Below are 57,671 nucleotides of genomic sequence, written 5' to 3'. Positions count from 1 at the left end.
TTGATTCTTTGAATGTTGGAGCACCAACTGGTAAGATCATGAACTCTTGGAAGTCAACGTTGTTATCAGCGTGAGAACCACCGTTGATGATGTTCATCATTGGAGTTGGTAATTGTTTTGCATTGAATCCACCAAGGTAACGGTATAATGGAAGACCTACGAAGTCAGCTGCTGCGTGAGCTACTGCCATAGATACACCAAGGATAGCGTTAGCACCTAGTTTACCTTTGTTTGGAGTGCCATCTAATTCGATCATAGCACGGTCGATACCAGCTTGGTCAGTTACGTCGAAACCAACGATTTCTGGAGCGATTGCTTCATTAACGTTGTTTACTGCGTTCATAACACCTTTACCAAGGTAACGAGATTTGTCACCGTCACGTAATTCTACTGCTTCGTGCTCACCAGTAGATGCACCACTTGGTACGATAGCGCGTCCGAATGCGCCGCTTTCTGTGTAAACTTCTACTTCTACAGTTGGGTTACCACGAGAGTCAAGGACTTCGCGAGCATAAACATCAATAATTGTTGACATAATAAATTCTCTCCTTTTTATATAAGCAAATTATTTAATAATTGTTTTACCTGTCATTTCTTTCGGTTGTTCCACATTTAAAAGTGTAAGCATTGTTGGTGCGATATCTCCTAAAATACCACCTTCACGAAGCTCTACATCATTTTTTGTAACGATGAAAGGAACCGGGTTAGTTGTATGAGCTGTCATTGGTCCACCATCAGCAGTTAACTCCTGATCAGCATTACCATGGTCAGCAGTAATAAGTGCTACACCATCTTTTGCAAGAATCGCTTCTACAACTTTTCCTAAACATTCGTCAGTTGCTTCTACTGCTTTAATTGTTGGTTCCATCATCCCAGAATGGCCAACCATATCACAGTTTGCAAAGTTAAGAATGATAACATCATGTTTATCATTTTCGATTTCATTTACTAAAGCGTCCGTTACTTCATAAATGCTCATTTCAGGTTTCAAGTCATACGTTGCAACCTTCGGTGAGTTAATTAAAATACGCTCTTCTCCTGGGAATTCAGCCTCACGACCACCGCTAAAGAAGAATGTAACGTGCGGATACTTTTCAGTTTCCGCGATGCGAAGTTGCTTTAATCCCGCTTGCGCAACAACTTCACCTAATGTGTTATCAAGGTTCATTGGCTTGAATGCCACGTAACCATCTACAGTTTCACTGAAATGTGTCATACAAACGAATTCAGGAATGTGAGGTACTTTTTCACCACGATCGAACTCACGGAAGTCTTCGTTTGTAAATACACGAGCAATTTGAATTGCACGGTCTGGACGGAAGTTATAGAAGATAACTGCATCATCATTATTGATTGTTGCAACTGGCGTGTCATCTTCGTTAACAATTACAGACGGCAATACGAATTCATCATATATACCATTTGCATAAGAGTCTTCTACACACTCTTCTGCTGATTTATAAGTAGGGCCTTCACCATTCACCATAGCACGGTAACATTTTTCTACGCGATCCCAACGCTTGTCACGGTCCATGGAGTAATAACGACCAGAGATAGTCGCGAATTGTCCTACTCCTGCTTCTTTAATTACTTCATTTGTTGCATCGATATAACCTTTTGCTGTTTGTGGTCCAACATCGCGGCCATCTAAGAATGCATGGATATATACTTTCTCCACGCCTTCTTTTGCTGCTAAGCGAAGAAGAGCAAACATATGGTTCATGTGACTGTGCACACCACCATCAGAAAGTAAACCAAATAAATGAAGAGCAGTACCTTTTTCTTTCACGCTTTTAATTGCATTTCGGAAAGTTTCGTTCTGATCGAACTCACCTTCACGAATTGCAACGTTTACGCGTGTTAAGCTTTGATATACTACGCGGCCAGCACCGATATTTAAATGACCAACCTCAGAGTTACCCATTTGACCTGCTGGAAGACCTACTTCCTCACCACAAGCTGTAAGCGTTGTGTGAGGGAATTTGTTCCAGTAACCATCAAAATTAGGTTTCTTAGCTTGTGCTACAGCATTCCCGTAAGTTTCTTCACGTAGTCCGAAACCATCAAGAATGATTAAAGCTGTTGGCTTTCTCATTTTACCGCCCCCAGAAGACCTAAGAACGAAGCAGGCTCTAAGCTAGCACCGCCAACTAAAGCGCCGTCGATGTCAGATTGTGCCATATACTCTTTAATGTTTTCTGGTTTTACGCTACCGCCGTATTGAATACGAACAGCTTCTGCAGCTTCTGGAGAAACAGCTTCTGCAACAACTTTACGGATGTGCGCACATACTTCATTTGCATCTGCAGAAGAAGAAGATTTACCTGTACCGATAGCCCAGATTGGCTCATAAGCGATAACAGTTACTTTAACTTGCTCTTCTGTTAAACCTGCAAGTGCTTTTGTCACTTGACCTGCTACTAGATCAAATGTTTTTCCGCTTTCGCGCTCTTCTAAAGTCTCACCACAACAAACGATTGGTGTTAAACCATGTTCAAATGCTGCTAGAGTCTTTTTGTTTACTGATTCGTCTGTTTCAGCAAACATTTCACGACGCTCAGAGTGGCCAAGTACTACGTAGCCTACTTTTAAGTCGCTAAGTGCTACTGGGCTAATTTCACCAGTGAACGCACCATTTTTTTCGAAGTGCATGTTTTGTGCACCTACTTGTAAGTCAGTTCCTTCAGTCTTTGCTACAAGACGCTCTAGGAATAGAGCTGGAGAGCAAACTACTGCATCAACAGCTGAAGCTGCTGGGATTTGACCTTTAACTTCCTCTACGAAGCTAACTGCTTCAGATAGAGTTTTATTCATTTTCCAGTTACCTGCGATAATTGGTTTACGCATGCTTTGCACCGTCCTTTTTCTTTGGCTGCTACTTATTTGTCGTTAAGACAAACTACACCTGGAAGCTCTTTGCCTTCCATGAATTCTAATGACGCACCGCCGCCAGTAGAAATGTGGCTCATTTTATCAGCCATACCGAATTTTTCAACAGCTGCTGCAGAGTCACCACCGCCGATAACAGAGTATGTATCTTCTGCATCTGCTAATGCTTGCCCTACTGCTTTTGTACCTTCTGCGAATGGAGTCATTTCGAATACACCCATTGGTCCATTCCATACAACAAGCTTAGAGTTTTTAATTACATCTGCATAAATTTCACGTGTTTTAGGACCGATGTCCACGCCTTCCCATGTAGAAGGGATAGAGTCGATACCAACGATTTGAGTTGTTGCAGTTTCAGAGAATTCCTCTGTGATGACAACATCAACTGGCATATAGAAGTTTACGCCTTTTTCTTTTGCAAGTTGCATAAATTCTTTAGCTAGTTCAATTTTGTCGTTTTCACATAGAGATAGACCAATCTCATGACCTAAAGCTTTAACGAATGTGTAAGCAAGTCCGCCACCGATGATTAAGTTATCTACTTTGTCTAATAGATGACGAATTACACCGATTTTATCTTTTACTTTCGCACCACCGATGATAGCTGTGAATGGACGTTCTGGGTTAGAAAGTGCTTTACCTAATACATCTAACTCTTTTTCCATTAATAAACCAGATACTGCTGGTAGGTAGTCTGCGATTCCTGCTGTAGAAGCGTGAGCACGGTGAGCTGCACCGAATGCATCGTTTACGAAGATATCAGCAAGAGCTGCAAATTCTTTCGCAAGTTCTGCATCGTTCTTTTCTTCGCCCGCATAGAAACGTACGTTTTCAAGAACTACTACGTCGCCTTCGTTCATTGCTGCAACCATTTCTTGTGCAACTGGTCCGAATGCTTCGTCCGCTTTTTTAACATCTTTACCAAGAAGCTCGCCTAAACGTGCTGCTACTGGAGTAAGACGTAATTCTTCTACTGCTTGACCTTTTGGACGGCCTAAATGACTTGCTAAAATTACTTTCGCACCTTGCTCTACTAAATATTGAATTGTAGGAAGAGCTGCACGGATACGAGTTTCATCTGTAATTTTGCCTTCTTTCATAGGTACGTTGAAATCAACGCGGCAAAATACGCGCTTACCTTTTAAATCTACGTCACGAATTGATTTTTTGTTCATTGGATTTCCCTCCGACTACTAGTTAGGATTGACAAAACCCATTCAAAAGCTTAACACATTTGCTTCTAAAACGAAAGAAGAGAGAGAGGGAACAAACCCTCTCCCTCGTTTTGTCATTGATTGCTTATATACTTAAGAATTAAAGACCTTTAGAAGTCATGTATGCAGCTAGGTCTACTACGCGGTTAGAGTAACCAGTTTCGTTATCGTACCAAGAAAGTACTTTAACCATGTTACCTTCCATTACCATTGTAGATAATGCATCGATTGTAGAAGAAGCTGTACATCCGTTATAGTCGATAGATACTAATGGCTCTTCGCTGTATCCAAGGATACCTTTTAATTCGCCTTCAGAAGCTGCTTTGAATGCTGCGTTTACATCTTCAACTGTTACTTCTTTGTCAAGTTCAACAACTAAGTCAACAAGAGAAACGTTAGCAGTTGGAACACGTACAGCGCCGCCGTTTAATTTACCTTTAAGTTCTGGTAATACTAATGCTACAGCTTTAGCAGCACCAGTAGATGTTGGGATCATGTTTTCAGCTGCTGCACGAGCACGACGTAAATCTTTGTGTGGTAAGTCTAAGATTTGTTGGTCGTTAGTGTAAGAGTGAATTGTTGTCATCATTCCGCGTTTTACGCCGAATTTTTCGTTTAATACTTTAGCGAATGGAGCTAGACAGTTTGTAGTACAAGAAGCATTAGATACTACGTTGTGGTTAGCTGCATCGTATTCTTCGTGGTTAACACCCATAACTACAGTGATATCTTCGTCAGAAGCTGGAGCTGAGATGATAACTTTCTTAACTGATCCACCTAAGTGTTTCTCAGCGTCTGATTTTTTAGTGAAACGGCCAGTAGATTCTACTACTACTTCTACTCCGTAGTCGCTCCATGGTAATTGAGCTGGGTCACGCTCAGCGATAACTTTAATTTCTTTACCGTTAACAACGATGCTGTTTTCGTTAGCAGATACTTCTGCATTTAAAGTTCCGTGAACTGTATCATATTTTAAAAGGTGAGCTAATGTTTTAGCATCTGTTAAGTCGTTGATTGCTACTACTTCTACCTCAGAGTTGTTAAGAGCTGCGCGGAATACGTTACGTCCGATACGTCCAAATCCATTAATACCAATTTTAGTCATTTAAATTTCCTCCTTGGGGGATTATATTAAAGGGTAATACCCTTTGTTAATTGTTTTGCTGCACCTTCATCTGTAATTAGAATTGAAGTGTGCCCTTGCTTTATTACAGCCTGTATTGCTTTTGCTTTTGAAGAACCTCCAGCGACTGCGACAACGTGAGATACATGTTGTAAATCTTCAAGTTGCATACCAACTGTTCTTACTTTATGAACAACATTTCCTTGTTCATTAAAGTAGTAACCGAAAGCTTCGCCAACTGCTTCGCTTGCCTGAATCTTTAACCAATCTGCTTCTGAAGTATTTCTGCGACGTGCCATTGTTAACGCATCACCAATTCCATGAATGACGATATTGGAAGATCGAATCAACTCAAGAACTTCTTTCACGGAGGGCTCTATTACAATAGACGCATATGCTTCGCTACTAACGTGATCTGGAACATACAATAAGCGATAATTACTCATCGTATTTTGTGCCATTTTGGCGCAAATGGTATTGGCTTCTAACTCGACACCTTCTCCAATTCCACCACGTGCTGGGACAAATAGCATATGTAAATCTTTGCAATCAAGTTGCATCATGTCCGCAGCAGCAGCTAGCGTAGTTCCTCCAGCCACAGCAACGATATTATTCACTGTCAGACGGTCTTTTATACAAGTCACACAAGCACGGCCCATCTCCAGTTTGACCCAAGGTGATTCATCACTATCACCAGGGACAACGAAAACTTCATCCAAGTCTAATGTTTCCTTAAGTTGTTTTTCTAAAACCTTTAACCCGGAAATTTCTTTCATAAAGTCTTCCAAAGCAAGAACTAAAGCTGTTCCTTCTTCTGTCAAAGTCATTCCAGAAGAAGCGACGTGAACTAAGTTTTGTTCTTTCAAAACTTGAACTTCACTTCGCAATACTCGTTCTGTCATACCGAGACTTGCAGATAAGTTTCTTCTTCCAATCGGCTGCATAAGCCTAATGTACTGAAGCACTTGCATTCTCGTTTGCATAACAGGTAGCAGATCAGGTAATAATTTTTTTGTGTTCTGAATCCATGAGCGCATATCTTTTCTCCTCACTACATCGGTTCATTTTCCTCCGTGGTCACTTTATGTCCCATAGTGACATTTTGTGTCCCACTTAGGTTAAAAAAATAATCCCTGCTACGTGTATTATTGTAACAGGAGATAGAAACTTATTCAACTCTTAACTGCATTGTTTATATAGTTTATTATGACACCTTTGTGAATGTTACCGTATTCTACTTGTCTTCCGCCTATTTCTACAACTGGAATCATTAGATGGTATTTCTCTAAAAGTTCATTATCTTCATATATATCTATTTCCTCAATTTGAAAAGAATATTCATATTGTACTTCCTTTAAAACTTGTTTCGCCTTTTCGCAAAGACCACAATCTTTTTTTGTATATAGTACAACTTTCATCTTCTTCACCTATCCAATTGTTTTTCTTAGAGACGAAGCAGGAATATGCATTTGTTCTCTATATTTCGCAACTGTTCTGCGAGAAATAACGATTTCATGCTCTTCTTCTAATAATTTTGAAATCTTTTGATCCGAAAGTGGCTTTTTCTTATTTTCCGCTCCAACAAGCGTTTGAATGAATTGTTTCACACGCTTTGTAGAAACCGCCTCATCTTCCGTCGTAGAAATAGCATTACTAAAGAACGATTTCATCTCAAATAAACCGTGCGGCGTTTGCACATATTTATTACGCGTTGCACGACTAATTGTAGACTCATGCACACCTAACTCTTCCGCCACCTCTTTTAAAGCAAGTGGTTTTAAATACTCTGGACCTTCCCAGAAGAAATCATGCTGTTTTTCCATAATAATATTCATCACTTGCAGAAGTGTTTGTTTTCTCTGTTTCAAACTGCGCATAATCCATTGCACATGCTGATACTTCTCCGATACGTAAGAAGCCACTTCACTTTCACTATTATTTAGTAACGCACTATACTCAGAGTGAATTTCAATTCTCGGCATATTTCTCTCATTCATCTGTAAAACGAGATGATCGCCATTTTTTTTCACCGCCATATCAGGCACGATATAAAGTGGTTTATCAGAAGAAAATGCAAGACCTGGTTTCGGCTGTAATGATGTAATACAGTTCACCGCATCCTGTAATTCCTCGTTGGTACACTTCATAGCGTGAACAAGCTTTCGCCAATCTTTCTTAACGAAATAATTAAAATGATCATCTATAATTTCTTCCGCTAACCCATTTCTTCTTTGTAAGCGCTTCAATTGGATTGATAGACATTCCTGAATATTACGCGCACCTACCCCTGCTGGCTCTAACGATTGAACAAGCTCTACGGAACGGTCCACTACATCGATCGGCGCAGAAAGAAGCTCTGATAGCTCTTCATTTGTTTCTTGTAAATAGCCATTTCCATCCATGTTCATAATAATGAAAGAAGCTGCTTTTCGCTCTTCTTCATCTATTTTATAATACTGGAGTTGATTTAATAAATGTTGCTGAATCGTTATCGAATCTACACTGTAGATTTCCATTTGATTGTCGACTTGTTTGCTGGTACTTTTACTTGTGTTAGAGCTCTTTTTCTTCTCCCTCTCAAAACCACCTAACTCAATAAGGGGATTCTCTAACGATTGCTCATACAAAAACTCCGATAATTCTTGTACATTATACTGGAGCATTGTAATCGCTTGCCTTAACTCTTGTGTCATTGCCAAACGTAAGCTTTGTTCTTGTAAAAGACTTGCCTTCAAACTAATCTCCCCCTTGTTTCTATTGTACAATAAGTTTGGTAAAAGGAGAATCCTAACGCAGACACCCATTCCAAAATATTATTAATTTATATGTATTAATGAGATTTACATCTTACAACCGAAATTTGAATAATATTGAAAGAAAATAATGAACCTAATTTATTATCACCACATACTAATAGTAAATCCTATAACTAGATATAACAAGAGGGAAATAAAAAAGCCCTAACCTACAAAACGTAAGTTAGGACTTTTTGACGCGCCCAGAGGGATTCGAACCCCCGGCAGACGTGGTACCGGAAACCACCGCTCTATCCGACTGAGCTATGGGCGCATGATTATAAAACAGACTTCATTTTCTTCTCATAATAATAGCAATAAAATCCATCTAAATCAATAAAAATATCCCCTTAATCCTTTACACACCTTAGCTAGGAGCATATAAATACATCTCTATCCTAATTTTCCCAATCATAAATTCACTCCAAATCACAAATTATAATCTTTGAATTGATATTCCAAAGGGGGCTTCATTCAATGACTGTAATTACAAAACTAAAGCAAACTGTTTCTGGATTAAAAAGTGCACAAGCTAGCTTAGAGGGATTCGCTCTTGATACGGATAACCAACAAGCAAAGCAACTTTTCCAAACAGCTGCGCAGCAAACGCAAACGATTATTGATTCTTTAAACCCACGTGTTGAAGAAGTCCAACAAGAAGAACCACAATACACACAGCAATAACCGAAAGTACCATTTCATCTAATGGTACACAATTTGAGAAAAAGGATGATATGCAATCATCCTTTTTCTATCAAATTACATAATGCAATAGAAATGGAATGATTATAATGCGAAAACTCGGAATCATAGCCGCGTTATTTGTGCTCCTATTCGGTTCACTTACCGGATGTGATAATAGCCCATTAGATAAAAAGGTAAAGAAAGAAGAAGCAAAACGAACGAAAGAAGAAAAGGGCCCCAAGTTAACAAAAATGAGTACAGAATCCTTTAATCAATCTATATCGCAAGAAGCTAAGAAAAAAGCTCTCGCTACGGAGGGAATTATAGAAGCTACCGCAGTTAATACAAATTTAGATCTTTACATAGCCGTCAAACCTGAACATCACGAAAGATTTGGTTTAAAACCGTTACGAAGCAAATTAAAAAAGAAGCTAAGTGATGAAAACCCTACTTTCGATATTCGTGTAAGTACAGACAAAAAGATCTTTATGCTCATAGAAGAACTTGAAAACAAAATTAAGAAAAAGAAAGTAAGTAAGGATGGCATAAAAAAACAATTGAAACTCATCCAATCAGAAATGGGATCTAATATTTAAGCTTTCTAAAAGAGAAGGAAGGATTGAAATGTCTAGTAAAGATAAAAATTTAACACCTGTACAACAAGAATATAAAAAATTCGAACAACAGCGCGAACCGAAGCGCCCCGTTTTAAAAAATTGTATAAAAGCTTTTTTCGTCGGGGGATTAATTTGTCTAATAGGCCAACTGATTTCCACCTTTTATATTACTTATTTCGATTTCACTGAAAGATCTGCTGGAAATCCTACAGTTGCAACTCTTATTTTTATTTCTATGCTACTGACGGGATTTGGCGTCTACGATCGCCTTGGGCAATTCGCCGGCGCTGGTACTGCGGTGCCTGTTACGGGATTTGGCAACTCCGTTATCGCTGCATGTATTGAACACCGTACAGAAGGGTTTGTTCTCGGCGTTGGGGGTAACATGTTTAAACTAGCAGGATCAGTTATTTTGTTTGGTGTATTTTCAGCTTTCGTCATCGCTCTTATTAAAACCATTCTCTTTCAATGGGGAGGGCTGTAAATGTTACAAGGACACCGAACATGGGTATTCGAAAACAAACCAGTTATAATCTCAACAGGTGTAGTCGGTGGCCCCTTTGAGGCAAAGGGAAAAATCCCTGAAGACTTCGATACCCTTCATGAAGATTTATGGCTCGGACAAGATTCCTATGAAAAAGCACATAAAATTTTGTTTGAAGAAGCTTGTAGCCGTGCTACAGAAAAAGCGAAACTTCGAAAAGATGATATTCAATTCGTTCTCGCTGGAGATTTAATTAACCAGATTACACCTACTAGCTTTGCTTGCCGCACACTTGGTACACCTTATCTCGGTTTATTCGGTGCTTGTTCTACCTCTATGGAAGGCTTAGCACTTGGCGCAAGTATTGTAAATGCAAAAGGTGCAAAATATTTATTAACTGGTGCATCAAGCCATAACGCTGCCGTGGAAAAACAATTCCGTTATCCAACTGAATATGGTGGTCAAAAACCTCCTACTGCCCAGTGGACAGTGACCGGTGCAGGCGCAGCTATTTTAAGTGATACAGGACATGGCCCAAGAGTAACTTCCGCCACAATTGGGCGCATTGTTGATATGGGGTTAACAGATCCATTTAATATGGGGGGCGCGATGGCTCCTGCTGCTGTCGATACAATTGAAGCTCATTTAAGAGAAAGAAATCTTGATGCATCTCACTACGATTTAATCGTAACAGGCGACCTCGGACACGTTGGACGCGAAATTGCTTATGACTTACTACATAAACATGGGACAAAAGTAACAAGTGAACAATTTCAAGATTGTGGACTACTCATTTATAGAGAAGGTCAACCTGTAATAGCCGGCGGAAGTGGCCCAGGCTGTTCAGCAACAGTCGTGTACGGACATTTATTAAATAGAATGAAAAAAGGAGAATTCAAAAAGATACTAGTTGTTGCGACAGGTGCTTTACTATCTCCCATTACATTCCAACAAGAAGAAACAATTCCATGTATCGCTCATGCTGTATCGATCGAATTTGGAGGTGCAACACAATGATTTTTTTCTGGGCTTTCGTCATTGGCGGACTTATATGTGTAATTGGTCAACTTATGTTTGATGTCGGTAAACTTACTCCTGCCCATACGATGGCAACACTCGTTGTTGCTGGAGCTATATTAGATGGATTCAATTTGTATGAACCACTAATTGATTTCGCTGGGGCCGGGGCAACAGTACCAATTACAAGTTTCGGAAACGCCCTCGTTCACGGTGCGATGGAAGAAGCTGCAAAACATGGAATCGTCGGCGTAATTACTGGTATGTTTAAAGTAACGAGCGCAGGTGTATCAGCAGCGATTATTTTCGGCTTCATTGGAGCATTACTATTTAAACCGAAAGGATAAGAGGTGTTTGCATGACTGTTATCGCTAGCGTAAAAACTTGCCTTGCCAGTGTAAGAGGGGCTCAAGCAAGTTTAAGCTCCCTTTCATTAAATTCACAGGATGAAGAATCAAAACGCGTATTTCATGAATGTATGTTAGAAATGGACAGCGTCATCGCTGATTTAAAGGATAGAATTTCAGTATTAGAACGTGAAGAACCTCAATATAAAGGGTTTTAAGTAGACTGGAGGAAATGACTATGTCTCACCTGCCCGAATGGACACTCGTTATTCTTCGCTCTGTATTCATATTAATCATTTTATTCGCTATTACGAAATGGTTAGGGAAAAGACAAATCTCTCAGCTCTCCTTTTTTGAATACATAGCCGGAATGACAATCGGTGACATCGCTGCCCAAGTATCTACAGGGCTCGATTCAAAATTTTTCCATGGCGTCTTTGCGATACTCATTTTCGCTGTGGTACCTTTTTTCACAGGAATCCTCTCCTTAAAGAACAAAACAGCTCGGGACTTCTTTGAAGGGAAATCTACCGTATTAATAAAAGATGGAAAAATACTCGAAGATAACTTAAAGAAAGAAAAATATACAAGTGACGAATTACTTGAACTACTCCGAGGAAAAGATGCGTTCAGCGTAGCTGATGTTGAATTTGCAGTACTAGAACCGAGTGGAGAATTAAATGTATTATTAAAGAAAGATCGCCAACCACTTACAGCAAAAGATATCAGCTTAAAAGTGCCAAACGAAAAAGAACCGCAAACCGTTATTATGGATGGAAATATACTAGATGAACCTCTTTCTGCTAGCGGGCATAATCGCGCTTGGTTACATTCTGAATTAGAAAAACTCGGTGTTGTCATTGAAAATGTCTTTCTCGGTCAAGTTGATTCATACGGACAACTTACTATCGACATTTATAATGATAAACTCCAAATGCCTTCTCCTCAAAACAAACCTTTACTATTGGCATCTTTAAAAAAATGCCATGCTGATCTTGAACTATTTTCTTTAGAAACAAAATCGAAATCAGCAAGTGAAATGTATAGTAAAAACGCGAAACAAGTCGAAACAATTTTAAATAAAGTAACCTATCTTTTAAAAGAATAAATACCGAAAGAACGCTTCAGTAAAAAGGCGTTCTTTTGCCTTTTCTACACCTTTAATCACGTTTAAATTTATGTTATTCGGTTATGATGTTGAAGATACATAAGCAGGGAATTTTAAAAACATAGCGAATAAATCATGATACAACTACATATTTTTTTGATTTAAAGTGGTTTCGTTTGACCTTTATTGACCATAATTGTATTATAAACTAAGAAAGCTTTCAAAGGAGGAAATAACAGATGAATTTAATTCCTACAGTAATTGAACAAACAAATCGTGGAGAACGCGCTTACGATATTTACTCTCGACTATTAAAGGACCGCATCATTATGCTTGGTAGCGCAATTGATGACAACGTAGCAAACTCAATCGTTTCCCAGCTTTTATTCTTGGAATCTCAAGATCCAGAAAAAGATATTCACATCTATATCAACAGCCCTGGTGGTTCTATCACAGCTGGTATGGCAATTTACGATACAATGCAGTTTATTAAACCACAAGTATCAACAATCTGTATCGGTATGGCTGCATCTATGGGTGCATTCTTACTTGCAGCAGGTGAAAAAGGAAAACGTTTCGCTCTTCCTAACAGTGAAGTAATGATTCACCAACCACTTGGTGGTGCACAAGGTCAAGCGACTGAAATCGAAATCGCTGCAAAACGCATCCTATTCTTACGTGAAAAATTAAACCAAATTCTTGCTGACCGCACAGGTCAACCACTTGAAGTTCTACAACGCGACACAGACCGTGACAACTTCATGACAGCAGAAAGAGCTCTAGAATACGGCTTAATCGATAAGATTTTCACAAGCCGTTAATTAATTAAAAGCGGAGGCGGCTCGTTCAGAATCGCAGGGCGTTGGAGCCTTTACATCCGAGGCGCTTTTTGCCTCGAATGTAAAGGCGAAACGACCGGAGATTCTAGCCGCTGGAGCTAGATATAACTAAAAGCGGAAGTGGCTCGTTCAGCCCTGACTGGCTAAGGTTCTTTCGCATAGAAGGCGCTTTTTGCCTTCTTATGCGGAAAGTTCTTAGACACGAAGAGCTAGCCACTGGAGCTAGATATACTTAAAAGTGAAAGCACCCTGTGTAACAGGGTGCTTTTTTATTATGTACCCGGGCAGTACATACCCCATCTAGTATCTCTCCAAATATATCAGCGATTTTTCAATTATATCGACCATAACTCAAATTCTACCGACGTTTCGACACAACATATCGATTTACCGACAATTCTCGACAAGCGCGAACCATCCACGTACCCCCACTGATTGTTAGCCCCACCAATCAGGCTGCCCGCAAATAGCAAACTAAAAAGCTATCGCACATTCGCGATAGCCTTTTATTGTACATATGCAGCTAATGCTTCCAAAGCCTCTTCTGCATCTGAACCTTCTGTTGTGATTGTAATCATGCTACCAGTTCCGATCGCTAAGCTCATAATCCCCATTATGCTCTTTGCATTAACTGTCTTTCCATCTTTCTCAATGAAAATATCAGAATGAAAGCGATTTGCCTCTTGTACAAACAACGCAGCCGGACGTGCTTGTAAGCCGTTTTTTAATGAAACTTTAACCCGTTTTTGAACCACAGCTCCATTTCCCCTTTAACCTCTTATTTTTTTGCTACCGTTTCCCCCGCGCGTAATTTCTCTGCAATTTCATCGATTTTACGCAAACGATGATTAATACCCGATTTACTAATTTTCCCCCCGGATACCATCTCACCTAACTCTTTCAATGTTACATCTTGATAATCTCTTCGTAACTGTGCAATTTCTCTTAATTTATCTGGCAAAATATCAAGCCCAACCGTCTCATCAATATAGCGGATGTTCTCAATTTGCCTTAGCGCTGCACCAATTGTTTTATTTAAATTAGCTGTTTCGCAGTTAACTAAACGATTTACTGAATTACGCATATCGCGAACAATTCGAATATCTTCAAATCTTAAAAGTGCATTATGAGCACCTATAATATTTAAAAACTCTGTAATTTTCTCAGCTTCTTTCAAATACGTAATGTACCCTTTTCTTCTTTCCAACGTCTTACTATTTAAATCAAATCCGTTCATCAGTTCACATATAGAATCATTATGTTCCTTATATAACGAAAAGATCTCTAAATGATAAGATGATGTTTCTGGGTTATTTACTGAACCACCTGCTAAAAATGCACCGCGTAAATACGATCGTTTACAACATTTCTTCTCGATTAATTCCTGCGATATATTTCGAATAAACGAAAAGTCATCTCGAACAATGTGAAGATCTGCTAATATTTCGCGAGACTTCTCAACAAGCCGCACGATATATACATTATTTTTCTTCAATCGCATTTTTTTACGAACAAGTAATTCTACCGTCACATCATATCCTTTTTTCAAAAGCGTATAAATCCTTCTTGCAATTGCTGCATTTTCCGTTTGAATATCGATAGATAGGCGACGGTTTGAAAAAGAAAGCGATCCGTTCATTCGAAGCAACGCCGATAATTCTGATTTCTCACAGCATTCCTTCATTTCAAGGTTGGTCAACTCTTTCTTTGTTTCTGATGCAAATGACACAGTCAACACCTCCTTATACTATTACTTTGGAACAAAAATCTTGTCCTATATGAATGAGGAGCGTTACCTCAAACGAGGCAACGCTCATTTATAACAATGAATATAAAATAGAAGCTAACTTTAATGTATCATGTCTTACAACACGATCATCATATTTCGCTAATCGATCTTGAATGATTTCAATATTATGTTCAGCAAAACGATCTGTATCCAGTGCAACTGGTTCCGACATTTCTTCCTCATATAACTTACGTAATTCACGAGGAATATCACGATTATTTACAATCGCAGTGTCGATAAATGGTTTACCTAAATGATCATGTAACGCCTGCACATGATCAAACGCAGTATAACCCTTCGTTTCGCCCGCTTGCGTCATAACATTACATACATATACCTTCTTCGCTTTTGCAGCAAGAACAGCGTCTCCAATTTTGTTAACAACTAAATTCGGTAATATACTTGTGTACAGACTTCCTGGACCGAAAACAAGCAAATCAGCTCGTTTAATTTCCATCAACGTTTCACATAACGGTTCTACATCTTCTGGAGTTAAAAAGACACGATTAATCTTCTTCCCGAAATAAGGAATCTTTGATTCACCTGTTACAATTTCTCCATCTTCTAATTCTGCATGAAGTACCGCACTTTGATTCGCTGCTGGTAATACACGTCCTCTGACATTTAATACTTTACTCGTTTCCGTAATCGCGTGGTAAAAGTCTCCTGTAATCGAAGTCATACCTGCCAATAGTAAATTTCCTAACGCATGCCCTTTCAGTCCGTCTCCAGTTGTAAAACGGTGCTGAAATAAAGCTTCCACTAATGGTTCTACATCCGATAACGCAACAAGTACGTTACGAATATCACCTGGAGGTGGAATTTCTAGCTCATCACGTAGTCTACCTGAACTGCCTCCATCGTCGGCTACTGTTACAACTGCTGTAATATCAACAGGATATTGTTTTAATCCTCTTAATAAAACAGAAAGTCCAGTTCCACCCCCCATGATAACAATTTTAGGTTTTCTCTCTTTTTTCATCCCTTAATGGCCCTTTCTCTTCTCCACATCACGATGAGATACATGAACGCTATACTCTGGTTTCAAATGTTTCCCAAGGTACTCTGTAAGCGTAACAGAACGATGTTGCCCACCTGTACATCCAATCGCAATTACAAGTTGACTCTTGCCTTCTCTTTTATAATGAGGCAGCATGAAAGTGATAAGATCCGTCAATTTCTCTAAAAACTTATGTGTTTCATTAAATTTCAACACATACGACGAAACTTCTTCATCCAGTCCTGTTAATGGCTTCATATGTGGAATATAATATGGATTTGGTAAAAAACGAACATCAAATACTAAATCAGCATCAATTGGAATTCCGTACTTAAATCCAAATGACATAACATTTACACGAAATGCTTGCTCAGTTTCTGTTGAGAATAAGTGAACAATTTTCTCTCGTAATTCTTTCGGTTTCAAATCAGACGTATCAAGCACAATATTCGCTCGCGCCTTCATATCAGTTAATAGACCACGCTCAGCTTCAATTCCCTTTAACGGCAAGCCAGTTGGCGCAAGTGGATGCGAACGTCTCGTTTCTTTATAGCGAGTTACAAGTGTGCTATCTTTCGCATCTAAAAATAAAATATGAGGAATAATCCATGTACGTTCTGATAAATCATCAAGTGCTCCCCATAAATATTCAAAAAACTCTCGGCCACGTAAATCAATACCGAGTGCTACTTTATTCATTTTACCCTTTGAATCCGCCATAAGTTCAATAAACTTCGGCAATAACATCGGTGGTAAATTATCTACACAAAAATATCCTAAATCTTCAAAACTTTGTAATGCTACCGTTTTTCCAGCTCCAGACATCCCTGTAATAATTACCATTTTTATATCATTATTCTCTGTCATCGTATCCTCTCCTTGCAGGTTTAACTCGGATCTAATCGATATGAAAGCAACTCAAAATCTGGGGTATATACAAATGTACCGTAGATTATACCATTCCCTTTAATTAAATAATCAATAATGTGATAATCTCCTGGTGCCATTGCTAAATCATCAATTTTATCAAATGTATGCCAACCAATGATGCCTTCTTCGCTCTCTAATTTGTTTTCTCCTGCAAAATCTGTTGCTAAAAAGGAGAACATCATCCATTCAGAAACAACTTTATCACCTTCTTGGATGACAAAGGTGAAGACCCCTTTTAACGCTGGGTTCTTTAAATAAATACCTGTTTCCTCACGATACTCGCGAACAACGGTATCTCTTACTGTCTCACCACGCTCCATTTTCCCGCCCGGTGCAACCCACCAATTTCGGCGAGGTTTTTGGAGTAAGAGTACTTCATTATCTCTAATTAACACACAGTTTGTCACTCTTTGCATGTTTCTTCACCTCAGCTACTTGCAGCAAAATTTCTCACTGCATACTCATTTCATTATACTATCAAAAACAGTTTGCTACAACGAAGGTACCAGTCCCCTTTCGCTAAGCAATTGTAAAAATTCTTTCTATAACAATCAATCAAAATACCTTACTTCCCATGAACATTACATAAAAATCCCCTTAACGATTTTTATCGTTAAGGGGATTAAAACACTTATTTCTTACCGAAATAAGTAACAATCGCAAATCCTAAAATAAAAGTAATAATTGAACTTACAATTGAAATTCCACCAGTCGGAATGCCTGGGAACACAATGACAATCGACCCGATAACGAGCCCAATAATTGCCGCAAATGTCATACTTTTATAACGATCTAACAAATAACTAATTCCTTTACTACTTACAACAAATCCGGCCATCACACCGGCACCGATAACCACGATTAACGGTAAATTGAGTGTAGTTAAAGCGTTAATTGCTGTTGGATACACACCAATAATTAATAAAATAAACGATCCACTAATTCCAGGAAGAAGCATAGCCATACTAGCCATCCATCCTGCGAAAAACAAACCAATTGCATTTAAAATTGTTAACGTCGTAATTGGATCAGCTGCCTTATCTGGTTTAAAGAATGCTGTTATTGCAACAAGAATTGCTGCAATTATTAACAGGACAATATGACTACCTTTAAACGTTGCCTTTGCATCAGCTTCTCTCATTAACATCGGTAATATACTAATAATTAAACCGAGGAAGAAAAATTGAGTCGGTTCATAATGATTTGCTAATAAATATTTAATAACGTGACTTAACGTTAGAAAAGCTGCCGCTACACCAGCTGCAAGTGGTATTAAAAATGCTAAATGTTTTTTCCATTCACGACTAAAGAATCCGCTAATTGCTGCGAGCAATTGTTCATAAATCCCTAACACAACAGCGATTGTTCCGCCGCTCACACCAGGAATTAAATCACTAACGCCCATACAAAATCCACGATATATATTACGCCATTCCATACTGAATAAATTCCTCATTTCTTATAGTGATTTTTTCCGTAAATTCTAGTATAACAATAAGAATCATTATATTCTTAATTATTTTTGACAAAAGTTTGACATTTGAACAAAAAAGAAAGCCACCTACCGGTAGCTTTCTTCTCAAAAGGAAAAATCCCCTTATTTTTCTTTTACAGTTTTTAATTCTTCTAATAACTCTTCTACGTAGTGCTGTGCACTCTGTGCTGCAATACTACCATCGCCTGTTGCAGTTACAATTTGACGAAGCATTTTTTCACGGACATCACCAGCTGCGAAAATACCAGGAACTTTCGTTTCCATACGCTCGTTCGTTTCAACATAACCATTTTCATTTGTAATACCTAGCTCAACAAACGGTTTTGATAGTGGTAACATACCGATGTATATGAAAACGCCGTCAGTTTTAACTTCTTGTTCTTCTCCACTGTTTACATCTACAAGTGTTACGCTTCCTACTTTACCATTTGCATCGTTAATTTCTTTTATAGTGTGATTCCAAATGAAATCTACTTTCTCATTTTGGAAAGCACGATCTTGTAAAATTTTCTGTGCACGAAGAGTGTCACGACGGTGAACGATTGTTACTTTTGATGCGAAGCGTGTTAAGAACACACCCTCTTCAACAGCAGAATCTCCGCCGCCAATAACAACAAGTTCTTTCCCTTTAAAGAATGCACCATCACATACTGCACAATATGATACACCGCGGCCGCCAAGTTCTGTTTCACCTGGCACACCAATTTTTTTATACTCTGCACCGCTTGCAACGATAATTGCACGTGCTTTATATTCTTTTTTACCAGCAATAATTGTTTTGTACTCTTTACCATCGATGATTTCTTTCACATCACCGTATGCATATTCAGCACCAAATTTCTTCGCATGCTCAAACATTTTATTTGATAAGTCTGGTCCTAAAATAGACTCATAACCTGGATAGTTCTCTACATCTTCTGTATTTGCCATTTGTCCACCTGGAATACCACGCTCAAGCATCAGTGTGCTTAAATTCGCACGAGATGTATATACCGCAGCTGTCATACCAGCTGGTCCTGCACCAATAATAATGACATCATAAATTTTTTCTTCTGACACACTATTCACTCCCATTCATTCATACACATTAAGTTACCCTCATTATACTGTTAGCATCATTTTTTTCCCAATGATTTGCCTACCCTACGTGTGCGTGCGCTTAACAGCCTGCACATACTTTCGTACAGTCGCTACAGATACATTATATACATCACCAAGCTCTGCCTGTGTCATCTTATTCCTTTGTTCGCCGCGCACAATGTATTCAATTGCCGCTGACCAACCGTACACATTTGTAAAAGTCGCTCCAGATGTATATAAACGTATGAACGTACAAAACCAAAAATTTAAACACTCTTCGATTAATTCATCGTCTTTTTTCGTATAATTGTATAATGCATCCGCGATTCGTACGCACTGTTCAAATTGCTGTAAATCAGCTGGGATGCTTTTATGACTATTAAGTAAAAAGAAATATTTTGCAAGTTGCGATACGATTGGAACACCATTTTTCGCTTGCGTTACATCAAAGAAGAATCCAACCTTCTCTGGTGTTGACAATTCATTCATTAAATATAAAGCTAGCATTTTCTCTTCTAGCGTCGTACTTTGCTGAAATGATTTTCGTAACTCTTCAAATAAAAGATTTTGTCCTTCATCTGCTAAATTCAGTGCATTCCACGGTTCTTTTCCTTTTTTATCAGGATGCAATTCTACAACATGTTGCCACATTTTTTCAGCTACTTGCTGTTCCTTCACCATATACGCAGAGTATGCAAACCAGTAATAAAAACTAACGTCTCCTTCGTACCCTTGACGCTTTAATACTTTGAACCATTTATATGCAGGTTCAAAATGGCCAATTGTTGCAAGCGTTGTTCCAAGTTTCAAACGATGCTCAAATGAAATTGGATATACCGAAACTAACTGCCCTGCTAATGACTCTACTTGCTTATGCTCTCCAATTGAATATAGAAAAATAAGCGTATTACAAAGCGCGTGCATATTACCAGGATTTTTCTCTAAAATCATTTCTGTTAACTTAAGCGCTTGATCCACATTACCTGATTGAAAATGTGCAATCGCTAAATTATTATGGCCCGACCAAAATTCTGGATATTCTTTCGTAACAACTTCTAGTGTAGCAATCGCCTCTTCTAATTGTCCGTTACGAATGTAGCGGTTCGCTTCTTCTTGCATAACAATTAGCTCATCTTCATCCTCAATCTCTTCCGCACCCATTGCTTCTTCTTCCATAATCTCAAGCAATTCTAATGTATCTTCTACAAATTCCTTCTCTTCCGCAACTTCTAAATATCGCTCTGCATACTTCTTCGCCTGTTGAAACAAGCCCATATATGCATAATTATTTGCAATAAAATAATAGCATTGCTCAAGTTCAGGATTGGATCTAACAAGCTTTAGAAATATCTGATTCGACTCTTGATATTCACCAGAGTCAGATAATGCTATTGCTAGTTGGCATAAAATAAACGGCTCCTTCTCGCTTTCTGCCGCTCTTCGAAAATATTTAATTGCATCTTGCAATTTTTGCCCTTTATAAGCCCTCATCCCTTTTTTATAAAAGAAGTCCGCTAACTGATTAAAAGAGATAACTTGTCCGCTCTCCTTATATATTCTTTGATTTTTCCCCATATATCCTCCAGTTTTTTGTTTTCTTCGTTCACACATTCTTCTATCTATAAGTATAAACGATTCCGTAAAAAACAAAACAGTATATTATAATCAATTATTTCCTTTTTATTCATAAAAAGAGAAGGGAAATGTTACATTTTTAACATCAACCTTCTCTAGTGGCCATTTCCTCTTTCGTATAAATAATACGCATCGGATTTCCGCCTACGAAAGCGCCGCCTGGTACATCTTTATGGACAAGTGTGCCTGCAGAAACGATAGCACCATCTCCAATCGTCACACCTGGTAAAACTGTCGTATTCGCTCCAATCATAACTCCATTCCCTATGACGATTTCTCCGAGTCGATACTCATGAATTAAATATTCATGCGCTAAAAGCGTTGTATTATAGCCGATAATTGAATTGTCTCCCACAGTAATCTTTTCTGGAAACATAATATCTGGCATTACCATAAGTGCAAACGACGTTTTCTTTCCTACTTCCATCCGTAAAAACGTGCGATATAACCAATTCTTCACGGATAAAAATGGCGTGTAACGTGCGATTTGGATGATAATAAAGTTTTTCATTACCTTCCAAAAAGAAACTGTTTTATACACATTCCACAATGAATTTTCTCCTAAAACAGGATAGCGCGTTGTCCGTCGCACTGAACTCTCTCCTCTACTTATATAAAGTGAAACTTTAACCGGTAGGAACTCTTTTCCCCACTGATTACTAACTCTCATCAATCAAGCATTTACAGGCAGGAATCATACTACCCGTTAATGCGAGACAAAATCGGTAGTAAATCACTCATTTTATCTAGCACATAATCTGGTTTATACGCTTCTAAATACGCTCTACCTTTCAATGTCCATGAAACCGCTACTGTTTTCGTACCTGCATTTTGTCCACCGACGATATCATGATGATTATCACCAACCATCAATGTTTCTTCTGGCTTTGCATCTAATAATTCGAGCGCTTTTTGAAGTGGTTCTGGATGTGGTTTCACATGTTCCACATCATCAATTGTCACGACAACATCAAAAAACTGATCAAGTTTTGAAAGCTTTAATCCCATTTCAACCGTCTGTCTCGCTTTCGTTGTAACGATGCCGACTTTATAACCTTGCTTCTTCAATTCTTGAACCGTTTCATATACAGTTTCATATTCTTCCACTAATTCATCATGATGCTCATGATTAAATTGGCGATAACATGTAATCATCTCTTCAACCTTGCTTGCATCAATCTTACTAAAAGTGTCATGCAAAGATGGACCGATAAATGGCAATACATCTTCACGCTTATACTGATTAGAATAATAGTGATTTAACGTATGTAAAAAAGAAGAGATAATAAGTTCATTTGTATTAATTAACGTTCCATCTAAATCAAATAACACTGTATTTATTTTCATCGTCCTTAATCCTTTCATTACCTGAATATGAAAGAAGCAGCATCTTATATAAGATGCTACTTTTCTCTAATTTTCTAAATATCTTTTATCAGCTTGCCCCATTTTTCGTCTCGCAATAATGAAAATGATAGAAATAACAACAATTCCAATAGACATTACTTGTGCAATACGAAGTGGTCCTAACATTAAACTATCTGTACGCAAACCTTCTACGAAGAAGCGTCCCACCGAATACCAAATTAAATATGTGAAGAATAATTCACCACGGCGTAAATTCACTTTTCGTAACGCGAGTAGTAAAATAACACCTGCAAAGTTCCATAATGATTCATATAAAAACGTTGGGTGATAATATACACCCTCAATGTACATTTGATTAATAATGAAATCCGGTAAATGAAGACCTTCTAAAAACTGTCTCGTTACTTCATCACCATGCGCCTCTTGGTTCATAAAGTTTCCCCATCGGCCAATTGCTTGTCCTAATAAAATACTCGGCGCAACAATATCCGCTAACTTCCAGAATGAAAGCCCGCGTCGTTTCGCAAAAAGGATCCCTGTAATAACAGCCCCGATTAAACCACCATGAATCGCCAAACCACCTTGACGAATATTAATAATTTGACTCGGATTTTGCGAATAATATTCCCATTCAAAAATGACATAATACATTCTCGCAAAAAGAATGGCAATTGGTACTGCGATTAATACAAGGTCGATAAATGTATCTTTGTGAATACCAAGCCTTTCTCCCTCGCGAGTTGCTAGCCAAAGACCTAATAGCACACCTGTACCGATAATAACCCCATACCAATAAACAGGGAACGGTCCAAGTTGGACTGCTATACGGTCAAGCTGTGGTACAGAACCTAACAGCATATATATGACCTCCCTCTCCAGAGTCTACTCTTGATTTCCTAACTCAATCGCACTCATTAATCGTTCAGAGAACTGCTGTGCCGCATTGACTCCCATACGTTTTAATCTGAAGTTCATCGCTGCTACTTCAATAATAACAGCCAAGTTTCGACCAGGACGAACTGGAAGTGTAATCTTCGTAAGTTCTGTATCAATAATCTTCATCTTCTCTTCATCAAGACCTAAGCGATCATAATTTTTCTTTTGATCCCAAATTTCAAGATTAATAACAAGCGTAATACGTTTATAATTTCGTACTGCCCCTGCACCGAATAACGTCATTACGTTAATAATACCTAGACCACGAATTTCTAATAAGTGCTCAATTAAATCAGGTGAGCTCCCTACTAATGTATCTTCATCTTCTTGACGAATTTCTACGCTATCATCCGCAACTAGACGGTGACCACGCTTTACAAGTTCAAGCGCTGTCTCACTTTTCCCGACACCACTTTGGCCTGTAATTAAAACACCAACGCCATAAATATCTACTAACACACCATGAACAGCTGTTGTTGGCGCTAACTTACCTTCTAAATAATTTGTTAAACGACTTGATAATCTCGTCGTCGTTTGAGCAGAACGTAATAAAGGCACACCTGATTCACGTGATGCTTGTAATAACTCATCCGGTACATCTTGATTACGAGTTACAATAATACAAGGCGTCTCTTCAGTACAAAGCGCTTTCATTCTCTCTTGCTTTTGCTCTGTCGTTAACGTATCAAAGAACGTAAGCTCCGTTTTTCCAAGAAGCTGTACGCGATCAGCTGGATAATATGTAAAAAACCCTGCCATTTCAATTCCAGGTCGCGATAAATCACTCGTATCAATCGGACGATGAATCCCTTCTTCACCACTTACTAACTCCAATTGAAATTGTTCAATTAAATCTTTTGTCCTTACTTTCGGCATATGTATAAACCTCCACTCCGCTGCGGATTCAGTCTCATTTGATGTAAAATTCCATTCTATCGGATATTGTACCATTTTTTTCTGGAAACAAGAAACACGGTTTCTAATAAATAGAAAAAAACATTTCATATGAATCATGAAATGTTTTTCTTTTTGTCATTTTCTCTTTTTTTCATGTAATGGTTCAACAATTACTTTTTCAATTATCATATTAAAAATCGAAATACAAATTGCCGCAACAATCGCTACACCAAATCCAGATATATTAAAGGCGTCCCCTAATAATGAATCCGTCATCTTTAACGTAATCGCATTAATAACAATTAAGAAGAAACCGAAAGTTACAAGAGTAATCGGTAGCGTAATTAAAATTAAAAGTGGCTTTACAAATACGTTTAAAATTGCCAATATAATACTCGCAATAATTGCAGTTTGTATATTTGCTATGTAAAATGCGTCTGGTGCAACCCCTTTTAAAAGTCCGGATACAGCGATTAACACAACGCTATTTACAAGAAGTGATACAATCCATCTCATTTCCTTACACATCCTTTTAACATATATATTTCATCATACGCTAATAGATAATAAACGCAAGTATCATACAAATACTTATACCAACTTATTCTATTCTTCATGCTTGTATACCTACTAACGTAGCTTACCAGTTTTCCCTTGCGAAATACGGTCCGCACCATCTATGTTCATGAGTTTTCACAAAGGTCCAAGTAAAATCTTTATCTACAATATAGATATCACCTTTATACGCATCGTCTGTCTCCCGTAATATATCATCCATATGTAATAAACTCGCATCCTTTATTAACAGTACTTCATCACAATGTTGATAAAATACATAACAATCCTTTTTCACTTCATTATGAAACGCACCCTCTGCTTCTGTCCCTACTGAACACTTCTTTTTCTCATAACTAAATATGTGCCAAAGATAACCACATGCATACTTATCTCCATAAAAAAAATGTCTTCTTTTTCTTCATCGCTTAAATGATTTGCAAAACGATCTTCCCAGCGCTTCCGAAAATATACGCCCCACTTTTGAAACTCTCTAACCCTCATATTTTTCTTCCTTAATCCCTCTACAAACTCCATTTTCTCCCCCTATAAAACAAAAACCGAGCGTCATTTCCACTCGGTTTTCATTAACAACTTATTGTGATAACTCTACTTCTTTTATTTTCTCTTTCATTCTTGCTTTATCACGATCTAAAATCTCTTTTAAATACTTACCTGTGTACGAGCGTTCTTCTTTCACTACTTGTTCTGGCGTTCCAGAAGCAACGATTTGTCCGCCTTTGTCTCCGCCTTCTGGTCCAAGGTCAATGATATAATCAGCTGTTTTAATAACATCTAAATTATGCTCAATTACAAGTACCGTCTCGCCACTCTCAACAAGACGCTGCAACACTTCTAGAAGACGTGCAATATCATGTGCATGTAAGCCAGTCGTTGGCTCATCTAAAATGTATAACGTACGCCCTGTAGAACGACGGTGTAATTCAGAAGCTAATTTCACACGTTGCGCTTCACCACCTGATAACGTCGTAGCTGGTTGCCCTAATTTCATATAGCCAAGCCCTACATCTACAAGCGTTTGAAGTTTACGCTTAATTTTCGGGATATTAGCAAAGAACTCTACTCCATCTTCAATTGTCATCCCTAACACTTCAGAAATATTCTTATCTTTATATTTCACTTCTAACGTTTCACGATTATAACGTTTACCGTGACAAACTTCACACGGAACATACACGTCCGGTAAGAAATGCATTTCGATTTTAATAATTCCATCACCGCGGCACGCTTCACAACGGCCACCTTTTACGTTAAAGCTGAAGCGCCCTTTTTGATACCCACGTACTTTCGCTTCATTCGTTTGCGCAAATACATCACGAATATCATCAAATACACCCGTATATGTTGCTGGGTTGGAACGTGGTGTACGCCCGATTGGTGATTGATCAATATCAATAACTTTATCTAACTGCTCAAGACCTTTAATTTCTTTATGAGACCCTGGCTTCGCTTTCGCCTTATATAACTTTTGAGCTAATGATTTATATAGCACTTCATTAATTATCGTACTTTTTCCAGAGCCAGATACGCCTGTTACCGCTACAAATGTTCCTAGAGGGAATGACATTTTCGCATTCTTTAAGTTATTTTCTTTCGCACCGATAATCTCCACTTTACGTCCGTCACCTTTACGTCTCTCAAGTGGTACCGGAATAAACTCTTTACCGCTTAAATATTTCCCTGTTAATGAATTATCATCTTGCATAACTTCAGCTGGTGTACCCGCTGATACAACTTGACCACCATGAATACCTGCACCAGGTCCGATATCAAGTAAATAATCAGCAGCCATCATCGTATCTTCATCATGCTCAACAACGATTAACGTATTTCCTAAGTCACGCATTTCCTGCAATGTACGAATAAGACGATCATTATCACGCTGATGCAAACCGATAGAAGGCTCATCAAGAATGTAAAGTACACCCGTAAGACGAGAACCAATTTGTGTCGCTAAACGAATACGCTGCGCCTCACCACCGGATAAAGTTCCTGCGGCACGACTTAACGTTAAATAATCTAAACCGACGTTCACTAAGAACCCAACGCGCTCCTGAATTTCTCTTAAAATTAAATGAGCAATTTTCTGTTGTTTCTCCGTTAACTCAACAGTTGAGAAGAACTCCTGTACTTCTTGAACAGAATATTTCGTTACATCGGCAATCGTTTTATCACCAACGAAAACAGCTAAACTCTCAGGCTTTAAGCGTCCGCCTTTACACTTTGGACAAGCTTGCTCTGCCATATATTTCTCCATTTGCTCACGAATATAATCAGAACTCGTCTCACGATAACGACGCTCGATATTCGGAATAACACCTTCAAATAAAATCTCATTTTCCTTTACTTGACCAAATTCATTCACATAGCGGAAATAAACCTTCTCTTCCCCGCTTCCGTACAACACTTTATCAAATAAATCCTTCGGTATATCTTTCACCAGCATATCCATATCGATGCCGTAATGATTACACACAGATTTTAATAATTGCGGGTAATATTGTGAACTTGTCGGTTCCCAAGGAGCAATCGCATGTTCATTTAATGATACATCCCAGTTCGGAATAACAAGTTCTAAATCTACCTCTAACTTCGAGCCAAGTCCGTCACAAGAAGGACACGCGCCGAATGGACTATTGAACGAGAACATACGCGGCTCTAATTCTCCGATTGAAAAACCACAATGTGGACAAGCATGATGTTCACTAAATAGAAGTTCTTCCTCTCCCATTACATCGATTAAAACTCGGCCCCCACCAAGCTTTAAAGCACTTTCGAGTGAATCTGCAAGTCGGCTTGCAATTCCTTCTTTCACAACAATACGGTCAATAACAACTTCAATTGAATGCTTCTTATTTTTTTCTAAAGTAATCTCTTCAGATACATCCAGCATCTCTCCATCAACGCGCACACGAACATAACCTTGCTTCTTAATATCTTCTAATACTTTCACATGCGTACCTTTACGCCCTGACACGATAGGCGCTAGCACTTGCAACTTCGTACGTTCAGGATATTCAAGAACACGGTCTACCATCTGTTCCACTGTTTGTGATGTAATTTCAATTCCATGATTCGGACAAATCGGCGTACCAATTCGCGCGAATAATAAACGTAAATAATCATAAATCTCTGTTACCGTTCCAACCGTTGAACGAGGATTACGACTCGTCGTTTTTTGATCAATTGAAATCGCTGGAGATAAACCTTCAATCGTATCAACATCCGGCTTATCCATTTGCCCTAAAAACTGGCGTGCATACGCGGATAAAGATTCCACGTATCTACGCTGCCCTTCTGCATAAATCGTATCGAATGCTAACGATGATTTCCCTGAACCAGACAATCCCGTCACAACAACAAGCTGATTTCTCGGAATGGTTACGTCAATATTTTTTAAATTATGCGCTCTAGCACCTTTTACAACAATAAAATCTTTACTCACTCTTTTCACCCTTCCGCTTTTAATTCTAGTAGTAAATCTCTTAATTCAGCTGCACGCTCGAAATCTAACGCTTTTGCTGCTTCCTTCATCTCTGCTTCCATCTTCGCAATTGTATTTTCACGTTCTTTTTTCGTCATCTTCTTAGCTGGTGCTGCTTCATATGTTTCCGTATCCTCAGCTGCTGTTGTCGCACGAATAGCGTCACGTACTCCTTTTTGAATCGTCTTCGGCGTAATACCATGCTCTTTATTGTAAGCTTCTTGCAACTGGCGACGACGCTGCGTTTCTTCAATCGCAATTCCCATTGATCTCGTTATGCGATCTGCGTACATAATAACGCGGCCGTTTTCATTACGTGCCGCACGACCAATTGTTTGAATTAATGAACGCTCTGAACGCAGGAATCCTTCCTTATCAGCATCTAAAATAGCTACAAGTGATACTTCCGGAATATCTAATCCTTCTCGTAATAAGTTAATACCGACAAGTACATCAAACTTACCTAGGCGAAGGTCACGAATAATTTCAATACGTTCTAACGTTTTAATTTCAGAGTGAAGATAGTTCACTTTAATTCCTACATCTTTTAAGTAATCTGTTAAATCCTCTGACATTTTTTTCGTTAAAGTCGTAATTAATACACGTTCATTTTTCGCAATCCGGTCATGGATTTCTCCTAATAGATCATCTATTTGTCCTTCAATTGGTCGTATATCAATTGGTGGATCTAAAAGCCCTGTTGGACGAATAATTTGTTCTACTACTTCCGGTGACTGCTCTAACTCGTACGGTCCTGGCGTTGCCGAAACGTAAATAACTTGATTCGTTTTCTCTTCAAACTCATCAAACGTGAGCGGTCTATTATCTAAAGCTGATGGCAGACGGAATCCATGCTCCACAAGCACTTGCTTACGTGCTTGGTCCCCGTTATACATCGCTCTTACTTGCGGAACCGATACGTGCGACTCATCCATAACAATTAAGAAATCCTCTGGAAAATAGTCCAAAAGTGTATATGGTGTTGAACCTGCTGGACGAAGTGTTAAATGACGGGAATAGTTTTCAATCCCTGAACAAAAACCCATCTCACGCATCATTTCTAAATCATAACGTGTTCGCTGCTCTATACGCTGCGCTTCTAACAATTTACCATTATCATTTAATTCTTTTAAACGCGCTTCTAATTCTTTTTCTATATTTTCAATGGCGACCTTCAACTTTTCTTCACGTGTAACGAAGTGAGATGCCGGGAAGATTGCTACATGATCACGTTCTGCTAATACTTCACCCGTTAATGCATTTACTTCTCGAATACGATCTATTTCATCCCCGAAAAATTCAATTCGAATACAATGCTCGTCAAGGGATGCGGGGAAGATTTCAACTACATCTCCGCGCACACGGAATGTACCACGCTTGAAATCAATATCATTACGGCCATACTGTACATCAACAAGTTCACGAAGCAATTGATTACGGTCCTTTTCCATACCAACCCGAAGTGAAACAACTAACTCGCGGTATTCTTCCGGAGAACCTAAACCGTATATGCACGACACACTCGCAACGATAATAACATCATCTCGTTCAAATAAGGAAGACGTTGCCGAGTGGCGTAATTTATCAATTTCATCGTTAATTTGCGCATCTTTTTCAATAAACGTATCCGTATGTGGTACGTACGCTTCCGGCTGATAATAATCGTAATAACTAACAAAATACTCCACAGAATTGTTAGGAAAAAAATCTTTCAGCTCACTATATAACTGTCCTGCTAACGTTTTATTATGAGCCATTACAAGTGTTGGCTTCTGCACCTCTTTAATGACATTTGAAATCGTAAATGTCTTACCCGTTCCTGTTGCTCCAAGCAACACTTGCTTTTTCTTTCCACTATTAATTCCCTCTACAAGCTTCTCTATCGCTCCCGGCTGATCACCTTGCGGGGAATACTCTGAGATAATTTCAAATTGATGTTCCAAGTGAAATCCGACCTCCTCATAAAAAATCTGTATTATTATTTTAACACGAATGCCTATAAAAAACCTAAAAAAACGAACAGATATTCGGTAAAATTTTCGACAATATATACATAAAAAAGGAAGGAGTAAACACTCCCTTCCTCTCTCTAATTTATTTTAATGGCACATCTAACAAATCATATCCATTTCGTCCGTCTTCATTCATACAATCTATCAACCTATACCTTATATCCACTTCACGAACTTCTTTGACTATTCTTTTACAACTATCAGACTGAACACCTTTATTATCACCTGCGAATTCATCTCGTCTATTATCTAAAATATGACGTATCTCTTTTCCACTATGTTCTAACGTTTGAAAGATTGGATCGCCTTCATGTGTATAATTTACAATCCTTATTTCATCAACTTTTCCTTGTTCAACGTTCAAAACGAACTTTTCAAATTTGTATAGATTAGAAATTCCTGTCCTTTTCGCAACGATATCATCCTTCTCATCAACTGTACTGCTAGATTGTGAACATGCTACTAAACTGAAGAAGAAAACACATATGAAACTCGCTCTTTTTCCTATTGTCATCCTCTCCTATTCAAACTATTTGTATACACAATTAAAAAGTTCTATACTCTCTTTTACCGAACCTTTTATCAAGAAAAAACTACTCTCATCTTATGAAAGTAGTCTCTCTTTTACCTTTCTCCTTCTTCGGAAAAATCACATATGAAAATGAAATTGCAGTATCCGCTAAAAGAATAATAGCCCACACTTGGCTTACACGGCTTGCTGCTTTATTTAAAACGATTCCTGACTCTAACCAATTCCCCCACTGTTCTACTGGAATAAGCCCATACATGAAGAAAAAGAATATATGAACAGCAACAAACAAAATAAGATGTAAAACCCAATTTTTCATTTCCTGCTTCGCATGCGCCCTACCTGTTACTTCAAGTGGTTCTTCGATAATAGGCGCCGGTTCATTCCGCCACTTCGCAACTAGTTTTTGTACATATATATCTAGCTTCTTCAAATCCTTTTTCCCGTAAAAGACAGCATACAATAATATAATTACAGTAATGATTTGAAAATTAGAGAACTTCCCTGTTTGATAGTAGTCCACTACTCCTAAAGTTAAAATAAACACTTCATTTACGAGTAGCACAATCCCCATAATAAAACTCGCCTTTTTCAAGCGAAATCCATACCTTAGTAAAAAGAATCCGATAGCCGATAACCAAAATACAATCTCTGCCCCAATTAAAAAATACCAACGATATTCTGCGAGTATACTCATTTATCCCTCTCCCTTTCGTCATATATACGAAAAGCCTCATCCATATATAATAGAAGCTCTTCCTCAATTGGATACATACTCATTTTCTGTGAATCTTCTTTTGACTTTCTCACTTCCCACAATTTATCTAAAAATGCTTCATCACCATTTGCCATCTCTAAACACTTCAGCATTAATTTCTTCGTTGCCCCTTGTACTTCATCATTTGTTGCTTCCTTACCGTCTTTCATAAAGTTACGTAATTGTTTTAATAAATTTACCCACTCTAATACATTCGGATCTTCCTCACTCATATTTGGTAAATTATGAAGTAAATCTTGCTCTTCCTTTGAAAACAGTTCATTTTGGAATATTTCACGTATACGAGGAGACTGCTTCGAAAGCTGAATGAGTTCAAACATAACTTTCCAATCCAGTTCTTCCTCCACATCTACCGAATAAACAACGGCTTGTAAAACACGTTCCATTCGATTGAATTTCTTTTGTTCTTCCTGTACAAATCTAAGTTGCTTTTCAAGCGAGTCTTTTAAGTTAAGTTCACCTTTTACTAACATATTCGTAATCTCTTTTAATGAAAAACCCATTTCTTTTAAAAATAAAATTTGCTGCAAACGAACAACATCTCTCTCGCTATATAACCGATGTCCTCCATCCGTTTTCCTACTCGGCTTTAATAAATCGATTTGATCATAATAACGTAACGTCCTTACTGTAACCCCTGTTTCCCTCGTTAGTTCTTGAATTGAAATCAACTCCATCACCTCTTCTTCTTCATTATAAAAGGTGACGTAACGTAACTTTCAAGTAGTTTGTAAAAAAAATACAAAAAGCTGTTTATACCTTTTTGTATAAACAGCCTTTATGGAAATAACACCTTTTGTATAGCACGCCCACACGATAATATAATCGCTCCAACAACAACAACAACAACAACAACAACACCCACTGCTGTTTTATGATAATACGCTGAAATTAACAAATAGTACGATAGCCTACAGTGCCAAATATAATACATACACTTGGCACTGGATTACGAGAATAATTTTGTATTCCCCAAAATAAAGCAAATATAGCTGTAGCAACGCATAATATCGGTAATCCCATTCCGCTTCCCCTTTATCTATCTATTTACTAGTCTTTGTTGCTAATACACTCGTTGACGCCATACTAATTAATAAACCAAAAATAACTACATATAATAGTTCATTCACATTTACAAGTTGTTTATCTAAATATTTATTCATACAAAGATACACGATAAAAAACAGAAAGAAACCTACCATACAAACCATAAAATATTGCTGCATTTTTTTCATGATTCTCTCATCTAATGCAGGTACGCCTTCTTCTTTCCATCGCTTTCGCTCCTTATACTCAGACACAGCGTATAAACTAATAAGGGCTACATTTGAAATCAATATCGCTTCCCACGAAATATTTAAAATGACTAAACTTGTATTTAAAATAAGCCCCGCTAAAGATAAGCTTCCTATAAACCTCATAACTTCTTGCTTATTCATGCATTATCGGCCTCTTTCTTATTTCTAAATTTCCACTTGGGCCAATAATTCACACCGTAATATACAAACTGTCCCGCAACAAATAGAACAAAAGGTGTTCCAGCACTTCCGTAAACAATTAAATTGTACAGACTCCATATAGCCAAACTAATCACGAAAAATAACCCTACATATTTAAACGCTTTATCTGATTGAAATCTCTCAAACTCATCTTGCATTTTCATTCCTCCTATCGCTATGCTCGTTTTCCCACCATTACTTCTATGATGAGACTACCAGCAAATAAGAAACTACATACAGTGAATATTTCTGGCGTAGGTATGACATCTCTGCCTACGACTTTGCTCGCACCAATGTAAACAATGAGAAGGATAAATGCGAATATAAATGAGACATTTACATACTTTTTTATATTTTCATTTACTCGCTCATCTATCTCTGGCAGTTCTTCTTTTTTGTACTTATGTTTTTTATAATACGTATACACTGTTAAAAGTAGAATTGCTAAAATGTTACTAACTATTAGCGATAACATCGGTATGGATGGATCCATAATACGAACTAAAACGTCCCCTCCACATAATCCTAAGACAGTAGCGATATACAACTTTTTAGTATCGTTCATTTTCTCTCCCCTTACTCCAGCGTAAATATTTCTTCTACCTTCATTCCAAAATATTTGGCGATTTTTAGGGATAACTCTAGACTCGGGTTATAGTGGTGGTTCTCAATCGCCACGATTGTCTGCCGCGTCACTTGCATCGCCTTTGCCATTTCAATTTGCGTTATATGATGTTGTTTTCGTAATTCCTTAATTTTATTTTTCACACCCATAGGATCCACCTTCGAAAGTAAAGATATCTTTACTATAATTATAAATATTTTCCAAATACAAGTGAAGATATCTTTACAAAAAAAGGTAAAAAAAGAGACATCCATAAGATGCCTCTTTGCTACTACATAAATCCTAATGCATATACAAGAATGTATCCAAGTACCGAAAGGCAAACCGAGCCAATTAGCCCTGCCACGAATGCCCTACTTCCTAATTTGCGGAACGTTTTAAACTCTACATTTAAACCTAGCCCTGCCATCGCCATTGCAATAAGCATGTACGCAATTACTACAATGTATCCGGCAACAACTTCTGGGATAACCCCAAGCGAATGCACCGCACTCATTGCTAAAAATCCGAAGATGAACCAAGGAATTGGAAGGTCGCGCCACGATCTTTTTTCCTTGCTTCCCTCGCTCTTACCAAACCATAATCCAATTAAAATCGCTACTGGCACAAGCATCGCTACGCGCGTTAATTTCACAATAACTGCGATGTCTACAGCCGTGCTACCTCCTGGCGCCGCCGCAGCGATAACATGAGCGATTTCGTGCAATGTCGCACCTGAGAACACCCCGTAACCGTAGGGTGAGAAGCCAAGCACTGGGTATAATAGCGTATAAATAAGTGTAAATATTGTACCTAAAATTGCAATAATCGCTGCCCCAACTGCCGTTTCTTCATCTTTCGCTTTCACTTGCGGTGCAATCGCGACGACTGCGGCCGCACCACAAATCGCCGTTCCGCACGCCGTTAAAATTCCAAGTTTCTTTTCTACTTTAAATACTTTCGTTAGTCCATATACAACGAAAATTGTAAATGTAATAACAACCGCTGCGATGATTAATACTTTCGGCCCCGCCTTCGCAATATCTACAAGATTTAACCGCATTCCAAGTAAGATGATCCCAAAGCGTAGCAACTTCTTACTCGCAAAGTTCGTTCCCGCTATCGCTTCTTGAGGAATCCCGATTGCCGCGCGCCAAACCATCCCGATTAGAATAGCGATTACTAATTGTCCCATAATATTTAAAAATGGAAGCTCTGCTAAATATTTCGCGGCGATTGCGATTAATAACGTAATCCCAATACCTTGCGAAAATCCAAAGCCCTTCTTCTTTTGTATAACAAGTGTTTGTTCCACTTTGTACCACCCCAATAATCGTATTGGAACATGCATGTTCTTTCTAGTTACATTATAAGAGAGTTTTAATAATAAGTTTAATATCAATATTGAATCCCTATCATCAGAAATACTTATGATAAAATGAAAACAAAAATAAAGGGGCCTAACAAATGAACGTCGACATTTTAAAAATCTTTGTTACTGTCGTTGAACAAAAACATTTTTCGCGTGCTGCGGAACTATTAAACCTTTCACAACCCGGCGTTAGTATGCACATTCGCAACCTGGAAAATGAATTTGGGACTACACTTATTCAGCGCTCCCCAAAGCACGTCCAAGTTACGGAAGCTGGAAACATTTTATACATACACGCAAAGCAAATGCTCTCACTTTATGAAGATGCGAAGCAAGAAATTAATGAATTGCACAACGTCGTAACGGGAACGCTGCGGATCGGTGCTAGCTTTACAATTGGCGAATACTTACTTCCAAAAATATTAGCGCACTATGCTAATGAAAACCCACACGTCGAAGTTCATACATTCATCTCCAATACAGAAGAAGTTTTGCAAAGCATTCGCTCTAATCAAATTGATATCGGCTTAGTGGAAGGCCAAGTCGTATACACCGATATAGATGTTGAAACTTTTATGCAAGATGAGATGAAGCTTGTCGTCCCGCCAAACCATCCATTGCTCCATACTGAGGAAATAAATGAAAATACTCTCCAAGATCAAGTCTGGGTATTAAGGGAGAGCGGTTCTGGCACACGTGCCTATAGCGATCGCTTTATACACCAACATCATTTAAAAATGAAACGCTTCTTTACATTCAGCAGTATTCAAAGCGTGAAGGAAGCCGTCGCTGCCGGGCTTGGCATCGCTATACTTTCCGATTGGACTGTTCGAAAAGAACTGTTGGCAAAAGAAATATTCCACGTCCCTGTTCCGGACGAAAAGCTAATCCGCCCATTCTCCATCGTGCGCGGCAAATATTTCATCCCGTCTAAAGCCATTCAAGTGTTTTTAAATCATGTGGATTCTTTTGCGAAAAAGCAGAGTTGACCTTTACATTAGTGTGAAGGTTTACAATACATGTAGAAGGAGTGAGATGCAGTGCGAATTGGGGAGTTATCAAAAGAAACTGGGGTTAGCGAAAGGTCACTAAGACATTACGAAGAAAAGGGATTACTCCCTTCGAAACGCCTCACAAATGGCTACCGTGATTTTGATGAAAGTGCCATCGAAAAAGTAGAACTTATTCAAATGTACTTACAGCTTGGCTTAAATTTAGAAGAGACCGCGAGAATGCTGCGTTGCCTTGAAATCGAACCACATCTATACGCAAATCCATGCAGTAGTATTCTTGCACTTTACGAAGATAAACTATGTGAAGTTACGAAACAAATCGAATTGCTCTCTAGTATTCAAGCCAATTTGCAAAAACACGTTTCACTCCTAAAACAAGCAAAAGAAAAGGGATGATTACATGTTCGTCATACACGGCAGTTCAAGACAAAACGGGAACACTGAAACTCTAACACATATGATGATTGATGGAATTGAAACAGAACAAATTTACTTGCGTGATCATATCGTCCATCCTATTACAGACCAACGTCATGATGCAGAAGGATTTCAACCTGTAAATGATGACTATCAACAGTTAATCGAGCGCATGCTAGAGCACGACACGATTATCTTCGCTACACCGCTATACTGGTACGGAATGAGCGGCCACATGAAGAACTTCGTTGATCGCTGGTCACAAAGCTTACGCGATACATCTCTTCATTTCAAAGAGAAAATGAAAGGTAAAAAAATGTACGTTGTCATCGTTGGCGGAGACAATCCAAAGTTGAAGGCATTACCACTTATCGCCCAGTTTCAATATATCTTTGATTTTGTTGGTTCATCATTTGAAGGGTATATTATTGGGGATGCGAACGGGCTAAATGAAATCCATAATGATACGGAAACACTCGCAAAAGCACAACTGTACAACAACAATTTTAAAAATACCCTCGGGAAATAAAATTATATCAACGATTCGATACAGAATATCGACTTATCAACAATATTCGAAACAACAACTGCAACACTAATAGCAAAACAAAAAGCCGTGCACCAGCACGGCTTTTCACTATATACGGACAGCAGTCCCGCTCACAGCAACCATTAGCATCCCTTCGCGAACTACTTCATAGTCCACGTCGATACCAACAATTGCGTTCGCATTTTTTTGTCTTGCGAGAGTTTTCATCTCTTCCATTGCAATGTCGCGCGCTTCTTTTAATTTACTTTCGTAAGCGCCTGAGCGACCACCGACAACGTCGCGGACAGAAGCGAAAAGGTCACGCACGATATTCGCCCCCATAATTGCTTCTCCATTGACGATATCGATATAATCCATAATTTCTTTCCCTTGAATTGTAGAAGTTGTTGTTACAATCATGCTTTATAGCCTCCCATATAAGATTTTCACTTACTTATGGTGCACTAATTCAGCAGAAATTATATTTACGAACTAAACTGTGCCTCATATAATCGGCTATACCCTCCGCCCCGCTCAATCAATTCATCATGTGAACCTTGTTCTGCAATACCGTCTTTATTTACAACGACGATGCGATCTGCATTTTTAATAGTTGCAAGCCTGTGAGCGATAACTAATGTTGTACGGCCGACAGATAGTTCTGCAAGTGATTTTTGGATAGCAAGTTCTGTCTCTGTATCTAGCGCAGAAGTTGCTTCATCTAAAACTAAAATTGGCGGGTTCTTCAAGAACATACAGGCAATTGCTAAGCGCTGCTTTTGTCCTCCTGAAAGTTTCACACCACGCTCACCAATAACTGTCTCTAAACCGTCTGGTTGCGAGTAAATTAAGTCCTCCAACTGGGCACGTTTTACCGCCTGCCAAATTTCAGCTTCTGAAGCTTTTAAGTTTCCGTAAGCGATATTTTCACGAATTGTTCCTGAGAACAAGAAAACATCTTGCTGCACAATTCCGATTTGTTTCCGAAGTGACGATAGCGTCATCTCTTTCGTATCAATGCCATCAATTTGAATCGATCCAGATGAGTGTTCATAAAAACGCGGTAATAAACTACATAGTGTTGTTTTCCCTGCCCCTGATGGCCCGACGAAAGCAACTGTTTCACCTGCATGTATTTTCAAACTAATATCTTTTAAAATCGGCTCTTTATTTTCATATCCGAATGTGATGTTATTGTATTGAATATCACCGTGTACATGTTTAACTTCGATTGCATCTTTAGAATCTACAATATCCGGCTCTGTTTCCAGAAGTTCTACATATCTTTTAAAACCAGCGATTCCTTTCGGATAACTTTCAATAACCGCATTAATTTTTTCAATTGGGCGGAAGAAAATATTCGTTAATAAAACGAATCCAATAAATCCACCGTACGTTAATTCACCTTGCAGAACAAACCATGTACCACATATTAATACAAAGAGTGTTACAAGACGCATCAGCATATAACTAATAGATGAATTTAACGCCATAATTTTATACGCCATTAATTTTGTTGTACGGAAACGAGCATTGTTTACAGCAAATTGCTCTTTCTCAAACTTTTCATTTCCGAATGCTTGTACAACGCGGATACCACCAACATTGTTCTCGATACATGCATTGAAATCAGCAACGTCTGAGAATAAACGTCTAAACGTACCTGTCATTTTTTTATTGAAGTAAAGTGCCAACCATAATAAGAATGGAATTACGAAGAATGTTAGAAGTGCTAACTTCCAGTTAATCATCATCATAAATGAAAATGCTCCGACTAAAGTCATAATGGCAATGAATAAATCTTCTGGTCCATGGTGAGCAATTTCCCCAATTTCCATTAAATCGTTTGTAAGACGTGAAATTAAATGACCTGTTTTATTATTATCAAAAAATCTGAATGATAGCTTTTGAATGTGATCAAATAATTTCTGTCTCATATCAGTTTCAATGTTAATACCAAGCATATGTCCCCAATATGTAACGACATATTGCAAACCTGCATTTAACACGTAAACTGCGAATAAACCGAAACAAGCCCATAAAATAAGCGTCCAGTTTTGCCCTGGTAATAACTTATCAATAAATTGATTTACGATAAGCGGGAAACCAAGTTCGAGTAGGCCTGCGATAACTGCACAGGAAAAATCAAGTATGAATAAACCTTTATACGGTTTATAGTAAGAAAAAAATTTACGTAGCATATCTTTCCTCCCTTTTCCAAATTAAAAGACTCTCTAAATGATAACCATTATCAAATAATTATTCAAGTTATCCGTCTATGAAACTAAAAAAACCTTCATCTGTGTTTGATGAAGGTTTCCATTTTATTTTATATAGCTTCCGAATCCCACTCATGCTCTTGCTGGACAAACACAACACCTAATTCATGATGTCCCCCGGCGTATAATGCTGTTTGAGCAAGACGAAGCTCACCATTTGTATCTACTACTTCTAATTTACAAAATGCTCCTGTCGTCTTCGTTTGAAGCGCGTCATAAAACTCTTCGGTACTTCTTGGAATGATTCCATTTACTTTCGTAATAACTTCTCCAGGCTTTAAATTCATCTCCGCCCCGATTGTATTCGGAATTGTATCTAACACAACAAGTCCATCATTACGTGCTGCAAAGTATGCTGGTCTTTTCTCGTCTGCAATTTTCTCTTGCATCGAGATCGTAAAGCGCCCAAGCATTGCGACTCCCATCGCGATAATTGCGAGTACGTGCCACCAGTAACTTGCGACACCTAAAACGAGTACGAGCCCTGCTAATCCATAGACACGTCTTCCTGTAAATAATAAAGCTTCCGTCGGCTCATAACTTCTAACCTTTCTCATAAATCCAATTAAAAATGGAACGAGGAATAAAGAGTATGTAGTCGAACCTATTGAAACGACAGGCCACCAAGAAATAAATCCTGTCACCGCGTCTCCTGGTATAAGAATAAATACTGGCACAAGCCATAAACGATTTGATTCATGTAGTCCAATTCGTAGCCCACGCTTACCTTTGTTAATTTTCGGCGTAGAATAGCGAACTGCATTTTTAGAGATTAATAACCCCTCTACAACGAGCATAACGCCTAATAAAATAGCAAGGGATACAATCGTACCCTCTTCACCTTCTCCAAGCTGTAAGAAGGAAACTGGCATCTTAGACGATAACAACACGAGTACAATAGCGATTCCGAAAGTATAAGCTACAGATAAATATCGATACATAGCAGTTAATCCGAATAATAACGTCCAAAGTAAAATTGCCCATAAACTCGCTTTTGAAACAACAAGCCCAAGCCCAACCGTAATAATAGATACGATTAATCCGTACCCAATACCTGCAAATAGAGTTGTTCGTAGTTCAAACCAAATATCATATACTTTAAAAGAAAAATCTTTTCGTTCTCGTAATATACGTAAGTATCCAACGAAGATACTACTAATTAAAAATACATAGACAGCAGGGTGTAAGAAAAAACGTCCAACTGCTCGTAGTATTTCAAAAAGCCATGCCTCCACGAATTCATTCACCACCATTTATATCATTTTTTCTTTTTATCTTATCATAACTAAAGAAATGTTTGTTTAACACATAAAAAAAATACAGGCATCAAAGTGCCTGTATTCTTTCTTATTTCGCTATTAATTTCAATGCCGTCTGTAATTGTAAATCATTTTCTCCAGAACGGATTTTTTCAATGATTTTAGTTTGAATCACTTCAGCTGTCTTTTTATCAAGTTGTCCTGTTGCTTCCATCTCATTCGCATTTTGGAATGCTTTTAGTGCTGATTCTGTCTCTTTGCTAAAGTATCCATCTTCACGTCCTGGTACATATCCTAAGCTCTTAAGCATTTCTTGCGCGTGTTTTACTTGTACATCATTTGAATTGTATGAAAGTGTCTTTTCAATTTGAATTGGCGTCGCATGATAATAATCTGGTTGCTTTACTTCTACAGTTGGCGCGATTCCTTTTTTATGAATCCAATTGCCATCTGGTGTTAACCATTTAAACATTGTTAATTTAATGTTGCTGCCATCTTTAAATGGAACAGCTTGTTGGACAGTACCTTTACCAAACGTTTTTTCACCAATTAAATCGTATCCTTCTCCCTCTTTCAGCGCACCCGCTAAAATCTCTGAAGCAGAAGCACTTCCATTATCAATTAATACTGAAATTGGATATGACTTTCTTTCTTTCAGTTCTGTAGAGAATTTCTTCTTCTCACCATTTCGCTGTTCTACTTGTAGCATTGGCTTTTTATCTGTCATGATGTCTCCTAGTATTTCTTCTACACTATTTAAATAGCCACCAGGATTACCACGTACGTCAATAACTAAGCCTGCTATATGTTTCTTCTCTAACTCTTTTAACTGATCCTTAAATTCTTTCGCAGTATTTTCAGCGAAAGAAGTAATTTGCATATAACCGATGTCTTTTCCACTCTCTTGCTTTACGGAACTAAATACAGTGAAAATCGGAATCTTTTCACGCTTAATTTTAAATTCTATCGGATCAGCCACTCCTGCGCGCTTAATTTCAATTGCAACAGTCGTTCCTTTTTTACCACGAATTTTTAATACTGCTTCTTCACGTGATAAATCTTTCACACTATTTCCATCTACAGATAAAATTTGGTCATTCGGTTTAATTCCTATCTTTTCTGCTGGTGAGCCTTTAATTGGCGATACGATAATAAGCTTACCGTCCGTCTTGTTCACTTCAGCTCCAATCCCTTCAAGTTCAGGATCCAGTGACTGACTAAACTGTTTTGCCGTTTCTTTATCCATATACGTGGAATAAGGGTCCTTCAGCGTAGACAACATTCCCTGTATCGCACCTTCGACTAATTTGTCGTCTTTCACGTCTTCCACATAACGTGAATCGATTAGTGCATACGCCTCATTAATCTTTGCCAAATTCCCTTGCGCTGTGCCAGCATTACCATTCGATACTGTTTGCGTTACATACGCTGGGTTTATCCCAAACCAGTACATACCACCAAACATCCCGCCAGCACCAATTAAAAATGCAACAACCATTCCAATAATTGCAACTCTACGTTTCAATGCGGAATTCCCCTTTCCAGAACACACAGGTGGTGTAGCAAAAGGCATCACACGATGTGTGATGCCTTTACCTATTTCTACTATATGATAAGCTTGTACGAATTATGTTTGCAACTTTTTATACTTTTAAGAAGCGACGAATTGACATTACACTTCCCCACATACCGATTAATGCACCGATTAACACTAATAAACCAGCTAATTGGAATACGAATGGGTTGTATGGTAGAAGCTCGAAAATTGTTCCGCCAAGTTTTTCATTAAACACACCTTGCAATGAATTATATATAACTAAAATTAGGCCAATTGGAATAATTGATCCTAATACTCCTAGGAATAATCCCTCTAACAAGAACGGCCAACGAATAAACCAGTTTGTTGCACCAACAAGTTTCATAATTTCAATCTCAGTACTACGAGCATAAATTGTAATTTTAATTGTGTTAGAGATTAAGAACATCGCTGTGAATAGAAGACCAGCAATTAACGCAATCCCGATGTTACGACCAGTTTTTACAGTATCAAATAATTTTTCAACTTGACCTTTACCGTATTGAACATTACTTACAAACTGCATTTTCTCAATCTTTTTTGCAATTGTTGCCGTATCTGTTGGTTCTTTCGCCTTTACAATAAATACATCTTTCAGTGGGTTATCTTGCTCAAATAACTCGAACGTTTTTCCACTATCGCCTAAGCTTTTAATTAAACGTTTCAACTCTTCTTCTTTAGAAGAATATTTAATAGAATCTACTTTCGCAATTTTACTCATATCTTCTTCTAATTTCTTTTGATCAGCTTCTTTTGCTGCTGGATCAATATGCACACGAATTTCTACATCTTGCTCTACTTTCGTCGCGAAATGGTTCATATTCATAATCGCTGCCAAAAAGACACCTACAAGTAATAATGTAACTGTTACTGCACTTACAGAAGCAAATGTCATCCATCCGTTACGGGATAGATTTTTCACACCTTCTCGCAAATGTCGACTAAGGGTTTTAGCCTTCATATCCGTATCCTCCCTCAATCTCGTCTCGAACAATTCTTCCGCCTTCAATTGCAATTACACGATGACGAATTGTATTTACGATATCTGCGTTATGTGTCGCCATAACAATCGTTGTACCACGCTCATTAATACGTTTAAAAATATTCATAATATCAAGCGCTGTTTCAATATCTAAGTTACCTGTTGGCTCATCTGCAATTACAACCTTTGGTCTATTTACAATCGCTCTTGCAATCGCCACACGTTGTTGCTCTCCGCCTGAAAGTTCGCTTGGAAGTGCATCTGCACGATCATCTAGACCTACAAGACCTAACACTTCTGTAACACGTTCACGAATTGCATCTGGTTCTTCTTCAATTACTTCTAAAGCAAACGCAACATTCTCATATATCGTTAATTTAGGTAGCAATTTAAAATCTTGGAAAATTACGCCTAATTGACGACGGAAATATGGAACATCTCTTTCTGCTAATGTTTCAATTACAAGTCCATTTACATTAATTGATCCTGTAGATGGCTTCTCTTCACGATACATCATTTTAATAAATGTAGATTTTCCGGCTCCACTCGGTCCAACTACGTATACGAATTCACCTTGTTTAATGTTAACTGTGAGACCAGCAATGGCTTTCATACCATTTGGGTACTCCTTATAAACATTCGTCATTTTTATCATTATTTATCACCCAATACTTAATGATTTTTTTCGAAATACTTTTCTGTACATTTGAAAATAAAAGAAAAACCTTTATTTTCGCTCGACCATTCTTGTTGAAGGTAGCTTCCATACATGCTTTTTATTAGCAAAGCTACTCTATGTAATATATTTCATCAAAATTCTACAAACCCCATTGTAACATCAATCGGTTTCCAATTCGGATACAATTTTGTTACAGTTATGTTACATCCCAAGAAAAGGTAAACGAGCTCATGTAATTACTTAACCCGAAGCACTTTTCGGTCAAGTTATACAATCAGCTCGTTTATTAATTACGTTTCTTATTTATGCTCCGCTAACCATTCAGCTACTTTTTTTGCGTCCTCACCTTGAATAAGTCCAGGTGACATTGAGCCGCGACCTTTTTTAATAACTTCTTCGATATCTGCAGCGTCATACTTACCGCCTACTTTTCTTAAATCAGGTCCAGTTGCTCCTGCTAAATCTTTCGCATGACAACCAGCACAACTTCTTTGGAAAATTTGTTCTGCACTATCTGTACTTGCAGACTGATTCGAAGACTTACTCTCTTCTTTATTTCCACATGCTCCTAAAGCAAAAACGACTGATGTCCCTAACGCAATAGCCAACAATTTCTTTTTCACTTCTATCGCTCCCCATTGTTGATATTCTTTTCATTCATAACTAGACAATAATCTTCATAACACATTCAATATTCATTATAAGCATTATCTTTATATAGAAAAACCAAGGTATATTTCATATCTTTCACAAATATAGTGAAAAGCCTAATGAAATAAAGCTTTCACAAATTGTTTCAATTCTGTGAACACCTTAGAAAGTTCTATAAAGAACCTCTTTTTCCAAACAAAATCAGAAAAATCCCATATAAAGTTCTGCTCCATTACCGCTCTGTTTTACTATTTTCTACTTTTTACAAAACAATATACGGCATTATATGCTACATATAATCTCATCAAAAAGAGAAGTTGTCGCCTCCAACTTCTCTTCCTCTTTATTTCATCAATATAAATAAGATAAGCCTCTTTATATCCTCTTGGACCTCAGCATGTGCCAACAATTCTGTTGGCTTTTTCTCTTATTAAATACGAGAACGTAAATACGCATCAATAAACGGATTAATTTCCCCATCCATAACTGCTTGTACGTTACCAACTTCTGTATTTGTACGATGGTCTTTCACAAGAGAATACGGGTGGAATACGTAAGAACGGATTTGGCTGCCCCATCCAATTTCTTTTTGCTCTCCGCGAATCTCATCTAATTGCGCTTGTTGTTCTTCTAGTTTCTTTTGATATAATTTCGCTTTCAGCATTTTCATCGCATGCTCACGGTTTTTAATTTGAGAACGCTCTGACTGACATGTTACAACCGTGTTTGTTGGTAGATGCGTTATACGAACTGCTGAATCTGTCGTATTAACGTGCTGTCCACCTGCACCACTTGCGCGATACGTATCTATTTTCAAATCTTCTGTACGCACTTCAATTTCAACTTCATCATTGAATTCAGGTACAACTTCACAAGATACGAACGATGTATGACGACGACCTGAAGAATCGAACGGTGAAATACGTACAAGACGATGTACACCTTTCTCCGCTTTCAAGTAACCGTAAGCGTTATGACCTTTAATTAATAATGTAACACTCTTAATACCAGCTTCATCGCCCGGTAAGTAGTCAACCGTTTCTACTTTAAACCCACGTTTCTCAGCCCAGCGTGTGTACATACGTAATAACATAGAACCCCAGTCTTGTGACTCTGTTCCACCTGCACCTGGGTGTAATTCTAAAATAGCGTTATTTTTATCATAAGGATCACTTAATAGTAACTGCAGCTCGTACTCATTCATTTCTTGAATTAAAGTTTTCACTTCAGATTCTAATTCCTCATGTAAATCTTCATCATACTCTTCTTTAAGTAGGTCATGCGTCATTTCTAAGTTTTCGAACGTCTCATCTAACTGACGGAACCTTCCAACCATATCTTTCAGCGCATTCGCTTCATTAATTACAGCTTGTGCGCCTTGTTGATCATCCCAAAATCCTGCGCCCATCATCGTTTCTTCTAATTCTGCAATTTGTTTTTCCTTAGTAGGAAGGTCAAAGAGACCCCCTAAAAGCCGCTAATCTCTTAGCCATTTTTTCTAATTCTTGCCTAATTTCTACTAATTCCATTTCCTTCACCTCTATGTAATTGCTGTTACTTTCATATGAAAACAAGGGAAACTCTCTCCGCTTATTACGGAGAGAGTTTAATCCTTTTTATCATACATTTTTGATGTAAAAATTTGCAAAGCAGTCTAAACTACAGTTTCCTATTACTGCCCAATGCCACAACAGTTTTTATATTTCTTGCCACTACCGCATTTACATAAATCGTTGCGTCCCATTTGGTCACCTTTTACAACCGGTTTTTTCTTCGCGTCTTCGCCATCGCTTGATGGATGAACAGCTTCACCTTGAACAACTTCTTGACGCTCTAAGTTTTGCTCAATTTCAGCTTTCATAATGTAACGAGAGATTTCCTCTTCAATAGAAGCGATCATCGACTCGAACATTGCGAATCCTTCCATTTGGTATTCACGAAGTGGATCGATTTGTCCGTAAGCACGTAAATGAATACCTTCACGAAGATGATCCATTGCATCGATATGATCTGTCCATTTCGTATCTACAACACGGAATACAACAACCTTTTCGAATTCACGCGTCTGCTCTTCAGGTAGAAGTTTTTCTCTTTCATTATAACGCTCTAATAATTTCTCGATGATTGATTCGCTCATTTCTTCTGGAGCAAGGCGACGTAACTCTTCTTCTTTTACATCTCCTTCTTCAAGAAGGTTTGTATTTAAGTAATCGACAAGACCTTTAATGTTCCAATCTTCTTCGATTTCTTCTTGCGTATGAAGTGCAACAGCACGTTCTATCGTAGATTTCATCATACCTTCAATAATGCTGCGTAAGTTCTCTGAATCCATTACTTCTTGACGCTGTTTATAAATTACTTCACGTTGTTGACGAAGTACATCGTCGTATTGCAATAGCTGTTTACGTGCATCATAGTTATTTCCTTCTACACGTTTTTGTGCAGATTCTACCGCACGAGAAACCATTTTACTTTCGATTGGCTGTGAATCATCCATGCCAAGACGATCCATCATCGCTTTCATATTGTCAGAACCGAAGCGGCGCATTAGTTCATCTTCCATTGATAAGTAGAACTGTGTTACACCAGGGTCCCCTTGACGACCAGAACGACCACGTAACTGATTATCAATACGACGGCTTTCGTGACGCTCTGTACCGATAACTGCTAGGCCAACGTTTTTAATATCCTCGCCTAACTTAATATCCGTACCACGACCAGCCATATTCGTCGCAATTGTTACAGCGCCTTTCATACCAGCTTCTGCAATGATATCTGCTTCACGCGCATGGTTTTTTGCGTTTAAGATATTATGACGTACACCTTTACGTGTTAACATTTTTGAAATAAGCTCTGACGTTTCAATTGCAACTGTACCAACAAGAATAGGTTGCCCTTGCTTATGACGATTTACAATATCCTCAACAACTGCATTGAATTTACCTTCCATTGATTTGAAGATTAAATCAGCACGGTCATCACGAATAATATCTTTATTCGTTGGAATTACGATAACATTCATATTGTAAATACTACGGAATTCTTCTTCTTCCGTTTTCGCTGTACCAGTCATACCAGATAATTTTTCGTACATACGGAAGTAGTTCTGGAACGTAATTGTTGCAAGCGTCATACTTTCATTTTGAATTTCTACGCCTTCTTTTGCTTCAATAGCTTGGTGTAAACCTTCGCTATAACGACGACCTTTCATAAGACGACCAGTGAATTGGTCTACGATTACGATTTCGCCTTCTTGTACAACATAATCTGTATCACGGTGCATAACAACGTGTGCACGAAGCCCCTGATTAATATGGTGAAGAAGTGCTACATGTTTTAAATCAAATAAGTTTTCAATATGGAAAGCTTTCTCTGCTTTCGTAATACCATCTTCAGTTAACATTACATTTTTCGTTTTCACATCAAATGAATACTCTTTTTCATTTTCTAATGTACGAACGAATGCATTTGCAAACATGTATAGCTCTGTTGATTTTTGAGCTTGTCCAGAAATAATAAGCGGCGTACGTGCTTCATCGACTAAAATAGAATCGACTTCATCGATGATAGCAAAATTAAGTGGACGCTGAACGCACTGCTCTCTATATAACACCATGTTGTCACGTAAGTAATCGAATCCAAGCTCGTTATTTGTGCTATACGTAATATCAGCAGCATAAGCAGCTTGTTTCTCTTCACGTGACATACTATTTAAGTTAATCCCTACAGTTAAGCCAAGGAACTCATGAAGTTCTCCCATTTCACTTGCATCACGTTGTGCTAAGTATTCATTGACTGTAACAACGTGAACACCTTTTCCTGTTAATGCGTTTAAATATACAGGTAAAGTAGATGTTAACGTTTTACCTTCACCTGTTTTCATCTCAGAGATATTTCCTTCATGTAAGGCGATACCACCCATTAGCTGTACGCCATATGGACGCATTCCAAGAACACGAGTTGCTGCTTCACGAACAACCGCAAAAGCTTCAGGAAGTAGATCGTCTACTGTCTCACCTTTTGTTAGACGTTCTTTAAATTCAATCGTCTTTCCTTTTAATTGTTCATCAGTTAGCGGCTTAATAGATGGTTCTAATGCATCAATTTGCTCCACTGTCTTCTGCATACGTTTAATTTGGCGTTGGTTGACATCAAATACCTTTTTTAAAATACCGATCATAGGAAATACGCTCCTCTTTTATTAAAATAAAACTTCCGATTGCTTTCTTTTTCTCTTTACAATCAGTCGTTATAAAAATCAAATTTATGTTATGCCAATTTTTCTCCTAATTAAAAAAACTAAAATGTATAAACCTAATGATAATTGTAACACTTGTCTTATAACTATGACAACAATCGTCCAAATGTCGAGCCGTAGATTCAGAAAAAGTTTTTATTTTATTTTATTTGTTCCAACAAACTAATATCTCTTCGCTTCAAATTTACGTTACAAATTTTGTATTAAATCTAAGTAGTATTCTTTCAAGTTCTCTTTTAAAGAAGATGGCTCAATTATTTTTATAGTTTTACCAAAACTAGCTAGATACGAGATGATAAAGTTGATTTCAGCAGGCTCATAAGTTCCTATTAAATATGTATCTTCGTGTTCTTCCCATAATTTAATCGAAGGATATTGTTGTTGCTTGAATATCTCTATCCCCCTCGCAGTAATTGAGCATTTAAATTGAATAGCTTGTTCAGTTGCATTCCAAAGACTATGTGCGTTATGTATATTTATGTTTTCCAAATCCAGACTATCCTGAGCATCTACTATTTCTAACGACCTAATACGATCACAGCGAAACACTCGGTAAGCCGATTTATCTAAATCGTAAGCCTGGCAATACCAATAACCTTTCATTGCATAAATCGAAATTGGCTGAATACGGCGCATTGTCGATTGCTTCGGCGTTACATAGTTTATATTTAAGGCCTTATTTTGAACAGCAGCTAGCAAAAGTTCCTCTAGATAATCACATTCATGTGCTTGTTCCAAGTGGTAAAAGGTAACTCTCTTTTGCAAGTTTTCAATTTGCTCACGCTGTTTTGACGAAACACTATCTAAAAATTTCTTATTAATGGACTGAAACGATATTTGAAAGGGACTACTTACAAAGCTTCTTAGCGCTTGCATTGCAAAATAAAGTGCAAAAACTTCATGGTTTGTAAATGAAATCGGTGGTAATGTCATCGATTTTATTAAACGATACCCTCCATACCGACCATACTCTGCAAAGAGAGGTGCACCCATTTCCTCTAATGATGCAATATCACGTAACGCTGTCCTTTTTGAAATTTGAAATTCATCCATTAAATCTTTTAATGTGAATATTTGTTTTTGATTGATAAAACGTAGCATCTGATTTAAACGTTCAACTCTTTTCATAAACTCTCCCTATAGGTGCCATATGTTGGCACCTTATATTTGTATAGTAATAAGTGTAAACATATATGAAGGAGGCAATACAATGAACTTTGAAGTAATCCCTTTTCTATCATTAAACGGGCAAGGCGCTAAAGCAATTACATTTTACGAACAATATTTAGGTGCAAAAGTTTTATTTAAAAAGAATTATAAAGAGATGAAAGAAATAGACTCAAATTTCACATATGAAGAAAGCCAAGAACATTATATTACCCATTCCGTTTTACAAATTGGTACTAATAAAATCATGATTGCAGAACAAGCAGTGGATTCCACACGCCCTTGGCAATTAAGTAATAGCTCATCTTTATGTATTCAATCTAAAGATTTCCAAACCATTGAAGCACTCTATCACAATCTAATTAAACATGATGAAGTTTATATTTTAACACCGTTCGAAAAAAACTCATTCAGCCCTGGTTATGCCATTGTTCGAGATCCTTTTGGAATGGTAATACAATTGACCGTAACAAGACATAATTTCTAAATTTCAGTTTCATTGTGAATAGGACCTTTAAATTCCCATCAATATTAAGAAATACGAAAGCAAGAATATACAAAAAAGCGCAGCCATTTCGGCTACGCTTTTGAATGATTATTTTGTTTCGATTAAACCATATTTCCCGTCTTTACGGCCATATACAACATTAGTTTCATTTGTATCCGCATTTGTGAAGACGAAGAAATTATGTCCTAGCATATCCATTTGTAAGATCGCTTCTTCAACGTCCATCGGTTTTAAATCGAATCGTTTTGTACGTACAAGTTCTAATTCATCCTCTTCTACCTCATCCAGAACAGCTACTGCTTCTGGAAGGATAAAGTTAGTTTTAATAGAACCCTTTTCACGTAATTTACGGTTTACTTTTGTTTTATGTTTACGAATTTGTCGCTCAATTTTATCAACTACTAAATCAATCGCAGCGTACATATCGCTATTTGTTTCTTCTGCACGAAGTAATAAATCTGTAAATGGAATTGTTACCTCGATACGTTGCTTGTCAGAGTATACTTTTAAATTAACCTTAATCTCTGGGAATGTATCAAAATAACGCTCTAATTTACTTAGTTTTTTCTCTACATATTCCTTTAATGCTGGAGTTACTTCAATATTTTCACCACGAATGTTGAATTTCATAGATGAATTCCTCCTTTCAAGCCTATGTACTATAATTTCGACATTGGCTTAAAAACTCCTTCTAATTTTTTTAAAAAAATTAGTGGAATTGCGATTTTTTTATCGTTTTTTGTTGAAATGAAAAGATGCATCGTTTCTATCTTTATTTTATCCTATTACCATCGTGAATAACGAATGTAACTGTGGACAATTGGTTACAGAAAAGAAACAACTTTTTGACAACTTCTCCAAAACAAAAAAGCCCTTGTTACGAGCAAGAGCTTTCGCCATCTATATAATGCTGCTAAAAATACAGCTCTATCTTTTCCAAAAACTTAATTTTTACAGTTTCACAACATTAGCTGCTTGTGGTCCACGTGCTCCATCAACAATATCAAACTCCACTTGTTGACCTTCTTCTAACGACTTATACCCATCTTGTTGAATAGCAGAAAAATGAACAAACACATCGTCACCATCTTCACGCTCAATAAACCCAAATCCCTTTTCTGCATTGAACCATTTCACTCGTCCTTGCATGTTCATTCCATTCCCTTCACTCTTAAAATCAGGGCATTCGCCCCATATTCTGACTATAACGAATGACAAGAGTGTTAGTCAAACAAGATCTGTCGTCTTTTTATTATTCCTTTCGACATTCACATATTAACCTCTACAAAGCGTCAAACAAGAAACCTCTCTCGCTCCTCGATCATACAAAAGGCTTCCAACTTGCCTAACAGTAATTCCTGTCGTATACACATCATCCACAATTAAAACATGTTGCTCATGAAACAGCTCTTCTCCCTGAAAATAAAAAGGATTAACTCCCGATATCCTTTCTTTACGCTTCTTCTTACTTTGTTTTTCTGTTTCTATTCTTCTTAATGATGTACAAAACATTTTGATAGGCAAACAAGAAGCTAGTAACTCAGCTTGATTAAAACCACGCTCATATTCTCGCTCTTCACTAAGAGGGACCGGAATGACAGCTGAAACATTCGCAAAATATTTTTGAAAAAGACTTCGAAAAGGCTGATGAAAAATATGCACTAATTCAGCATCTCCTCGAAATTTAAACTGTGCTAATATTTCTTTCATCCCTTCATCATACACATGCAACGAACGATTTATGAGAGGCGGAAACCTCCGCTCGTTCGTCCACCTTATGCAGTCCATGCAAATATCCCCGTTTTTATATTCAGCTGGTACAAGTTCTAAAGGCCGACCACACTCCTTGCAAATATTTCCTATAATATAGGAAAGTTGTTGTTCACATCCATCACATATATACTTTTTATGAAGCTTAACAAAAAAAGTGTACCAACTAATCGCATATGAAATATACTCATCACAAAGTAGACAATGCATCAATCTATCAATCCTTGTTCTTTGGCATTCTTATTCATACTTTGAATATGTTTTTTCGCACGCACCATCGCCTCTGTCTTTCCATAATGAAAATAGATGACATCTCCATGCGGTTCATCAGAGCTTCTACCAGCACGCCCTGCAATTTGAACGAGAGCACTTTCTGAAAATATTTCTTCCTCAGCTCCTAAAACTGCCACTTGTAAATTTTTCACAGTTACTCCTCGTTCCAAAATCGTCGTTGTAACTAATAATGGGATTTCTCCCTTTCGAAAAGCCGCTACCTTTTCTTTTCTCTTCGGATCTTCTGCATGCACACCGTCAATTTGATTGTTTAATGATTTTAATAACTGGCTAATTTCTTCTACATATCGCACATGAGGAACAAATAGAAAAATGGGATATCGTTTAGATAAGTACATATTTAACCATTGTAATAAAGCACGAGGAATTTTTTTACGCATAAGACCCCTTTTCCAATTTCCGCACCACCGAAATGCTGGAACTGGCAACGGATGACGATGATAACGTCCTGAAATAATAACCCCTTTTTGCTTACCATTCCGCAATTTACGCTTCCACTTTTCATCTGGAGTTGCTGTTAAATAAATACGTGCTGCCTCCTCTTTCATCGCTTCATTTACTGCATAATGCAACATCTTATCCGCATGATATGGAAAAGCATCTATCTCATCTACAATCATGACATGGAATGCCCTATAATAACGTAACAATTGATGTGTAGTTGCAACGATTAACGCCGCATCTTTTTCTCGGTCTAAACTCCCTCCGTATAAAGCAGCTACATTTATATTTGGAAACACTTCTTGTAATCTTGGTGCTAATTCAAGTACAACGTCCGTTCTCGGCGTTGCAATACAAACTCTCTCTCCCTTTTGTAGTGCCTCTGCAATTCCGCGAAACAACATTTCTGTTTTTCCAGCCCCGCACACCGCCCAAATAAAAAATGATTCTTTCTGCTTAACAGCGTCAACGACACTTTGCGCAGCTAACTCCTGACCAGCAGACAAAACGCCTTCCCACTGTAACGGATTCAAGTAATTTTCTCCGCTTATTTCAGCAATCCCGCGAACAAGTACAGCACATTCACTTACCCTACCCATCGTTATGCACTTCCGGCAATACGTACATACTTTATTGCACCTTTTACATAGAAATGATGCAAATAGCCGCTGCTCTATATTTCCACAGCGCTGGCACATATATTTTGAAGATTTCTTAATTACCCCTTGTACACAAACGACTTCTCGATTCCTTTTCAAATGATCCAATTTATCCTGCAAATCTGAAGAAAGTTCTTCTAACAGTAACTGTCTACCAGCTAACATCATCAATAGCCACCTCCAGCACTACTATAAATCCTTCTCTTTATCTCGTAAAAACTCAAAAAAGCCGATAACCTACTTATAAAATAGTAAGCTATCGACTTTATACACGTTTTTTATTCAATTATAAATCCTAGAATCTACCGTATCCTAAGAAATGTTTCTGGTTGTAGCTACTACTTAGGCTTGCGTATGCAATCCCTTTATCACCAGCATGAATCATTTGATCGTTACCAACGTAAATACCGATGTGAGATGGACCTGCTTTATAAGTACCTTGGAAGAATACTAGATCTCCAGGTTGTGGGCTACTTACTTTCGAAACTGAGTTCCAGTAACCTGCAACGTCTTGACGACCTACACCAAATACGTAAGAAATGAATCCACTACAGTCAAAACCACCGTTTGATGGAGATGCACTTCCCCAAACATATGGTAAACCTAAGTAGCTTTGTGCTTTACCAATTACGCCAGGAGCCGGAGTTGGACCTGGTGCTGGCTCTGGTTTTTTGTTTTCTTGTTTAGGTGTCTCTTTTTTAGGCTCTTCTTTTTTAGGTTCTTCTTTTTGAGCTTGTCCACCATTGTTTGCCGGTGCAGCTTGTTCTGCAGGTGCTTGTGCTTGTTGAACTTGTGCTTCTTTAGCAGCTTGTTCTGCTTGTTTTTGAGCATCAGCTTCTTGTGCAGCTTTTTCTTGCGCTTCTTTTTCAGCGATTTGTTGTAATTTTAATGCCTGTTGTTCAAGCTCTTTCAATTGACCTTCCGTACTTGTCATTGTAGTTACAACTGTATCCATTTTACCGCTTAAATCGTTTACCGCTGTTGCTTTTTTCTCTTTTTCAGCGTCAAGTTCTTTCTTAGCAGTTTCAATTTGAGATTGTGCTTCTTTTAATTCTTTTTGTTTTTCTTTTACTGTTTCAACATCTTTTTTCACGTTCACTTGATCTTCTTGTTGAGTTTTCATGATATCTTCGTCAGATTCCATAATTTTAGAAACAGAATTTAAACGATCAACTAAATCTGCAACGTTTTTAGAGTTTACAAGAACTTCTGTCACAATGTTCGTATTTGGCTGTTCTTGAAGTGCTACTAAACGTTTTCTTAATAACTCTTCACGTTTTGCAATCTTTGTTTGTAGTTCTGCAATATCTTTATTTTTATTTTCGATTAATTGCTCAGTATCAGAAACTTTTTTTGTTGTTTCATCAAGTTTTGAAGCGTTCTCTTGCACAGACTTATCCAAACCTTGGATTGTTTTGTTTAAGTCATTCATTTGTTTTTGTAATTCATCACGTTCTTGTTGTTGTTTATGTAAAGTATCATTTTGTGTGTTAATTTGTGATTTTACGTCAGAAATTTTATCTTCTGCAAATACATTTGGTGTTAGCCCTGAAAACATTAACCCTGCAACTAGTGCGCAAGATGCCATTTTTAGCTTTTTCATTTTATTTTTTACACCGCTTTCTTTTTTCTTTTTTCGTTTTCCGTATATAACCTATTAAAATTTATACCATAATTCGGGAGTTTTTTTGCTAATGTTACGGTTTTGTAAAATAAATGTAATATTACATTTATCTCTATAGCAAAGTATATCTAAATTTGTATATATATGTAGAATTTCAAGAGCCTTACGTCGTTTTTTATAGAATTGAAAAAAACGTAAGGGATTCCCTTACGTTTTGAAAATACTCCAATATGAATGAGATAGAAACGTTACTTCATCCATTTCTCAGCCCAATTTTGGACCTCATCCATAACACTTTCCAACGCTTTCCCTTTATCAGTTAAACCGTACTCGATTCTAACTGGTACTTCTGGGTAAACACTACGAATTACAATGCCTTCGCCTTCTAATTCCTTTAAACGTTCTGACAACATGCGATCGCTCATATTTGGTATAATATCTGCGATTTCTCTAAAGCGTTTCGGCTCTTCGAGCAAAGATTTAATAATTAAGCCAGTCCATTTCTTACTAAGCATTGTAAAAGCTGACTCAAACTTTGGACATAAACAAGAATTATGCTCCATATGTTTCACCTCTATTCTATTATAAGATAGTTTCTTGTAAAAAGTAAGTAATAAAACTTTCCTCATTGTTTAATTTTACGTACATTTTACCATTTCCAAATATTAACTTGTCAAATTCCTGTAAAATATCCGTAAAAAAACCCTCTTCAAGTAAGAGAGCTTTTATATCTTTATCACTTCGTATACCAACCTAAACCAAGCGCACCTTCACCTAAATGCGTCCCAATTACAGCCCCGAAATAACTCGTGCGAATTGTAACATGAGGGTATATCTCTTCTAATTCTTGTTTCCATTCATTAGCTTCCTCTTCACGATTCGCATGAATAATAACAGCTTCCATAGGCACACCTTTATTTGCCTGCTCATCAAAGATTTCAACGATACGCTTTAACGCTTTTTTACGCGTACGAATTTTTTCGAATGGAATAATTACTTTATCTCTAAAGTATAATACTGGTTTTACTTGTAACAAACTACCGATGAAAGCTTGTGCGCTATTTAATCTTCCACCACGTTGTAAATGATGTAAATCATCCACTACAAAATAAGCATCCATCGTTTGCTTCATTTCATCAAAGCGAGCGATAATCGCTTCTGGGGCTTTCCCTTCACTTACTAATTTCGCCCCTTCACGCACGTAAAATCCTTGTACTTCACAACTAATTTCAGAGTCGTACGTATATACATCAATACCATCTACCATCTGTCCAGCTGTCGTTGCTGTTTGGTATGTACCACTAATTCCACTGGAAAGGTGAATGCTAATAACTGCATCATATTCTTTAGATAACTCTTCATATAACTCTAAAAACTTTCCAATTGCTGGTTGCGAAGTTTTCGGAAGTTCTTCTTGTTCACGCACTTTTATATAAAAATCATTTGCTGAAACTTCAGCCTCTTCTTGATAAGATTCCGTTCCAAACACAACGTTTAATGGTATCATATATATATTGAGTTCGTCACGAATATGCTTCGGTATATATGCTGTACTATCGGTAACAATAGCTGTTTTCATTTTCGTACCTGCCTTATAAAAAATTTTTATCCCCTAATTTTACACGAAAACTAGAAAAGGTGCATCCATACATAAAAATGCCGGTTAGAGACTACAATCACCCGCTCGACAAATTACAACAAAAAGATAAAATACTCACCAAAAATTTCAACATATTTGTAAAAAATGTTTGAATATAAAAACGCTCGCTTTTAAAATGTAAAGTACTAGTCATTTTGAAAGATAGGGGCGTATACCATTGTTATTACAATATTTAACAATTAAAGGCTACGGTGAGCACGAAATTGTCATTCAAAAATCAAGATTCATTTGCTATGTGAGTCGCGCCACAACGGAAGATGAAGCTCAAACATTTATACAAAAAATAAAAAAACAGCATTGGAATGCAACACATAATTGTTCCGCATATTTAATCGGTGAACAAGATCAAATTCAAAAAGCGAACGATGACGGTGAACCGAGCGGCACAGCTGGTGTACCTATGTTAGAGGTATTAAAAAAACGCGGTCTAAAAGATACTGTCGTTGTCGTTACGCGCTATTTTGGCGGCATTAAACTTGGTGCTGGCGGATTAATTCGTGCATATGGAAAATGTACAAGTGAAGGTCTTAACCATGTAGGCGTTGTTGAACGAAAACTAATGCGCGTTATGCAAACAGAAATTGATTACACTTCGCTTGGCAAAGTTGAAAATGAATTACGCAATTCAGAATATGCCATTAAAGATATACATTACCTAGAAAATGTCACATTTGATACGTATGTAGAAGAGGACAAAAAACAACCATTCACAACTTGGATGATTGAATTAACAAACGGGAAATGTACAATTAAAGAAGGAGATATGTTGTACTTAGAACAAGACGTTATCTAAGAATAGCTAAC

Annotated in this window: 61 protein-coding genes, 1 tRNA gene and 2 pseudogenes (1 of these 64 only partly in view); 13 read left to right on the top strand and 51 right to left on the bottom strand. The window is 37.7% G+C overall.

The annotated features are described in order from the left end of the window. The 9 genes from eno to MR071_RS00530 all read right to left on the bottom strand — a co-directional run. Nucleotides 1-535: the 5' end (the start) of a phosphopyruvate hydratase gene (eno, locus tag MR071_RS00570; protein WP_002112796.1), read on the bottom strand. It extends 761 nt beyond the left edge of the window; the window shows 535 of its 1,296 coding nt (coding positions 1-535); the start codon lies at nucleotides 533-535; its stop codon lies off the left edge, out of view. A gap of 30 nt (nucleotides 536-565) precedes the next feature. Then, the gene (gene gpmI, locus MR071_RS00565) at nucleotides 566-2,095 is read right to left on the bottom strand and encodes a 2,3-bisphosphoglycerate-independent phosphoglycerate mutase (protein WP_242234593.1); all 1,530 of its coding nucleotides are present in this window, start codon (nucleotides 2,093-2,095) and stop codon (nucleotides 566-568) included. After that, nucleotides 2,092-2,847: a triose-phosphate isomerase gene (tpiA, locus tag MR071_RS00560; protein WP_242234591.1), complete on the bottom strand. Its 756-nt coding sequence runs from the start codon at nucleotides 2,845-2,847 to the stop codon at nucleotides 2,092-2,094. The genes gpmI and tpiA overlap by 4 nt, the downstream gene beginning before the upstream one ends. Before the next feature lie 32 nt (nucleotides 2,848-2,879). Then, on the bottom strand, nucleotides 2,880-4,064 hold the full coding sequence (locus MR071_RS00555) for a phosphoglycerate kinase (protein WP_002112800.1): 1,185 nt from the start codon (nucleotides 4,062-4,064) through the stop codon (nucleotides 2,880-2,882). Between the two features lie 139 nt (nucleotides 4,065-4,203). Next, nucleotides 4,204-5,208 (bottom strand): type I glyceraldehyde-3-phosphate dehydrogenase, encoded by a 1,005-nt coding sequence (gene gap / locus MR071_RS00550; protein ID WP_070145443.1) that lies wholly within the window; start codon nucleotides 5,206-5,208, stop codon nucleotides 4,204-4,206. A 26-nt stretch (nucleotides 5,209-5,234) separates the two neighbouring features. Beyond that, nucleotides 5,235-6,263 carry a gapA transcriptional regulator CggR gene (gene cggR / locus MR071_RS00545; RefSeq protein WP_002144912.1) on the bottom strand — a complete coding sequence of 343 codons (1,029 nt, stop codon included), beginning with the start codon at nucleotides 6,261-6,263 and terminating at the stop codon, nucleotides 5,235-5,237. Between the two features lie 135 nt (nucleotides 6,264-6,398). Continuing rightward, nucleotides 6,399-6,644: a glutaredoxin family protein gene (locus tag MR071_RS00540; RefSeq protein WP_105585596.1), complete on the bottom strand. Its 246-nt coding sequence runs from the start codon at nucleotides 6,642-6,644 to the stop codon at nucleotides 6,399-6,401. 9 nt (nucleotides 6,645-6,653) lie between these two features. Continuing rightward, nucleotides 6,654-7,961: an RNA polymerase factor sigma-54 gene (gene rpoN, locus MR071_RS00535; protein WP_242234588.1), complete on the bottom strand. Its 1,308-nt coding sequence runs from the start codon at nucleotides 7,959-7,961 to the stop codon at nucleotides 6,654-6,656. 258 nt (nucleotides 7,962-8,219) lie between these two features. Then, a tRNA-Arg gene (locus MR071_RS00530) sits at nucleotides 8,220-8,295 on the bottom strand. A 203-nt stretch (nucleotides 8,296-8,498) separates the two neighbouring features. Here MR071_RS00530 and MR071_RS00525 point away from each other — a divergent pair. From MR071_RS00525 to clpP, 8 genes are all read left to right on the top strand, one after another. Then, nucleotides 8,499-8,705 (top strand): DUF1657 domain-containing protein, encoded by a 207-nt coding sequence (locus MR071_RS00525; RefSeq protein ID WP_000216167.1) that lies wholly within the window; start codon nucleotides 8,499-8,501, stop codon nucleotides 8,703-8,705. Nucleotides 8,706-8,812: 107 nt separating this feature from the next. Next, nucleotides 8,813-9,301, top strand: coding sequence for a YhcN/YlaJ family sporulation lipoprotein (locus MR071_RS00520; RefSeq protein ID WP_242234586.1), 489 nt, complete (start codon nucleotides 8,813-8,815; stop codon nucleotides 9,299-9,301). Between the two features lie 28 nt (nucleotides 9,302-9,329). Continuing rightward, the gene (gene spoVAC, locus MR071_RS00515) at nucleotides 9,330-9,806 is read left to right on the top strand and encodes a stage V sporulation protein AC (protein ID WP_002034730.1); all 477 of its coding nucleotides are present in this window, start codon (nucleotides 9,330-9,332) and stop codon (nucleotides 9,804-9,806) included. Beyond that, nucleotides 9,807-10,823: a stage V sporulation protein AD gene (spoVAD, locus tag MR071_RS00510; protein WP_105585599.1), complete on the top strand. Its 1,017-nt coding sequence runs from the start codon at nucleotides 9,807-9,809 to the stop codon at nucleotides 10,821-10,823. Beyond that, nucleotides 10,820-11,170 (top strand): stage V sporulation protein AE, encoded by a 351-nt coding sequence (gene spoVAE, locus MR071_RS00505; protein WP_000575919.1) that lies wholly within the window; start codon nucleotides 10,820-10,822, stop codon nucleotides 11,168-11,170. Before spoVAD ends, spoVAE begins: the two co-directional genes overlap by 4 nt. Nucleotides 11,171-11,181: 11 nt before the next feature. Further along, entirely contained in the window at nucleotides 11,182-11,388 is a 207-nt protein-coding gene (locus tag MR071_RS00500) for a DUF1657 domain-containing protein (protein WP_000215909.1), read from the top strand. A gap of 20 nt (nucleotides 11,389-11,408) precedes the next feature. Then, complete coding sequence (locus tag MR071_RS00495) at nucleotides 11,409-12,278, top strand: DUF421 domain-containing protein (RefSeq protein ID WP_242234585.1); 870 nt, start codon at nucleotides 11,409-11,411, stop codon at nucleotides 12,276-12,278. 239 nt (nucleotides 12,279-12,517) lie between these two features. Continuing rightward, nucleotides 12,518-13,099, top strand: a complete 582-nt coding sequence (gene clpP / locus MR071_RS00490) for an ATP-dependent Clp endopeptidase proteolytic subunit ClpP (RefSeq protein ID WP_002159906.1) — start codon at nucleotides 12,518-12,520, stop codon at nucleotides 13,097-13,099. Nucleotides 13,100-13,623: 524 nt separating this feature from the next. Here the strand turns inward: clpP and MR071_RS00485 are convergent. The 25 genes and pseudogenes from MR071_RS00485 to MR071_RS00365 all read right to left on the bottom strand — a co-directional run bounded on the left by MR071_RS00485 (nucleotide 13,624) and on the right by MR071_RS00365 (nucleotide 35,044). Further along, entirely contained in the window at nucleotides 13,624-13,872 is a 249-nt protein-coding gene (locus MR071_RS00485; RefSeq protein ID WP_105585601.1) for an HPr family phosphocarrier protein, read from the bottom strand. 23 nt (nucleotides 13,873-13,895) lie between these two features. Next, nucleotides 13,896-14,846, bottom strand: coding sequence for a DNA-binding protein WhiA (whiA, locus tag MR071_RS00480; RefSeq protein WP_002016082.1), 951 nt, complete (start codon nucleotides 14,844-14,846; stop codon nucleotides 13,896-13,898). Nucleotides 14,847-14,934: 88 nt separating this feature from the next. Then, nucleotides 14,935-15,888 carry a gluconeogenesis factor YvcK family protein gene (locus tag MR071_RS00475; RefSeq protein WP_242234583.1) on the bottom strand — a complete coding sequence of 318 codons (954 nt, stop codon included), beginning with the start codon at nucleotides 15,886-15,888 and terminating at the stop codon, nucleotides 14,935-14,937. A 3-nt stretch (nucleotides 15,889-15,891) separates the two neighbouring features. Then, nucleotides 15,892-16,773 carry an RNase adapter RapZ gene (gene rapZ, locus MR071_RS00470; protein ID WP_002016084.1) on the bottom strand — a complete coding sequence of 294 codons (882 nt, stop codon included), beginning with the start codon at nucleotides 16,771-16,773 and terminating at the stop codon, nucleotides 15,892-15,894. Between the two features lie 20 nt (nucleotides 16,774-16,793). Beyond that, entirely contained in the window at nucleotides 16,794-17,252 is a 459-nt protein-coding gene (locus MR071_RS00465; RefSeq protein ID WP_002124062.1) for an NUDIX hydrolase, read from the bottom strand. Between the two features lie 215 nt (nucleotides 17,253-17,467). Further along, nucleotides 17,468-18,274, bottom strand: coding sequence for a DUF368 domain-containing protein (locus tag MR071_RS00460; protein ID WP_002124059.1), 807 nt, complete (start codon nucleotides 18,272-18,274; stop codon nucleotides 17,468-17,470). Nucleotides 18,275-18,433: 159 nt separating this feature from the next. Beyond that, a complete protein-coding gene (trxB, locus tag MR071_RS00455; RefSeq protein WP_242234582.1) occupies nucleotides 18,434-19,390 on the bottom strand; it encodes a thioredoxin-disulfide reductase in 957 nt (318 codons plus the stop codon). A gap of 84 nt (nucleotides 19,391-19,474) precedes the next feature. Next, nucleotides 19,475-20,986: a tetratricopeptide repeat protein gene (locus MR071_RS00450; RefSeq protein WP_242234579.1), complete on the bottom strand. Its 1,512-nt coding sequence runs from the start codon at nucleotides 20,984-20,986 to the stop codon at nucleotides 19,475-19,477. Between the two features lie 145 nt (nucleotides 20,987-21,131). Then, nucleotides 21,132-21,638 carry an acyltransferase gene (locus MR071_RS00445; protein WP_105585604.1) on the bottom strand — a complete coding sequence of 169 codons (507 nt, stop codon included), beginning with the start codon at nucleotides 21,636-21,638 and terminating at the stop codon, nucleotides 21,132-21,134. 107 nt (nucleotides 21,639-21,745) lie between these two features. Further along, a complete protein-coding gene (ppaX, locus tag MR071_RS00440) occupies nucleotides 21,746-22,393 on the bottom strand; it encodes a pyrophosphatase PpaX (RefSeq protein ID WP_105585605.1) in 648 nt (215 codons plus the stop codon). Nucleotides 22,394-22,459: 66 nt separating this feature from the next. Then, nucleotides 22,460-23,272 carry a prolipoprotein diacylglyceryl transferase gene (gene lgt / locus MR071_RS00435; protein ID WP_242234577.1) on the bottom strand — a complete coding sequence of 271 codons (813 nt, stop codon included), beginning with the start codon at nucleotides 23,270-23,272 and terminating at the stop codon, nucleotides 22,460-22,462. 24 nt (nucleotides 23,273-23,296) lie between these two features. Further along, entirely contained in the window at nucleotides 23,297-24,226 is a 930-nt protein-coding gene (hprK, locus tag MR071_RS00430; protein ID WP_002016091.1) for an HPr(Ser) kinase/phosphatase, read from the bottom strand. 156 nt (nucleotides 24,227-24,382) lie between these two features. After that, on the bottom strand, nucleotides 24,383-24,763 hold the full coding sequence (locus MR071_RS00425) for a phage holin family protein (RefSeq protein WP_002089574.1): 381 nt from the start codon (nucleotides 24,761-24,763) through the stop codon (nucleotides 24,383-24,385). Between the two features lie 124 nt (nucleotides 24,764-24,887). Beyond that, nucleotides 24,888-25,339: pseudogene (locus MR071_RS00420) on the bottom strand (DUF4275 family protein). Between the two features lie 58 nt (nucleotides 25,340-25,397). Further along, nucleotides 25,398-28,268 carry an excinuclease ABC subunit UvrA gene (uvrA, locus tag MR071_RS00415; RefSeq protein ID WP_105585607.1) on the bottom strand — a complete coding sequence of 957 codons (2,871 nt, stop codon included), beginning with the start codon at nucleotides 28,266-28,268 and terminating at the stop codon, nucleotides 25,398-25,400. 5 nt (nucleotides 28,269-28,273) lie between these two features. Then, the gene (gene uvrB / locus MR071_RS00410) at nucleotides 28,274-30,250 is read right to left on the bottom strand and encodes an excinuclease ABC subunit B (RefSeq protein ID WP_105585608.1); all 1,977 of its coding nucleotides are present in this window, start codon (nucleotides 30,248-30,250) and stop codon (nucleotides 28,274-28,276) included. A 151-nt stretch (nucleotides 30,251-30,401) separates the two neighbouring features. After that, nucleotides 30,402-30,833 carry a DUF4362 domain-containing protein gene (locus MR071_RS00405; RefSeq protein ID WP_105585609.1) on the bottom strand — a complete coding sequence of 144 codons (432 nt, stop codon included), beginning with the start codon at nucleotides 30,831-30,833 and terminating at the stop codon, nucleotides 30,402-30,404. A gap of 85 nt (nucleotides 30,834-30,918) precedes the next feature. After that, entirely contained in the window at nucleotides 30,919-31,545 is a 627-nt protein-coding gene (locus MR071_RS00400) for a hypothetical protein (protein WP_105585610.1), read from the bottom strand. Beyond that, on the bottom strand, nucleotides 31,542-32,303 hold the full coding sequence (locus MR071_RS00395; protein WP_142395821.1) for a MerR family transcriptional regulator: 762 nt from the start codon (nucleotides 32,301-32,303) through the stop codon (nucleotides 31,542-31,544). The genes MR071_RS00400 and MR071_RS00395 overlap by 4 nt, the downstream gene beginning before the upstream one ends. A 101-nt stretch (nucleotides 32,304-32,404) precedes the next feature. Then, nucleotides 32,405-32,649 (bottom strand): annotated as a pseudogene (locus tag MR071_RS00390) (hypothetical protein). A gap of 20 nt (nucleotides 32,650-32,669) precedes the next feature. Then, a complete protein-coding gene (locus MR071_RS00385; protein WP_105585613.1) occupies nucleotides 32,670-33,065 on the bottom strand; it encodes an ATPase in 396 nt (131 codons plus the stop codon). Next, entirely contained in the window at nucleotides 33,062-33,283 is a 222-nt protein-coding gene (locus MR071_RS00380; RefSeq protein ID WP_105585614.1) for a hypothetical protein, read from the bottom strand. The genes MR071_RS00385 and MR071_RS00380 overlap by 4 nt, the downstream gene beginning before the upstream one ends. Nucleotides 33,284-33,300: 17 nt before the next feature. Beyond that, the gene (locus tag MR071_RS00375; protein WP_105585615.1) at nucleotides 33,301-33,690 is read right to left on the bottom strand and encodes a hypothetical protein; all 390 of its coding nucleotides are present in this window, start codon (nucleotides 33,688-33,690) and stop codon (nucleotides 33,301-33,303) included. Nucleotides 33,691-33,701: 11 nt separating this feature from the next. Further along, a complete protein-coding gene (locus tag MR071_RS00370; RefSeq protein WP_002016109.1) occupies nucleotides 33,702-33,899 on the bottom strand; it encodes a helix-turn-helix transcriptional regulator in 198 nt (65 codons plus the stop codon). A 122-nt stretch (nucleotides 33,900-34,021) separates the two neighbouring features. Then, complete coding sequence (locus MR071_RS00365) at nucleotides 34,022-35,044, bottom strand: YeiH family protein (protein ID WP_142395822.1); 1,023 nt, start codon at nucleotides 35,042-35,044, stop codon at nucleotides 34,022-34,024. A gap of 152 nt (nucleotides 35,045-35,196) precedes the next feature. On the opposite strand from MR071_RS00365, the gene MR071_RS00360 reads away from it, so the two are divergent. The 3 genes from MR071_RS00360 to MR071_RS00350 are packed head-to-tail and all read left to right on the top strand — an operon-like array spanning nucleotide 35,197 to nucleotide 37,060. Beyond that, a complete protein-coding gene (locus MR071_RS00360; protein WP_105585616.1) occupies nucleotides 35,197-36,090 on the top strand; it encodes a LysR family transcriptional regulator in 894 nt (297 codons plus the stop codon). A 51-nt stretch (nucleotides 36,091-36,141) separates the two neighbouring features. Next, nucleotides 36,142-36,510, top strand: coding sequence for a MerR family transcriptional regulator (locus tag MR071_RS00355; protein WP_242234575.1), 369 nt, complete (start codon nucleotides 36,142-36,144; stop codon nucleotides 36,508-36,510). A 4-nt stretch (nucleotides 36,511-36,514) separates the two neighbouring features. Then, nucleotides 36,515-37,060: a flavodoxin family protein gene (locus MR071_RS00350; protein WP_105585618.1), complete on the top strand. Its 546-nt coding sequence runs from the start codon at nucleotides 36,515-36,517 to the stop codon at nucleotides 37,058-37,060. Nucleotides 37,061-37,168: 108 nt separating this feature from the next. Here the strand turns inward: MR071_RS00350 and MR071_RS00345 are convergent, their stop codons facing one another. The 10 genes from MR071_RS00345 to MR071_RS00300 form a co-directional block, all read right to left on the bottom strand. Next, on the bottom strand, nucleotides 37,169-37,480 hold the full coding sequence (locus MR071_RS00345) for a YbjQ family protein (RefSeq protein WP_105585619.1): 312 nt from the start codon (nucleotides 37,478-37,480) through the stop codon (nucleotides 37,169-37,171). A gap of 65 nt (nucleotides 37,481-37,545) precedes the next feature. Then, a complete protein-coding gene (locus MR071_RS00340) occupies nucleotides 37,546-39,261 on the bottom strand; it encodes an ABC transporter ATP-binding protein (RefSeq protein WP_242234573.1) in 1,716 nt (571 codons plus the stop codon). A gap of 128 nt (nucleotides 39,262-39,389) precedes the next feature. Beyond that, the gene (locus MR071_RS00335; protein ID WP_181149483.1) at nucleotides 39,390-40,574 is read right to left on the bottom strand and encodes a PDZ domain-containing protein; all 1,185 of its coding nucleotides are present in this window, start codon (nucleotides 40,572-40,574) and stop codon (nucleotides 39,390-39,392) included. Between the two features lie 112 nt (nucleotides 40,575-40,686). Then, the gene (locus MR071_RS00330; protein ID WP_105585622.1) at nucleotides 40,687-42,123 is read right to left on the bottom strand and encodes a S41 family peptidase; all 1,437 of its coding nucleotides are present in this window, start codon (nucleotides 42,121-42,123) and stop codon (nucleotides 40,687-40,689) included. A gap of 118 nt (nucleotides 42,124-42,241) precedes the next feature. Beyond that, a complete protein-coding gene (gene ftsX / locus MR071_RS00325) occupies nucleotides 42,242-43,135 on the bottom strand; it encodes a permease-like cell division protein FtsX (protein WP_105585623.1) in 894 nt (297 codons plus the stop codon). Next, the gene (gene ftsE, locus MR071_RS00320) at nucleotides 43,125-43,811 is read right to left on the bottom strand and encodes a cell division ATP-binding protein FtsE (protein WP_105585624.1); all 687 of its coding nucleotides are present in this window, start codon (nucleotides 43,809-43,811) and stop codon (nucleotides 43,125-43,127) included. The genes ftsX and ftsE overlap by 11 nt, the downstream gene beginning before the upstream one ends. 323 nt (nucleotides 43,812-44,134) lie before the next feature. Next, nucleotides 44,135-44,458: a cytochrome c551 gene (gene cccB / locus MR071_RS00315; protein WP_105585625.1), complete on the bottom strand. Its 324-nt coding sequence runs from the start codon at nucleotides 44,456-44,458 to the stop codon at nucleotides 44,135-44,137. A gap of 458 nt (nucleotides 44,459-44,916) precedes the next feature. Further along, a protein-coding gene (gene prfB / locus MR071_RS00310) for a peptide chain release factor 2 (protein WP_098988193.1) occupies nucleotides 44,917-46,015 on the bottom strand; the annotation gives its coding sequence in 2 pieces (ribosomal slippage) (nucleotides 44,917-45,942 and nucleotides 45,944-46,015; 1,098 coding nt in all). 143 nt (nucleotides 46,016-46,158) lie between these two features. Further along, complete coding sequence (gene secA / locus MR071_RS00305; RefSeq protein ID WP_105585627.1) at nucleotides 46,159-48,666, bottom strand: preprotein translocase subunit SecA; 2,508 nt, start codon at nucleotides 48,664-48,666, stop codon at nucleotides 46,159-46,161. Nucleotides 48,667-48,933: 267 nt separating this feature from the next. After that, nucleotides 48,934-49,872: a helix-turn-helix transcriptional regulator gene (locus tag MR071_RS00300; RefSeq protein WP_105585628.1), complete on the bottom strand. Its 939-nt coding sequence runs from the start codon at nucleotides 49,870-49,872 to the stop codon at nucleotides 48,934-48,936. An 82-nt stretch (nucleotides 49,873-49,954) separates the two neighbouring features. Here MR071_RS00300 and MR071_RS00295 point away from each other — a divergent pair, with 82 nt between their 5' ends. After that, complete coding sequence (locus MR071_RS00295) at nucleotides 49,955-50,398, top strand: VOC family protein (protein ID WP_105585629.1); 444 nt, start codon at nucleotides 49,955-49,957, stop codon at nucleotides 50,396-50,398. Nucleotides 50,399-50,506: 108 nt separating this feature from the next. On the opposite strand, the gene hpf is transcribed toward MR071_RS00295, so the two are convergent. The 7 genes from hpf to MR071_RS00260 all read right to left on the bottom strand — a co-directional run bounded on the left by hpf (nucleotide 50,507) and on the right by MR071_RS00260 (nucleotide 56,786). Next, complete coding sequence (gene hpf, locus MR071_RS00290; protein ID WP_105585630.1) at nucleotides 50,507-51,049, bottom strand: ribosome hibernation-promoting factor, HPF/YfiA family; 543 nt, start codon at nucleotides 51,047-51,049, stop codon at nucleotides 50,507-50,509. A 321-nt stretch (nucleotides 51,050-51,370) separates the two neighbouring features. Beyond that, nucleotides 51,371-51,568, bottom strand: a complete 198-nt coding sequence (gene cspC / locus MR071_RS00285) for a cold shock protein CspC (RefSeq protein ID WP_001990088.1) — start codon at nucleotides 51,566-51,568, stop codon at nucleotides 51,371-51,373. A 126-nt stretch (nucleotides 51,569-51,694) separates the two neighbouring features. Beyond that, the gene (locus tag MR071_RS00280) at nucleotides 51,695-52,399 is read right to left on the bottom strand and encodes a ComF family protein (RefSeq protein WP_242234571.1); all 705 of its coding nucleotides are present in this window, start codon (nucleotides 52,397-52,399) and stop codon (nucleotides 51,695-51,697) included. Further along, entirely contained in the window at nucleotides 52,399-53,748 is a 1,350-nt protein-coding gene (gene comFA, locus MR071_RS00275; RefSeq protein ID WP_105585687.1) for an ATP-dependent helicase ComFA, read from the bottom strand. The genes MR071_RS00280 and comFA overlap by 1 nt, the downstream gene beginning before the upstream one ends. Nucleotides 53,749-53,878: 130 nt before the next feature. Beyond that, the gene (locus tag MR071_RS00270; RefSeq protein ID WP_105585632.1) at nucleotides 53,879-55,186 is read right to left on the bottom strand and encodes a C40 family peptidase; all 1,308 of its coding nucleotides are present in this window, start codon (nucleotides 55,184-55,186) and stop codon (nucleotides 53,879-53,881) included. A 269-nt stretch (nucleotides 55,187-55,455) separates the two neighbouring features. Continuing rightward, on the bottom strand, nucleotides 55,456-55,770 hold the full coding sequence (locus MR071_RS00265) for a winged helix-turn-helix transcriptional regulator (RefSeq protein ID WP_070145482.1): 315 nt from the start codon (nucleotides 55,768-55,770) through the stop codon (nucleotides 55,456-55,458). A 173-nt stretch (nucleotides 55,771-55,943) separates the two neighbouring features. Then, complete coding sequence (locus MR071_RS00260; RefSeq protein ID WP_105585633.1) at nucleotides 55,944-56,786, bottom strand: DegV family protein; 843 nt, start codon at nucleotides 56,784-56,786, stop codon at nucleotides 55,944-55,946. A gap of 238 nt (nucleotides 56,787-57,024) precedes the next feature. On the opposite strand from MR071_RS00260, the gene MR071_RS00255 reads away from it, so the two are divergent. After that, nucleotides 57,025-57,660, top strand: a complete 636-nt coding sequence (locus MR071_RS00255) for a YigZ family protein (protein WP_242234568.1) — start codon at nucleotides 57,025-57,027, stop codon at nucleotides 57,658-57,660. Nucleotides 57,661-57,671: the final 11 nt, after the last annotated feature.

This window comes from Bacillus cereus group sp. BfR-BA-01316 (assembly GCF_022664195.1).
Taxonomy (GTDB): Bacteria; Bacillota; Bacilli; order Bacillales; family Bacillaceae_G; genus Bacillus_A.
This window is presented reverse-complemented; position numbering and strand designations above follow the sequence as displayed.

Coding starts and splice junctions, on each gene's coding strand:
- gpmI (WP_242234593.1), bottom strand. CDS start 2,095: ATGAGAAAGCCAACAGCTTTAATCATTCTTGATGGTTTCGGACTACGT.
- tpiA (WP_242234591.1), bottom strand. CDS start 2,847: ATGCGTAAACCAATTATCGCAGGTAACTGGAAAATGAATAAAACTCTA.
- MR071_RS00555 (WP_002112800.1), bottom strand. CDS start 4,064: ATGAACAAAAAATCAATTCGTGACGTAGATTTAAAAGGTAAGCGCGTA.
- gap (WP_070145443.1), bottom strand. CDS start 5,208: ATGACTAAAATTGGTATTAATGGATTTGGACGTATCGGACGTAACGTA.
- cggR (WP_002144912.1), bottom strand. CDS start 6,263: ATGCGCTCATGGATTCAGAACACAAAAAAATTATTACCTGATCTGCTA.
- MR071_RS00540 (WP_105585596.1), bottom strand. CDS start 6,644: ATGAAAGTTGTACTATATACAAAAAAAGATTGTGGTCTTTGCGAAAAG.
- MR071_RS00525 (WP_000216167.1), top strand. CDS start 8,499: ATGACTGTAATTACAAAACTAAAGCAAACTGTTTCTGGATTAAAAAGT.
- MR071_RS00520 (WP_242234586.1), top strand. CDS start 8,813: ATGCGAAAACTCGGAATCATAGCCGCGTTATTTGTGCTCCTATTCGGT.
- spoVAC (WP_002034730.1), top strand. CDS start 9,330: ATGTCTAGTAAAGATAAAAATTTAACACCTGTACAACAAGAATATAAA.
- spoVAD (WP_105585599.1), top strand. CDS start 9,807: ATGTTACAAGGACACCGAACATGGGTATTCGAAAACAAACCAGTTATA.
- spoVAE (WP_000575919.1), top strand. CDS start 10,820: ATGATTTTTTTCTGGGCTTTCGTCATTGGCGGACTTATATGTGTAATT.
- MR071_RS00500 (WP_000215909.1), top strand. CDS start 11,182: ATGACTGTTATCGCTAGCGTAAAAACTTGCCTTGCCAGTGTAAGAGGG.
- MR071_RS00495 (WP_242234585.1), top strand. CDS start 11,409: ATGTCTCACCTGCCCGAATGGACACTCGTTATTCTTCGCTCTGTATTC.
- clpP (WP_002159906.1), top strand. CDS start 12,518: ATGAATTTAATTCCTACAGTAATTGAACAAACAAATCGTGGAGAACGC.
- MR071_RS00475 (WP_242234583.1), bottom strand. CDS start 15,888: ATGAAAAAAGAGAGAAAACCTAAAATTGTTATCATGGGGGGTGGAACT.
- rapZ (WP_002016084.1), bottom strand. CDS start 16,773: ATGACAGAGAATAATGATATAAAAATGGTAATTATTACAGGGATGTCT.
- MR071_RS00465 (WP_002124062.1), bottom strand. CDS start 17,252: ATGCAAAGAGTGACAAACTGTGTGTTAATTAGAGATAATGAAGTACTC.
- MR071_RS00460 (WP_002124059.1), bottom strand. CDS start 18,274: ATGGAATGGCGTAATATATATCGTGGATTTTGTATGGGCGTTAGTGAT.
- MR071_RS00450 (WP_242234579.1), bottom strand. CDS start 20,986: ATGGGGAAAAATCAAAGAATATATAAGGAGAGCGGACAAGTTATCTCT.
- ppaX (WP_105585605.1), bottom strand. CDS start 22,393: ATGAAAATAAATACAGTGTTATTTGATTTAGATGGAACGTTAATTAAT.
- lgt (WP_242234577.1), bottom strand. CDS start 23,272: ATGCTGTTAGGTTCTGTACCACAGCTTGACCGTATAGCAGTCCAACTT.
- hprK (WP_002016091.1), bottom strand. CDS start 24,226: ATGCCGAAAGTAAGGACAAAAGATTTAATTGAACAATTTCAATTGGAG.
- MR071_RS00425 (WP_002089574.1), bottom strand. CDS start 24,763: ATGAGATGGATTGTATCACTTCTTGTAAATAGCGTTGTGTTAATCGCT.
- MR071_RS00405 (WP_105585609.1), bottom strand. CDS start 30,833: ATGACAATAGGAAAAAGAGCGAGTTTCATATGTGTTTTCTTCTTCAGT.
- MR071_RS00400 (WP_105585610.1), bottom strand. CDS start 31,545: ATGAGTATACTCGCAGAATATCGTTGGTATTTTTTAATTGGGGCAGAG.
- MR071_RS00395 (WP_142395821.1), bottom strand. CDS start 32,303: ATGGAGTTGATTTCAATTCAAGAACTAACGAGGGAAACAGGGGTTACA.
- MR071_RS00385 (WP_105585613.1), bottom strand. CDS start 33,065: ATGAATAAGCAAGAAGTTATGAGGTTTATAGGAAGCTTATCTTTAGCG.
- MR071_RS00380 (WP_105585614.1), bottom strand. CDS start 33,283: ATGCAAGATGAGTTTGAGAGATTTCAATCAGATAAAGCGTTTAAATAT.
- MR071_RS00375 (WP_105585615.1), bottom strand. CDS start 33,690: ATGAACGATACTAAAAAGTTGTATATCGCTACTGTCTTAGGATTATGT.
- MR071_RS00370 (WP_002016109.1), bottom strand. CDS start 33,899: ATGGGTGTGAAAAATAAAATTAAGGAATTACGAAAACAACATCATATA.
- MR071_RS00360 (WP_105585616.1), top strand. CDS start 35,197: ATGAACGTCGACATTTTAAAAATCTTTGTTACTGTCGTTGAACAAAAA.
- MR071_RS00350 (WP_105585618.1), top strand. CDS start 36,515: ATGTTCGTCATACACGGCAGTTCAAGACAAAACGGGAACACTGAAACT.
- MR071_RS00345 (WP_105585619.1), bottom strand. CDS start 37,480: ATGATTGTAACAACAACTTCTACAATTCAAGGGAAAGAAATTATGGAT.
- MR071_RS00340 (WP_242234573.1), bottom strand. CDS start 39,261: ATGCTACGTAAATTTTTTTCTTACTATAAACCGTATAAAGGTTTATTC.
- ftsX (WP_105585623.1), bottom strand. CDS start 43,135: ATGAAGGCTAAAACCCTTAGTCGACATTTGCGAGAAGGTGTGAAAAAT.
- ftsE (WP_105585624.1), bottom strand. CDS start 43,811: ATGATAAAAATGACGAATGTTTATAAGGAGTACCCAAATGGTATGAAA.
- secA (WP_105585627.1), bottom strand. CDS start 48,666: ATGATCGGTATTTTAAAAAAGGTATTTGATGTCAACCAACGCCAAATT.
- MR071_RS00300 (WP_105585628.1), bottom strand. CDS start 49,872: ATGAAAAGAGTTGAACGTTTAAATCAGATGCTACGTTTTATCAATCAA.
- MR071_RS00295 (WP_105585629.1), top strand. CDS start 49,955: ATGAACTTTGAAGTAATCCCTTTTCTATCATTAAACGGGCAAGGCGCT.
- hpf (WP_105585630.1), bottom strand. CDS start 51,049: ATGAAATTCAACATTCGTGGTGAAAATATTGAAGTAACTCCAGCATTA.
- cspC (WP_001990088.1), bottom strand. CDS start 51,568: ATGCAAGGACGAGTGAAATGGTTCAATGCAGAAAAGGGATTTGGGTTT.
- MR071_RS00280 (WP_242234571.1), bottom strand. CDS start 52,399: ATGCATTGTCTACTTTGTGATGAGTATATTTCATATGCGATTAGTTGG.
- comFA (WP_105585687.1), bottom strand. CDS start 53,748: ATGTTAGCTGGTAGACAGTTACTGTTAGAAGAACTTTCTTCAGATTTG.
- MR071_RS00270 (WP_105585632.1), bottom strand. CDS start 55,186: ATGAAAAAGCTAAAAATGGCATCTTGCGCACTAGTTGCAGGGTTAATG.
- MR071_RS00265 (WP_070145482.1), bottom strand. CDS start 55,770: ATGGAGCATAATTCTTGTTTATGTCCAAAGTTTGAGTCAGCTTTTACA.
- MR071_RS00260 (WP_105585633.1), bottom strand. CDS start 56,786: ATGAAAACAGCTATTGTTACCGATAGTACAGCATATATACCGAAGCAT.